At 64.6% G+C, this 45,299-nt stretch carries 40 protein-coding genes, 1 tRNA gene and 1 pseudogene; 34 read left to right on the forward strand and 8 right to left on the reverse strand.

Annotated features, from left to right (window positions below; all coding sequences use genetic code 11):
* Positions 1–163 precede the first annotated feature (163 nt).
* From ACTIIH_RS09125 to ACTIIH_RS09150, 6 genes are all read left to right on the forward strand, one after another.
* A complete protein-coding gene (locus tag ACTIIH_RS09125) occupies positions 164–589 on the forward strand; it encodes a hypothetical protein (RefSeq protein WP_441451510.1) in 426 nt (141 codons plus the stop codon).
* A 212-nt stretch (positions 590–801) separates the two neighbouring features.
* Positions 802–2,178 carry a trigger factor gene (gene tig / locus ACTIIH_RS09130; RefSeq protein WP_441451511.1) on the forward strand — a complete coding sequence of 459 codons (1,377 nt, stop codon included), beginning with the start codon at positions 802–804 and terminating at the stop codon, positions 2,176–2,178.
* Between the two features lie 204 nt (positions 2,179–2,382).
* Positions 2,383–2,979: an ATP-dependent Clp protease proteolytic subunit gene (locus tag ACTIIH_RS09135; protein ID WP_101545567.1), complete on the forward strand. Its 597-nt coding sequence runs from the start codon at positions 2,383–2,385 to the stop codon at positions 2,977–2,979.
* Between the two features lie 26 nt (positions 2,980–3,005).
* Entirely contained in the window at positions 3,006–3,650 is a 645-nt protein-coding gene (locus ACTIIH_RS09140; RefSeq protein WP_169252137.1) for an ATP-dependent Clp protease proteolytic subunit, read from the forward strand.
* 196 nt (positions 3,651–3,846) lie between these two features.
* Complete coding sequence (clpX, locus tag ACTIIH_RS09145; protein WP_441451512.1) at positions 3,847–5,130, forward strand: ATP-dependent Clp protease ATP-binding subunit ClpX; 1,284 nt, start codon at positions 3,847–3,849, stop codon at positions 5,128–5,130.
* A gap of 12 nt (positions 5,131–5,142) precedes the next feature.
* On the forward strand, positions 5,143–6,429 hold the full coding sequence (locus ACTIIH_RS09150; RefSeq protein ID WP_441451513.1) for an MFS transporter: 1,287 nt from the start codon (positions 5,143–5,145) through the stop codon (positions 6,427–6,429).
* A gap of 274 nt (positions 6,430–6,703) precedes the next feature.
* Here the strand turns inward: ACTIIH_RS09150 and ACTIIH_RS09155 are convergent, their stop codons facing one another.
* On the reverse strand, positions 6,704–7,396 hold the full coding sequence (locus tag ACTIIH_RS09155) for an AIM24 family protein (protein WP_441451514.1): 693 nt from the start codon (positions 7,394–7,396) through the stop codon (positions 6,704–6,706).
* Positions 7,397–7,624: 228 nt separating this feature from the next.
* Positions 7,625–10,270 (reverse strand): valine--tRNA ligase, encoded by a 2,646-nt coding sequence (gene valS, locus ACTIIH_RS09160; protein ID WP_441451515.1) that lies wholly within the window; start codon positions 10,268–10,270, stop codon positions 7,625–7,627.
* 186 nt (positions 10,271–10,456) lie between these two features.
* Here valS and ACTIIH_RS09165 point away from each other — a divergent pair, with 186 nt between their 5' ends.
* The 6 genes from ACTIIH_RS09165 to ndk all read left to right on the forward strand — a co-directional run bounded on the left by ACTIIH_RS09165 (position 10,457) and on the right by ndk (position 18,420).
* Positions 10,457–11,632 carry an acyltransferase gene (locus tag ACTIIH_RS09165; protein WP_441451516.1) on the forward strand — a complete coding sequence of 392 codons (1,176 nt, stop codon included), beginning with the start codon at positions 10,457–10,459 and terminating at the stop codon, positions 11,630–11,632.
* A gap of 93 nt (positions 11,633–11,725) precedes the next feature.
* Complete coding sequence (locus tag ACTIIH_RS09170; protein ID WP_441451517.1) at positions 11,726–12,481, forward strand: SDR family oxidoreductase; 756 nt, start codon at positions 11,726–11,728, stop codon at positions 12,479–12,481.
* 314 nt (positions 12,482–12,795) lie between these two features.
* Entirely contained in the window at positions 12,796–16,059 is a 3,264-nt protein-coding gene (gene ileS / locus ACTIIH_RS09175) for an isoleucine--tRNA ligase (protein ID WP_441451518.1), read from the forward strand.
* Complete coding sequence (locus tag ACTIIH_RS09180) at positions 16,056–17,555, forward strand: bifunctional folylpolyglutamate synthase/dihydrofolate synthase (protein WP_441451519.1); 1,500 nt, start codon at positions 16,056–16,058, stop codon at positions 17,553–17,555. The genes ileS and ACTIIH_RS09180 overlap by 4 nt, the downstream gene beginning before the upstream one ends.
* On the forward strand, positions 17,552–17,917 hold the full coding sequence (locus ACTIIH_RS09185; RefSeq protein ID WP_441451520.1) for a DUF4233 domain-containing protein: 366 nt from the start codon (positions 17,552–17,554) through the stop codon (positions 17,915–17,917). The genes ACTIIH_RS09180 and ACTIIH_RS09185 overlap by 4 nt, the downstream gene beginning before the upstream one ends.
* 83 nt (positions 17,918–18,000) lie before the next feature.
* Complete coding sequence (ndk, locus tag ACTIIH_RS09190) at positions 18,001–18,420, forward strand: nucleoside-diphosphate kinase (protein WP_441451521.1); 420 nt, start codon at positions 18,001–18,003, stop codon at positions 18,418–18,420.
* 153 nt (positions 18,421–18,573) lie between these two features.
* On the opposite strand, the gene ACTIIH_RS09195 is transcribed toward ndk, so the two are convergent.
* Entirely contained in the window at positions 18,574–19,221 is a 648-nt protein-coding gene (locus ACTIIH_RS09195; RefSeq protein WP_441451522.1) for a vitamin K epoxide reductase family protein, read from the reverse strand.
* A 301-nt stretch (positions 19,222–19,522) separates the two neighbouring features.
* Here ACTIIH_RS09195 and ACTIIH_RS09200 point away from each other — a divergent pair, with 301 nt between their 5' ends.
* Positions 19,523–22,510, forward strand: a complete 2,988-nt coding sequence (locus tag ACTIIH_RS09200; RefSeq protein WP_441451523.1) for an Rne/Rng family ribonuclease — start codon at positions 19,523–19,525, stop codon at positions 22,508–22,510.
* A gap of 89 nt (positions 22,511–22,599) precedes the next feature.
* Here ACTIIH_RS09200 and ACTIIH_RS09205 read toward each other — a convergent pair whose 3' ends face one another.
* Entirely contained in the window at positions 22,600–23,493 is an 894-nt protein-coding gene (locus ACTIIH_RS09205) for an SPFH domain-containing protein (RefSeq protein WP_231488339.1), read from the reverse strand.
* 643 nt (positions 23,494–24,136) lie between these two features.
* On the opposite strand from ACTIIH_RS09205, the gene ACTIIH_RS09210 reads away from it, so the two are divergent.
* The 12 genes from ACTIIH_RS09210 to ACTIIH_RS09265 all read left to right on the forward strand — a co-directional run bounded on the left by ACTIIH_RS09210 (position 24,137) and on the right by ACTIIH_RS09265 (position 34,518).
* Positions 24,137–25,666 carry an alanine/glycine:cation symporter family protein gene (locus ACTIIH_RS09210; RefSeq protein WP_101593620.1) on the forward strand — a complete coding sequence of 510 codons (1,530 nt, stop codon included), beginning with the start codon at positions 24,137–24,139 and terminating at the stop codon, positions 25,664–25,666.
* Between the two features lie 125 nt (positions 25,667–25,791).
* Positions 25,792–26,109 carry a chorismate mutase gene (locus ACTIIH_RS09215; protein ID WP_025776791.1) on the forward strand — a complete coding sequence of 106 codons (318 nt, stop codon included), beginning with the start codon at positions 25,792–25,794 and terminating at the stop codon, positions 26,107–26,109.
* 247 nt (positions 26,110–26,356) lie between these two features.
* Positions 26,357–26,665, forward strand: coding sequence for a 50S ribosomal protein L21 (gene rplU / locus ACTIIH_RS09220; protein WP_025776790.1), 309 nt, complete (start codon positions 26,357–26,359; stop codon positions 26,663–26,665).
* Positions 26,666–26,680: 15 nt separating this feature from the next.
* Positions 26,681–26,932: a 50S ribosomal protein L27 gene (gene rpmA / locus ACTIIH_RS09225; protein ID WP_025776788.1), complete on the forward strand. Its 252-nt coding sequence runs from the start codon at positions 26,681–26,683 to the stop codon at positions 26,930–26,932.
* 102 nt (positions 26,933–27,034) lie between these two features.
* The gene (obgE, locus tag ACTIIH_RS09230; protein WP_441451524.1) at positions 27,035–28,600 is read left to right on the forward strand and encodes a GTPase ObgE; all 1,566 of its coding nucleotides are present in this window, start codon (positions 27,035–27,037) and stop codon (positions 28,598–28,600) included.
* Positions 28,597–29,763 carry a glutamate 5-kinase gene (gene proB, locus ACTIIH_RS09235; RefSeq protein ID WP_441451525.1) on the forward strand — a complete coding sequence of 389 codons (1,167 nt, stop codon included), beginning with the start codon at positions 28,597–28,599 and terminating at the stop codon, positions 29,761–29,763. The genes obgE and proB overlap by 4 nt, the downstream gene beginning before the upstream one ends.
* Positions 29,764–29,766: 3 nt before the next feature.
* Positions 29,767–31,053 carry a glutamate-5-semialdehyde dehydrogenase gene (locus ACTIIH_RS09240; protein ID WP_441451526.1) on the forward strand — a complete coding sequence of 429 codons (1,287 nt, stop codon included), beginning with the start codon at positions 29,767–29,769 and terminating at the stop codon, positions 31,051–31,053.
* A 174-nt stretch (positions 31,054–31,227) separates the two neighbouring features.
* Positions 31,228–31,389, forward strand: coding sequence for a hypothetical protein (locus tag ACTIIH_RS09245; protein WP_155807341.1), 162 nt, complete (start codon positions 31,228–31,230; stop codon positions 31,387–31,389).
* 1 nt (position 31,390) lies between these two features.
* Entirely contained in the window at positions 31,391–31,996 is a 606-nt protein-coding gene (gene nadD / locus ACTIIH_RS09250; protein ID WP_441451527.1) for a nicotinate-nucleotide adenylyltransferase, read from the forward strand.
* On the forward strand, positions 31,989–33,494 hold the full coding sequence (locus ACTIIH_RS09255) for a hypothetical protein (RefSeq protein ID WP_441451528.1): 1,506 nt from the start codon (positions 31,989–31,991) through the stop codon (positions 33,492–33,494). The genes nadD and ACTIIH_RS09255 overlap by 8 nt, the downstream gene beginning before the upstream one ends.
* A gap of 53 nt (positions 33,495–33,547) precedes the next feature.
* Positions 33,548–33,925: a ribosome silencing factor gene (gene rsfS / locus ACTIIH_RS09260; protein ID WP_441451529.1), complete on the forward strand. Its 378-nt coding sequence runs from the start codon at positions 33,548–33,550 to the stop codon at positions 33,923–33,925.
* Positions 33,922–34,518, forward strand: coding sequence for a histidine phosphatase family protein (locus ACTIIH_RS09265; RefSeq protein ID WP_441451530.1), 597 nt, complete (start codon positions 33,922–33,924; stop codon positions 34,516–34,518). Before rsfS ends, ACTIIH_RS09265 begins: the two co-directional genes overlap by 4 nt.
* 29 nt (positions 34,519–34,547) lie before the next feature.
* Here ACTIIH_RS09265 and ACTIIH_RS09270 read toward each other — a convergent pair whose 3' ends face one another.
* Positions 34,548–35,687 (reverse strand): glycosyltransferase family 4 protein, encoded by a 1,140-nt coding sequence (locus tag ACTIIH_RS09270; protein ID WP_441451531.1) that lies wholly within the window; start codon positions 35,685–35,687, stop codon positions 34,548–34,550.
* A 122-nt stretch (positions 35,688–35,809) separates the two neighbouring features.
* Here ACTIIH_RS09270 and ACTIIH_RS09275 point away from each other — a divergent pair, with 122 nt between their 5' ends.
* From ACTIIH_RS09275 to ACTIIH_RS09300, 6 genes are read left to right on the forward strand one after another with little or no spacing between them, the layout of a single operon-like run.
* On the forward strand, positions 35,810–38,848 hold the full coding sequence (locus tag ACTIIH_RS09275; protein ID WP_441451532.1) for a DUF4040 family protein: 3,039 nt from the start codon (positions 35,810–35,812) through the stop codon (positions 38,846–38,848).
* On the forward strand, positions 38,845–39,177 hold the full coding sequence (locus ACTIIH_RS09280) for a sodium:proton antiporter (RefSeq protein WP_441451533.1): 333 nt from the start codon (positions 38,845–38,847) through the stop codon (positions 39,175–39,177). Before ACTIIH_RS09275 ends, ACTIIH_RS09280 begins: the two co-directional genes overlap by 4 nt.
* Positions 39,174–40,691, forward strand: coding sequence for a monovalent cation/H+ antiporter subunit D family protein (locus ACTIIH_RS09285; RefSeq protein WP_441451534.1), 1,518 nt, complete (start codon positions 39,174–39,176; stop codon positions 40,689–40,691). The genes ACTIIH_RS09280 and ACTIIH_RS09285 overlap by 4 nt, the downstream gene beginning before the upstream one ends.
* On the forward strand, positions 40,691–41,065 hold the full coding sequence (locus tag ACTIIH_RS09290; protein WP_441451535.1) for a Na+/H+ antiporter subunit E: 375 nt from the start codon (positions 40,691–40,693) through the stop codon (positions 41,063–41,065). Before ACTIIH_RS09285 ends, ACTIIH_RS09290 begins: the two co-directional genes overlap by 1 nt.
* The gene (locus tag ACTIIH_RS09295) at positions 41,062–41,322 is read left to right on the forward strand and encodes a monovalent cation/H+ antiporter complex subunit F (protein ID WP_025776775.1); all 261 of its coding nucleotides are present in this window, start codon (positions 41,062–41,064) and stop codon (positions 41,320–41,322) included. The genes ACTIIH_RS09290 and ACTIIH_RS09295 overlap by 4 nt, the downstream gene beginning before the upstream one ends.
* Positions 41,322–41,711, forward strand: coding sequence for a cation:proton antiporter (locus ACTIIH_RS09300; RefSeq protein WP_441090386.1), 390 nt, complete (start codon positions 41,322–41,324; stop codon positions 41,709–41,711). Before ACTIIH_RS09295 ends, ACTIIH_RS09300 begins: the two co-directional genes overlap by 1 nt.
* Positions 41,712–41,756: 45 nt before the next feature.
* Here the strand turns inward: ACTIIH_RS09300 and ACTIIH_RS09305 are convergent, their stop codons facing one another.
* Positions 41,757–42,479, reverse strand: a complete 723-nt coding sequence (locus ACTIIH_RS09305; protein WP_441451536.1) for an alpha-ketoglutarate-dependent dioxygenase AlkB family protein — start codon at positions 42,477–42,479, stop codon at positions 41,757–41,759.
* Between the two features lie 83 nt (positions 42,480–42,562).
* Positions 42,563–43,774, reverse strand: a complete 1,212-nt coding sequence (locus ACTIIH_RS09310) for an NAD(P)/FAD-dependent oxidoreductase (RefSeq protein WP_441451537.1) — start codon at positions 43,772–43,774, stop codon at positions 42,563–42,565.
* Positions 43,775–43,936: 162 nt separating this feature from the next.
* Between ACTIIH_RS09310 and ACTIIH_RS09315 the strand changes: the two genes are divergently transcribed.
* The 3 genes and pseudogenes from ACTIIH_RS09315 to ACTIIH_RS09325 all read left to right on the forward strand — a co-directional run.
* Positions 43,937–44,009 (forward strand) — tRNA-Ala (locus tag ACTIIH_RS09315).
* A 117-nt stretch (positions 44,010–44,126) separates the two neighbouring features.
* Positions 44,127–44,483, forward strand: coding sequence for a DoxX family protein (locus ACTIIH_RS09320; RefSeq protein WP_441451538.1), 357 nt, complete (start codon positions 44,127–44,129; stop codon positions 44,481–44,483).
* A 204-nt stretch (positions 44,484–44,687) separates the two neighbouring features.
* Positions 44,688–45,002, forward strand: a pseudogene (locus ACTIIH_RS09325) (family 1 glycosylhydrolase); the annotation flags it as partial.
* Between the two features lie 112 nt (positions 45,003–45,114).
* On the opposite strand, the gene ACTIIH_RS09330 reads toward ACTIIH_RS09325, so the two are convergent.
* A partial coding sequence (locus ACTIIH_RS09330; protein WP_441451539.1) for a YdeI/OmpD-associated family protein occupies positions 45,115–45,299 on the reverse strand: 185 nt, incomplete at its 5' end.

Below are 45,299 nucleotides of genomic sequence, written 5' to 3' on the forward strand. Positions count from 1 at the left end.
CGAGCTCAAATTCGAGTGAGCCCCCGGACATCAAGCAGATCGGTGGATCAAGGCTAAGGTTGATGGGGATCTGTGGAGCCGCCTCGGTGGGGGAGAGGACGATGTCCGGCGCGTTGTCGATGACTATCGAGCGACCTTCACCCGAACCTTCGGTGCCAATGGGATGCAGCGGTACCCCACCTCGGGCGGATCCGATTCGGCCATCGCCTACCTGCCCGCCGCCGGACTCGTGCCGAATGCGGCGGACGGGATCTACGCGCTCGAACCCGAGCTTCTCGCCGGAGCCTGGGACCGACTCGAACAGCCGGCCGGAGGGATCAAGCCCGGACACGGCTGGATCATCGACCGGTCCAGCTGGACGCCGTCGACGTCGCTCATGGGGCTCGGCTTCGCGCGCCTCGGGTTCAGCGAGCGAGCCGAATCGATTCTCGACTGGCTGGCAGAACACCGCACGAGCGCAGGGTCTCTGCCGGAGAAGATCAGCGGAGACGGCGATCCGGTCTCCGTGGCGCCGCTGTCGTGGACGGCGGCCAACGTCATCATCACCCTCGACGAACTCTACGGGCGCCGAGGTGGAACGAGCTCATGAAATCACCCCGGTTTCGCGTATCGGGTGGGGTTTCGCGTAACATAGGGGATTGCGTCTTGCGGACGTGCGCGAACTATTCGTGGACTTTCGCTCCCTCTAAGGTCACGAGATGACCGATCAGGCTGTGAGATGGCCGCCAGCGGTCACGAACCCGGATGATCAGGTCGGAGATGACCGAAAATGCATGACTGTCGAATTTGAAAGGTCACACTGTGAAGAGCTCCGTCGAGCAACTCGACCCCACCCGGGTCAAGATCAGCGTGGAAGTCCCATACGCCGAACTCAAACCGAGCGTCGACGAGGCATACAAGACCATCGGGGCCCAGGTCACCGTCCCCGGGTTCCGTAAGGGCAAGGTCCCCGCGCGCATCATCGATCAGCGCATCGGCCGTCCTGCTGTGATCCAGGAAGCCATCAACAACGGACTTGACGACTTCTACCGCAACGCGGTCGAAGAGCATGACCTCAAGCCGATGGGCCAGCCCGAGGTCGAGATCTCCGAGGTTCCCGGTCTCGACGGAACCGAAGACGGCGAACTGAGCTTCACCGTCGAGGTCGATGTGCGGCCCGAGGTCGAACTGCCTGCCTACGACACGATCAACATCGAAGTCGATCCCATCGAGGTCACCGACGCCGATGTGGACGAAGAGCTGGAGCAGCTGCGCACCCGCTTCGGAACCCTCGTCGCCGTGGACCGCCCCGCGGCCAAGGACGACTTCGTCACCCTCGACCTCGTCGCTACTGTCGGCGACGAAGAGATCGACACCGCCTCCGACATCTCCTACCAGGTCGGTGCCGGAACGATGCTCGAAGGCATGGACGAAGCGCTCGACGGCCTCTCCGCCGGAGAGACCACGACCTTCGAGACCACCTTCGCAGGCGGCGAGCACGCCGGCGAACAGGGCACTGTGAAGATCACCCTGGGCGCTGTGAAAGAACGTGAACTGCCCGAGGCCGACGACGACTTCGCTCAGCTGGCCAGCGAGTTCGACACGATCGACGAACTGCGGGAGGACCTGCGTGTCCAGGCCGGCAAAGCCAAGGAGACCGAGCAGGGCGTCCAGGCACGGGACAAGGTCCTCGAACATCTCATCGAGACCCTCGACGTCCCGGTCCCGGCCAAGATCGTCACCGACGAGGTCGAGCGTCACCTCGAGTCCGAGAACCGTTCGGACGACGATGAGCACCGCAAGGAGGTCACCGAGGAGACCGAGCGCAACCTGCGCACGCAGTTCATCCTCGATGCGGTCTCCGAAGCCGAGAACGTCGAGGTCAGCCAGCCAGAACTCATCGAGTACCTGATCTCCGCTTCGCAGCAGTACGGAATGAACCCCAACGAGTTCGCCCAGATGCTCGACAGCTCCGGCCAGGTCAATGCGCTGGTCGGCGAGGTCTCGCGCCGCAAGGCCCTGGCCGCCGTCCTCGCCGGTGCCACGGTCAAGGACACCGCCGGAAACGTCGTCGACATGGAGGCCTTCACCTCCGCCGGTGACGACGTCGAGGAAGCCGGCGCCGAGGATGCCGACTCGACCGCGCAGAGCGCGGAAGCTGACGCCGAAGCACCTGCAGAGGCCGCCGAAGAGAACTGAGGGTCAGCCGCCTCGGCGGTGGAATCCTGATGAGACGGTGGGTACGGATCGTGATCCGTATCCACCGTCTTCGCATCTGCGCAGGTCCCGATCACGCTGAGGGCGAACACAGGCCTCGCCGCGGACTAAAACCCGGGGGAGAGCGGTTAGAGTCCATAACAAGCCATCCACAGAACACAGGAGTGAAACGTGAGCGCATACGACATGACAGCTCCCGTCGGCCTCGACGCCGGTGGGGGAATGGGTCTGGACGACCACATCTTCAATCGTCTTCTCAAAGAGCGCATCATCTGGCTCGGTTCGGAAGTGCGTGACGACAACGCGAACGCCATCTGCGCGCAGATGATGCTGCTGGCTGCCGAAGATCCCGAAGCGGACATCTCGCTCTACATCAACTCGCCCGGCGGCTCCGTCACCGCCGGAATGGCCATCTACGACACGATGCAGTACATCAAGCCCGATGTCTCCACCGTGGCCATGGGAATGGCCGCCTCGATGGGACAGTTCCTGCTCTCCTCGGGCACCCCGGGCAAGCGCTACGCCACCCCGCACGCCCGCATCCTCATGCACCAGCCGCTGGGCGGCATCGGGGGAACCGCCACGGACATCAAGATCCAGGCCGAACTGATCCTGCACATGAAGAAGCAGATGGCCGAACTGACTGCTCAGCAGACCGGGAAGTCGCTCGAGCAGATCCTCCAGGACAACGACCGCGACCACTGGTTCACCGCCGAAGAGGCGCTCGAATACGGATTCATCGACAAGATGGTCACCCGCGCGTCCGACGTCGAGAACAACTGAGCAGGAGTGAGGGAAGAATGAATTCAATGAACTTTATGCCGGGTTCGACGGCGTCGAACATGCCGCAGTCGCGTTATGTCATGCCGCAGTTCGAAGAGCGCACACCCTATGGCTTCAAGCGCCAGGATCCCTACACGAAGCTCTTCGACGATCGTGTGGTGTTCCTGGGCGCCCAGGTCGATGACACGTCCGCCGACGATGTCATGGCCCAGCTGTTGGTGCTCGAATCGCAGGATCCGGACCGCGACATCACTCTCTACATCAACTCGCCCGGCGGTTCGTTCACCGCGATGACGGCCATCTACGACACGATGCAGTACGTCAAACCCGAGATCCAGACCGTCTGCCTCGGTCAGGCCGCGTCCGCAGCCGCCGTGCTGCTGGCCGCAGGTACTCCTGGTAAGCGACTCGCACTGCCGAATGCGCGTGTGCTCATCCACCAGCCCGCGATGCAGGGCCAGGGGCAGGGGCAGGCCTCCGACCTCGAGATCCAGGCCGCGGAGGTGCTGCGGATGCGCGAATGGCTGGAGGCAACTCTGGCCAAGCACTCGAACAAGGAGGCCACGCAGATCTCGAACGACATCGAACGCGACCTCTTCCTCACGGCCGCTCAGGCCAAGGACTACGGTCTCGTCGATCAGGTGCTCTCTTCGCGCAAGGACGCGAACTGATCACCGCTGTCAGCGCTGATCAGCGCTGAGAACGGGTCCGTGCGATTGCGATCGTGCGGACCCGTTCCCGGTTCTGCCCGCCGACACACCGAGACGTGGCTGGGGGCTCGTGTCCGCCACGTATGGGAAGCTATTGAGGTACAGGAAACACGAGCGGTAGAGTTGGGACCAAGCGTCCTGGCGAAAGGTTGTGACAGTGGCTCGCAGTGCGGACGGAGCAGACCTGCTCAAATGCAACTTCTGTGGGAAGTCTCAGAAGCAGGTTCGAAAACTCATCGCCGGACCTGGTGTTTACATCTGCGATGAATGCATCGGATTGTGCAATGAGATCATCGAAGAGGAACTCAGCGAATCCAGTCCGGAGCAGGCCGAGCTCGAACTGCCCAAACCCCGCGAGATCTTCGACTTCCTCCAGGAATACGTGGTCGGTCAGGAACCGGCGAAGAAGGCCTTGTCAGTAGCCGTCTACAACCACTACAAGCGCATCCGATCGCTGCAGTCGGGTGACGAGAAGACCCTCGGCTCCGGCGACTCCGAGGTTGAGATCGCGAAGTCGAACATTCTGCTCGTCGGACCCACCGGTTCGGGAAAGACCTACCTCGCGCAGTCGCTGGCCAAACGCCTCAACGTCCCCTTCGCGGTCGCCGACGCCACCGCGCTGACCGAGGCCGGCTACGTCGGCGAAGACGTTGAGAACATCCTGCTCAAGCTCATCCAGGCCGCGGACTTCGACATCCAGCGCGCCGAGCACGGCATCATCTACATCGACGAGATCGATAAGATCGCCCGCAAGTCGGAGAATCCGTCGATCACCCGTGATGTGTCCGGCGAGGGCGTGCAGCAGGCGCTGCTGAAGATCCTCGAAGGCACCCAGGCGTCGGTTCCGCCGCAGGGCGGACGCAAGCACCCGCATCAGGACTTCCTGCAGATCGACACCACCAACGTGCTCTTCATCGTCGCGGGCGCGTTCGCCGGAATGGAAGAGATCGTGGCCGGCCGCAAGGGCAAGCACGGGATCGGCTTCGGTGCCCTTCTGCAGTCGAAGAACGACGAAGAGGACCTCTACGCGGACATCCTCCCGGAGGATCTGCTCAAGTTCGGCCTCATCCCCGAATTCATCGGTCGCCTCCCGGTGCTGGCCACCGTGTCGAACCTCGACCGTGCCGCGCTGATGTCTATTCTCACTGAGCCGAAGAACGCGCTGGTCAAGCAGTATCAGCGGATGTTCGAGTTCGACAACGTGTCCCTGACCTTCGAGACCGAGGCGCTCGAGGCCATCGCCGACCTCGCTCTTCTGCGCGGTACCGGCGCGCGCGGACTGCGCTCCATCATGGAGGAGGTCCTGCAGCCGGTCATGTTCGATGTGCCCTCACGCGAGGACATCGCCGAGGTGGTCGTGACCAAGGACGTCGTCGAATCGAACGTCGCCCCGACCCTCGTGCCGAAGTCACGGAACAGGACGAATAAGAAGTCTGCCTGAGTCTCACAACGCATGAGACTCCTGGCTGACACGCGCCCGCTGCGGTACGCGTCCTTTCGACGGCTGTGGTCGGCCAATATCGTCACCGTCGTCGGTGCGCAGATGACGGTGGTGGCGATTCCCGCGCAGATCTTCCATATCACCGGATCGTCCGGCTACGTCGGGCTCGCCGGTGCGTTCGGTCTGGTGCCGCTCATCGTCTTCGGGCTATGGGGCGGGTCCCTGGCCGATGTCATCGACCGTCGCAGGCTGCTCGTCATCTCGACCGTCGGGCTGATCGTCACGAGCGCGATACTCGCACTCATCGCGGTGCTCAGCGTCGACAACGTCTGGCTGCTGCTGTCGGTGTTTTCCATGCAGCAGGCATTCTTCGCACTCAACCAGCCGGCGAGGGGTGCCCTGCTGCCCTCGATCATCCCGCTCGATCTGCTGCCGGCGGCGAATTCTCTGAATATGACCGTGATAACTGTGGGCGCCGTCGTCGGCCCTGTCGTCGGCGGAGCGCTGATTCCGCTGTTCGGGTACCAGCTGCTCTACGTCATCGATGCCGTGTTCCTCTTCGCCACGCTCTATGCGGTGGTCCGGCTGCCGTCGCTGCTGCCGCAGAAGCAGCCCGATACACGGTCGGGACTCAAAGGAATCGTCGATGGATTCCGGTACCTGCGGACGAACACCGTCGTCATGGTCTCTCTGCTGGTCGACATCATTGCGATGGTCTTCGGAATGCCGCGGGCACTGTTTCCGCAGATCGCGGCCGAGACCTTCGACGGCCCACCCGAAGGCGGCATCGTGTTCTCGCTGCTCTTCGCCGCTCTGGCCGGCGGCAGCGCCTTGGCCGGGATCTTCTCCGGATGGGTCTCACGCGTGCAGCGTCAGGGGCTCGCCGTCATCGTCGCCATCGTCGTCTGGGGCGCGGCCATGACGGTCTTCGGGATGTCGCTTGAGCTGGCGGCGGGGTTCTGGCTGACCGCGCTCGTCGTCGCATTGGCTGCGATGGCGGTCGGCGGAGGAGCCGATATCGTCTCCGGTGCTTTTCGGCAGACGATGCTCCAGGAGGCCGCCACCGATGCGATGCGCGGTCGGATGCAGGGAGTGTTCATCGTCGTCGTCGCCGGCGGACCTCGCATTGCTGACGTCCTCCACGGCTCCGTCGCGGCCGTCACCGACACCACGGTCGCCTCGGCGGGCGGCGGCATTGCCGTCATCGTCCTCGTGCTCGTCTGTGCGGTGGCCTTTCCGACATTCCGGGAATACCGGGTCGAACGCAGCGGCCGCGAACACACTGTCCCCACCGCCTGATCTTCTGTCGTGATGTCCAGGCGGGAGCACATCTGCCACAGCAACACCCATCGCTGCTCTCACGCCACACTGACAGCGGTAAAACCTCCCGATGCTGCCCTCACCCGTCCTGCCAAAACACCCTGTTGCTCCAGTGTGTTGAGTGACGACGGGTGAGGGGTGCCCGATGCGGCCACATGAGCAGCTGCCCGGGAGAGACGACGACACCCCCGACCCGCTGCCGAAGCAGCAGGTCGAGGATGCGTGGTCAGGCAGCGGGCGGCCGCCTGGCGTGTCAGCTGGTGGCAGCCGAGTAGACGGCGTTCTCCGCGGGCTGGACGACGACGAAGCCGGGACCGTGGAAGGCCAGCTGCACGGACTCACCGGAACCGCGACCGAAGAAGGTGCCGACGCTGACGTCGGTCTTGATCTGCGGGGCCAGTGCCGAGGACCAGCACACAGCGGCTTGCGGGTCGACGAAGGTCGGCTGCTGCGAGCAGTCGAGGACCATGGGCTCGCCCTTGCAGCAGATGGCGGCTGTACCCTGGCCTGCAAGTTCGAGGTTGAACAGACCGGACCCGCTGACCATGGCACCGACTCCGCCCTTGATGCGCTTGATCTCCCAACTGAGAGCGTCGTCGAAGGCGAGCAGATTAGCGGTGTTGACGGTCAGCGCGTCCTGTGGTCCTTCGAGCGCCATCATGAAGATGTTCGACGCCTCCCGGGCGAAGAACACTTCACCGTGTCCCTCGACGCGCATGACATTGCCGCCCTCCCCGGTGGCCGCCTTCTTCATGAACTGGCCGACCGAATTCGACCCCTGGTGGGTGAAGTGGACATCTCCCTGGTAGGCGACCATGGCGCCTTTGGTGGCGATCATCGGAGCGTTCGGCGTGACCACCGAACGCAGCATTTTGTTCGACTGGAGCGTCCACCGCTGCTGGTTCTGGATCTCGGCGTTGCGCTTGGAAAACAGTTCGCTTCTCACGGTTCTGGGAGCCTTTCGTTCAAGGAGGACTGCGGTGGTGCTTCGGTGGTCGAGAACCATATTACGGGCAGAGCCCGCTGGACTCCTTCCGTTCGTGTGCCCGTTCCGGAACATGCGACTAGCCCCACGGCTCCCGCGCCTCCGCAGAGGCGGAGCAGCGGGAGCCGTGGGGCTCTGAACGATGCGACCGGGACTCAGACCGGCTCGGAGCTCCGGTTCGTTCTCAGCTCAGTTCTGTTCGACGAAACTGATCGCGGCGATGGCGATCTCCTCGCCGGCTTCCTCAGTTGTCAGCGACTTGATGCGGCCCGCGGCCCTGAGGTCGCCTTCTGCCGACTTGATCGCGGAGACGACGGTGGCCGGTGCCTGGATGGTCACCGAGGCGACCTCGGTCTTCTGTGAGACCTTGGCCTCGGTCTTCGTGCGGCGGATCTCGGTCAGTGCCGCAGCCACCGCAGCCAGGAGCTCGGGCTCGACGGTCGAGCCGGGGTGGCTCAGAGCCTCATCGGCCGGCCACTGTGCACGGTGGACCGAACCGGTGCGCCACCAGGACCAGACCTCTTCGGTGACGAACGGTGTGAACGGTGCGAAGAGACGCAGCAGCACGTCCAGGGCCGTAGCCAGGGTGACATGGGCGGACATCTGATCGTCGGACCCGACAGAACCGTAGGAGCGATCCTTGACGAGTTCGACGTAGTCGTCGGTGAACTCCCAGAAGAAGCTCTCGGTCACACGCAGAGCGTGAGAGTAGTCGTAGGCAGCCATATGCGTTCCCGCCTGTGCGACGACGTCGGCCAGCTTCGCCAGCAGGGCCCGATCGAGGTCGTGGGTGACGGCCCCGAGCTGACCGATGAGACCGGCGTGCACGCCCTGAGCCAGAGCGAACTTCGACGCATTCAGCAGCTTCATGGCCAGTCGGCGTCCGATCTGCATCTGCGTGACGTCATAGGCGGTATCAGCGCCGAGCTTCGCACTGGCGGCCCAGTAGCGCACGGCGTCAGGACCGAAGCCGGGCTTCGCCTCGCCGAGGATGTCGGAGGGCACGACCACATTGCCCTTCGACTTCGACATCTTCTTCCGGTCCGGATCGAGGATCCAGCCCGAGAGACCGGCATGTCTCCACGGTGCCGCATCATTGAGCGAGTTCGCCCGGACGACGGTCGAGAACAGCCACGTGCGGATGATGTCGTGGCCCTGTGGGCGCAGGTCGAACGGGAAGACCTTGTCGAAGAATTCCTCGTCCCGCGACCAGCCGCCGAGCAGCTGCGGGGTCAGCGATGACGTCGCCCAGGTGTCGAGCACGTCCGGATCGGCGGTGAACCCGCCGGGCACATCGCGTTGGTCTTCCGTGAACCCGGCAGGAGCCTCGGCGATGGGGTCGCAGGGCAGCGATTCCGGAACGATCGGGTTCTCGTAGTCGGGCTGGCCGTCGGCATCGAGTCGGTACCACAGGGGGATCGGGACGCCGAAGAAGCGCTGCCGGGAGACCAGCCAATCGCCGTTGAGGTTCTCCACCCAGTTCTCGTAGCGGGAGCGCATATACGGCGGGTGCCATTCGATCTCGCGGCCGCGGGCGATGAGCGCATCCCGCAACTCGGCCGAACGGCCGCCGTTGCGGATGTACCACTGACGGCTGGTGACGACCTCGAGCGGCTTGTCGCCCTTCTCATAGAACGGGACCGGATGAGTGATCGGCTCGATCTCACCGATGAGATCACCGGCGTCGACGAGCATCTGCGCAATGTCCTTGCGCGCAGAGAACGTCGTCTTTCCTGCCAGTGCCTCATAGTTGGCCACAGCGTCGGGCTTCGGCGAGCTCGCAATCCATTCGGGCACCTCGAGGTTGAGGCGGCCGCCGCGGTTGATCACCGCGCAGGTCGGCAGATCGAGCTCTCGCCACCAGGTCACGTCGGTGAGGTCGCCGAAGGTGCAGACCATGGCGATGCCGGTGCCCTTATCGGACTTCGCGAGCTCATGGGCGCGGATCTCGACGCTGACGCCGAAGAGCGGTGAGACGACATTCGTGCCGAACAGCGAGGCATAGCGTTCGTCGTCGGGGTGGGCGACGAGCGCCACGACAGCGGGAATGAGCTCAGGGCGGGAAGTGAGGATGATGATCGGCTCCGCCGTGGTGTCGGCCAGGCCGTCGGCGCCTTCGGGGAAGAACTTCACCTTGTGATAAGCGCCCTCGCGTTCACGATCTTCGAGTTCGGCCTGTGCGACAGCGGTTCCGAAGGTCACGTCCCACATGGTCGGGGCGTCCTGCGAATAGGCATGGCCGTTCTGCAGGTCGGTGAGGAATGCCCGCTGGCTCACCGCACGAGAATCGTCATCGATAGTGCGGTACGTGTACTTCCAATCCACCGACAGTCCGGTGGAGCGGAAGAGGTCCTCGAACACCTTCTCATCCTCGGCCGAGAGCTTCTCGCACAGCTCGATGAAGTTCTGGCGAGAGACCTTGACGAAGTCGCGCGAATTCTTCGGTGCCTTCTCCGGCGGTTGGAAGTCCGGGTCGTAGTGCCGGCTGGGATCGCAGGTGACACCGTAGTAGTTCTGCACCCGTCGTTCGGTGGGCAGGCCGTTGTCATCCCATCCCAGCGGGTAGAACACGTTCTTGCCGGTCATCCGCTGATAGCGGGCGATGATGTCGGTCTGGGTGTAGGAGAACACGTGTCCCACATGCAGCGACCCCGAGGCGGTCGGCGGAGGAGTGTCGATCGAGTAGACCTGCTCGCGATCGGTGTCGACGTCGAAGGCGTAGACGTTCTGCTCGCTCCACGCGGCGTCCCATTTGTCCCGCAGGCCCTCGAGGGCCGGTTTGTCAGGCAGGTTCACTGACTCGTGCGTCGAGTCCGAAAAGGCAGGTGTGTTCATAGTTGCTGATTTTCTCACCCGGTCCGCGATCGGCCAAACCGGTTCGCGCCTCAGCCGGGCGAAGCCTCACCGGAGCACAAGCGCTGCACTCGCGGCTCAGCCGAGCCTCGGCCGGCGGCCTGGGAGAGCTCACACCCTGAAAGTGAAGTGAGTCGGCTGCGCTGCGGGCAATGACATGATGGACGCATGGCGCCCCTGGACCGAATTCCGACAGAGAATCCGCCGCCCACGTCGACCGCGTGGATGAATCCGGCACGTTCTATCGCGATCATCGCCGTCGTGGCCATCCATTCCCTGGGCACCGTCGTCGAAGAGAACTTCGCAGGAATGGGGCCCGACTGGTGGCTGGCCAACACCATCGACTCCGCCTGCCGGTGGTCGGTGCCGGTGTTCATCATGATCTCCGGCGCGCTGGCCCTCGATCCTGACCGGGGCGCCAAACCGCGGAAATTCCTGTCCAAACGGGTCCGGCGGATCGGCATCCCCCTCGTGTTCTGGACAGTCGTGTACGTTCTGTTCCGCCGCTACTACCTGCAGCCCGACGATGAAACGTGGAATCCGGGCATCGCGATCCTCACCGGTTCACCCTTCGTCCAGCTCTATTTCCTCTACGTCCTCGCCGGACTGACCCTGCTCACCCCGTTCTTCCGCCTCCTGAGCGTGCACGGCTCCCGCCGTCTGCAGTGGGGGACCGGGCTGATCTTCCTCGGCATCGGCATGACCGACCAGTGGGTGTCGATGATCTTCGACGTCGGCGAAGCCAATATCGCGACTCGGTTCCTGCCGATGGCCGGTTTCTACATCCTCGGGTGGGTGCTGCGCGATATCGTCCTCTCCGCCATGGGTGCCATCGTGGCCTGGGCGAGCTTCACCATCGCGGCCGCCGGAACCGCCGTCTGGGCCGGTCTGGGACCGGGGGAGAAGCCGTGGATGTTCCCCTACGAATATCTCGCCCCCGGAGTCGTCATCGCCTCCATCGCTGCGTATCTCCTTCTGCATTTCCATATGCGCACTGGATTCGGACCGCTGCACCGGTTCTACCCGTATTCCTTCGGAGTGTTCCTCCTCCATCCGCTCCTGCTCTACCCGGTGCGCAACGCCATGGGCCTGCCGGACACCGTGCCCGGCGTCGTCCTCCACGCCGTGATCATGCCGATCGCCTACGCGCTCGTCTGCGCCGCAATCACCTGGCTGGCCGTGAAGATCCCAGGTCTGCGCGCCGTCTTCGGCGAAGGCGGGCCGCGCAATCCGCACCCCCGACCGAGCACGCCGAAGACCCCAGTCTCACCCGACTCGCCCGATCCTGCCCGGAGACGACCTGCCGACAGCGATCTCGGCTCAGACGACACCGCTGCCGGCTGAGAGCCGACTCCGTAGACTGAGTTCCGGACAGGAGATCCCGCGACCGGAATCCCGACTCAAACCCGCCGACAGACCCGACAGAGGAGAACTCAGATGGAAACGCTCAGAGCAGTCGTCACAGGAGCCAGTTCCGGAATCGGTGCCGCCGCGGTCAGACAGCTGCGAGATCGGGGCTGGGAGGTCGTGGCGGTAGCCCGCCGTGAAGACAAGCTCAAGGCCCTCGCCGAGGAGACCGGAGCCGACTACATCGTCGCCGACCTCACCGATGACGCCGCCGTGGCGTCCATGGCCGAGCAGGTGCTCGCCGGGGGAGTCGTCCACTCCCTCGTGGCCAATGCCGGGGCCGCCTTCGGAACAGACACCGTCGCCGAGGCATCGGTCGACGGGTGGCGCGACATGTTCGATATCAACGTCCTCGGTGTGCTGCGCGTGGTCAAGGCCCTGCTTCCGGCTCTCATCGACTCCGGCCGCGGAGACATCGTGGTCATGTCCTCGACCGCGGGTCATCAGGCCTACGAAGGAGGCGCAGGCTATGTCGCTGCGAAGCACGGCACCCACTCCATTGCGGCGACCCTGCGACTCGAACTTGCCGGCGAACCCGTGCGCGTCATCGAGATCGCCCCCGGAATGGTCGCCACCGATGAGTTCACCTACAAACGCGTCGGCGGTGACGAAGCGAAGGCCGCGAAGGTCTACGAAGGAGTCGAGAATCCGCTGACCGCGGACGACGTCGCCGATGCCATCGTGTATACACTCACCCGGCCTCACCACTTCAACGTCGATCTCATGGTCATCAGGCCCATCGCCCAGGCCGCCCAGCACAAGGTCGCCCGCAATCGGGGACTGTGACCGCTCACGGCTTCTGCCCGCGGCCGCCTCGAGGATGAACTTCGGCAGTGGCCCGCCGGGTGGTCTCGGGCGGCGTCGACGGTATACGATTGTCTTGCGTCGATCCGGCCATCACCGGGGAGCATCCGGAAGAACGGAATCAGTGTCCTGATCGCTGCGTTCTCAGTAGACCCGGACGGGTGGACCCGTCATCGTCTTAGTCAATGAGCGATCCTCAGACTGACCTCAACGGCCAGACCTGCGGATAAGCGAGGTGGTACCGCGGCAGACTGTCGTCCTCGTGACAGTGACCGCAGTGACCCAGAAGGACGCTCATGACCCAGCCTCTCTATCCCAAGGTGTCGACCTCGACGTTCGGCCTCTCGTCGTCCCCGAACTTCCCCGCCATCGAAGACGCTGTGCTGCGCTATTGGCAGGAGGACGACACTTTCAAGGCGTCGATCGCCCAGCGCGACGCTGGTGTCAACGGCGAGAACGAATTCGTCTTCTACGACGGCCCGCCCTTCGCCAACGGCCTGCCGCACTACGGTCACCTGCTCACCGGCTACGTCAAAGACGTCGTCCCGCGCTTCCAGACGATGCGGGGCAAGAAGGTCGACCGCCGGTTCGGCTGGGACACCCACGGTCTGCCGGCCGAGCTCGAAGCCGAACGTCAGCTGGGCATCACCGACAAGTCCGAGATCGGCCGCATGGGTCTGGCCGCCTTCAACGACGCCTGCCGCTCCTCGGTGCTGCGCTACACCCAGGAATGGGAAGAGTACGTGACCCGTCAGGGTCGGTGGGTCGATTTCGACAACGACTACAAGACGCTCAACGTCGAATACATGGAAAGCGTCATCTGGGCGTTCAAACAGCTGTGGGACAAGGGCCTCGTCTACGAGGGCTATCGCGTGCTTCCCTACTGCTGGAAGGACGAGACGCCGCTGTCGAACCACGAGCTGCGCATGGACGACGACGTGTACAAGATGCGTCAGGATCCGGCCGTGACCATCGGATACAAGCTCAAGGACTCCGACGAATGGGTCCTCATCTGGACCACGACGCCATGGACCGTTCCGTCGAACCAGGCAGTGGCCGTCAATCCGGAGATCCCGCTCGTCGCGGTCGTGCCCGGAGAAGACGGAGCAGAAGACCTCCAGGGCAAGACGCTCATCCTCGCTGAGGCGCGCCTCGGCGCCTATGCCCGTGAGCTCGGTGCCGAACCCCAGGTTCTGCGCACCTTCCCCGGCAGCGAACTCGTCGGCGCCGCCTACGAACCTGCGTTCCCCTACTTCGAGGGTCGGCAGGACGAATTCGGCGAGAGGATGCATACGATCCTTGCTGCGGACTTCGTCACCGTCGACGACGGCACCGGAATCGTCCACCAGTCGCCGGCCTTCGGCGAAGAGGACAAGGAGCTCACCGACTCCTACGGAATCACCGCCGCCCGTCCGGTTGACGACGCCGGTCGCTTCGACACGACCGTCGCTGACTACGCCGGGCAGCAGGTCTTCGACGCGAACAAGGCGATCATCAAGGACCTGCGCAACCACACCGGTCCGATGGAATCGCGGAAGGCGCTGCTGGTCCGCCACGAGTCCTACGAACACTCCTACCCCCACTGCTGGCGCTGCCGGAACCCGCTGATCTACCGTGCCGTGTCGTCCTGGTTCGTCCGAGTCACCGAGTTCAAGGACCGCATGGTCGAACTCAACGAGCAGATCAACTGGGTGCCCGACAACGTCAAGCACGGACAGTTCGGCAAATGGCTCGAAAATGCTCGCGACTGGTCGATCTCGCGCAACCGTTTCTGGGGTTCGCCGATCCCCGTGTGGATCTCCTCCGACCCGACCTACCCGCGCACCGACGTGTATGGGTCCCTGGCCGAGATCGAAGCCGACTTCGGACGGCTGCCGCGCAATGACTCCGGCGAGGTCGACCTCCACCGCCCGTGGGTCGACGACCTCACCCGCCCAAACCCGGACGACCCCACGGGCAAGTCCGTGATGCAGCGCATCCCGGAGATCTTCGACGTCTGGTTCGACTCCGGATCGATGAGCTATGCCCAGGTGCACTACCCGTTCGAGAACTCCGAATGGTTCGACAACCATTTCCCGGCCGACTTCATCGTCGAATACGTGGGACAGACCCGCGGCTGGTTCTACCTTCTGCACGTGCTGGCCACAGCGATCTTCGACCGGCCCGCATTCACCAACTGCATCTCCCACGGCATCGTCTTGGGCTCCGACGGGCAGAAGATGTCGAAGTCTCTGCGCAACTACCCCGATGTCAACGAAGTCTTCAACCGCGACGGCTCGGATGCCATGCGCTGGTTCCTCATGGCTTCGTCCATCCTGCGCGGCGGCAACCTCGTCGTCACCGAACAGGGCATCCGCGACGGTGTCCGCCAGGTCGTGCTCCCGCTGTGGAACACATGGCAGTTCTTCGCCACCTACGCCAACGCGGCCGACGGTCCGGCGGGGGAGAAGACCGGCTACCAGGCACAGTCCCGCTACGACTCGTCTCAGGTCCTCGACCGGTACCTGCTGGCCAAGACGCACGACCTCATCAGCGAATTCGCCGGGGCGATGGACAACCTGGACATCTGGGCGGCATGCGAACTCGTCCGCAGCTACCTCGACATGCTCACGAACTGGTACGTGCGCCGTTCGCGCCGCCGGTTCTGGCACGGTGGTGCCGAGACGCACGAGTCCTTCGACGTGTTCTACACCTGCCTGGAGGCATTCTGCCGGGTCGCTGCACCCCTGCTGCCGTTCACGGTCGAAGAGATCTACCGCGGACTGACCGGTCAGCGGTCGGTGCACTTGGCCGACTATCCCGACGCAGATGTATTCCCCGCTGACGCCGACCTCGTCGCGGCCATGGATCTCACCCGCGATATCTGCTCAACGGCCTCCTCGGTGCGCAAGGCCAATCAGCTGCGCGTGCGTCTGCCGCTGTCGCAGCTGACCGTCGCCACCGACACGGACCTGAGCTCCGACTTCACCGAGATCATCGCCGATGAGCTCAATGTGCGAACCGTCGAGGTCCTCGACGTCGCCGAGGCGGAGGCCGCCGGATTCTCCCTGTCGCAGAATCTCGTCGTCAACGCCCGTGCCGCCGGACCCCGTCTGGGCAAGCAGGTCCAGCAGGTCATCAAAGCCTCGAAGACCGGAGACTGGTCCGTTGCCGACGGCACCGTCATCAGCGGCGGAATCGAGCTCGTCGACGGCGAGTACACCCTCGAATCGGTCGCCGAGTCCGCCACAGAAGGCATGGAGCTCGCAGCTCTCGACTCCGGCTTCCTCGCCCTCGATACGCGGGTCACCCCGGAACTCGAAGCCGAAGGCATGGCCCGAGATGCCGTGCGTGCCATCCAGGGCATCCGCAAGCAGCTCGACCTCGACATCTCCGACCGGATCGCCGTCACCGTCGAAGCCGGCCCCGAGGCGGTCGCCGCCCTCGAACCCCACGCCGACCTCATCGCCGGCGAGACACTGACGACGTCGCTGGCCTTCGGCCCGGCCGAGTCCGACGCCGAGGTATTCAGTCCCGAAGAGCTTCCCGGCGGCACCCGTCTGGCGGTGAAGCGCGCATGAGCGACGACGACACCTCAGCCGAGGATCCGCTGACTGCCGCCGAGGAGCTGCTGGCCGCTGTCGAAGGTCCGCAGTCCGGGGACGGAACGGATCCGGAACCCGTACCGGAGCCGGTCGTCGATGAGGCCACTCGCGCCGAACTCGCCCGCGTCTACGCTCTGCTGCTGGCCCGGGCGGGGGAGACCCAGGTCGAACTGCGCCTCGACGCGACCCGGCGGGCGTGTGAGATCCTCGGCGATGTCCACACCGCGGCCCCGACGATCACGATCACGGGAACCAACGGGAAGACCTCGACGGCGCGGATGATCGATTCGCTGGTCACCGCACATGAGCTCCGCGTCGGCCGGTTCACCAGCCCTCACCTGCATTCGGTGACGGAACGGATCTCCGTGGACGGTGCCCCCGTGTCCGTTCACACCTTCGTGCGCATCTATGACGAGATCGCCCCGTATCTCGAGATCGTCGATGCTCAGCTCGAGGCCGAAGGCCGTGCGACGCTGACCTACTTCGAAGCGCTGACCGTGCTGGCCTTCGCCGTCTTCGCCGATGCCCCCGTGGATGTCGTCGTCACCGAGGTCGGCATGGGCGGAGCCTGGGATTCGACGAACGTCGCCGATGCTCAGGTGTGCGTCTTCACGAAGATCGGACTCGATCATCAGGCGTTCCTCGGCGACACCATCGAGGAGATCGCCGCAACCAAAGCCGGCATCCTCGATCGCAGCGTCGCAGACAGCCCGGCCCCGGACCCCGTCGCCGTGTCTGCCGTCCAGGACGAAGCCGCCCAGGCCGTCCTCGATGAGGAAGCCGCTCGTCGCGGGGCTCCGTTGGCCACCGAGGACCGGGACTTCCGCCTCCTCGATCGGCAGCGAGCCGTCGACGGTCAGCTCATCACCGTGCAGGGCCGCAGGGACGTCTACTCCGATCTGTTCCTTCCTCTGCACGGCATCCACCAAGCTCACAATGCCGCGGTCGCGATCGTCGCGGCCGAAGCCTTCCTCGGCACCGAAGACAAGCCGCTCGACCAGGAGACCGTGGCCGAGGGGCTGGCCCGGGTGACCTCGCCGGGCCGTGCCGAGCTCGTGCGCGCCGGGCCCAGCGTCGTCGTCGACGGCGCCCACAACCCGGATGCCGCCCATGTACTCGCCGAGACCCTCACCGAGGCGTTCGACTTCGACTACGTCGTCATAGTGCTGGCGATGCTGGCCGACAAGGACAGCGACGGTGTCATCGAAGAGCTTCACCGCAGCGCCGATGTGTTCGTCGTCAGCGAGAATCTCAACTCCCGGTCGCTGCCGGCAGGCGAGCTCGCCGAGGCGGTCAGGGAATGGGTCGACGAGGATTCGGTCATCGTCGCCTCCGATCTCAATGCCGCCCTGATGAAGGCCATCGACTTGGCCAACAGCGTCGACGCGAAGAGCCCCGGGATCGTCGTCACAGGCTCCATCTATACAGTGGCCGAGGCCCGTCTGCTCCTCGGACGGGGGGAGGAGCAGTGAAATCGAAGTATCCCGTCCTGTGCGGATCGATCCTCATCTGCGAACTCGTCGTCGTCTACTTCGCCGTGCTCACGACATTCGGCCTGTCGGTCAAGTCTGCGCAGACCCTGACCCTGGCTCAGCTGCTCATCGGAGCCTCGGTCGTCGCTGTGCTGGCGATCATCGCCGTCATCCTGCTGCCGCGTCGGATCGGTGAGAGACGCCCCGGCGTGATCATCGGCTGGGTCGTCCAGGGACTGCTGCTGGCCTCCGGCTTCGTGCTCACCTCGATGTTCTTCGTCGCAGCTCTCTTCATCGCACTGTGGGCAGTGGCCGTCTACTGGTCGGCGCGCATCGATCGTGAGGTCGCAGCGCGGGGCTGACCTGTGAGGGCGCCGAGGCGAGCACCGCCTGGGGGCCCGGGTAGACTGTCCACCGACGTCCACACGCAATCGGAAGGACCGGAATGGAACGTACGCTCATCCTCATCAAACCCGATGGAGTCGCCCGCGGACTCGTCGGACAGATCGTGGCCCGCATCGAAGCCAAGGGCTATGCGATCGCCGCCTTGGATCTCCGTTCGGCCACCGCCGCCGAACTGGCAGCCCATTACGCCGAGCACGAAGGCAAGCCCTTCTATCAGCCGCTGATCGACTTCATGTCCGAGGGACCGATCGTCTCGATCATCGCCGCCGGACACGGTGTCATCCCCGGCTTCCGGTCGCTGGCAGGAGCCACCGACCCGACGGCTGCTGCTCCCGGCACGATCCGCGGCGACCTCGGCCGCGACTGGGGTGAGAACGTGCAGAAGAACCTCGTCCACGGTTCCGACTCGACCGAATCGGCCGAACGCGAGATCGGGATCTGGTACCCGGCCGAAGACTGACGGCCGGCGGAAGTTCGCGCACGGCCGAAATCCGAGCCGCGCCGGTCGGATGCAGTGAGGGCGCCCCACCACTCGGTAGGGCGCCCTCACTGATTTCACACATCGAGACCACGCTGGCATCTGCCGGCTCGGATCCCGATTGCGTGCGTCGGATCAGAGCAGATTGGAGAAGAACGCCCAGAACTGCACGACGATGCACGCGAAGATGATGAGCATCCACAGCACGGACAGGGCGATGTTCTCCTTGGCCAGGACCCTCAGCACCGCATTGTCGGCTGTCCGGCGGCCGAAGACTCCGGTGAGGAGATTGCGGGCAGTGACGGCCATGAACATCGGGATCGTCACGGTCCACACGATGATGCACCACGGGCAGCCGACTCCGATCTTGTAGATCGAGGCATAGAAGAGGAACATCACCAGCGCCACGCCGCAGCCCAGCCCGATGTTCAGCCCCATCATCACCCACCGGGGCAGGCGGGTCCCGGACAGGATGAGCACTCCGAGCAGCAGTGGGATGACGAATGCCGCGATGCCCATGAGCTGATTGGGAAAGCCCAGAAGCTCTGCTTCGGCATGTTCCATGACCGAACCGCACGAGAAGAATGGGTTGAGGTCGCAGGAGAGCACGACGTCGGGATTCGCGAGCTTGTCGTATTTCTCCGCCGACAGCGAGAACGAGGCGAGGAAGCCGATGACCGAGGCGATGATGAGGAAGATCCCGAACGGAGCGGATCTGACCACCCACGACGAGGTGGTGCCGGCGGCCTGAGGATCATCGGGAGGAGTCAATGTGGTGTTCACCCCTCAAGAATGCCTCGCCGTGTCCAGCGCAGCAAACCCCGTACCACGAGAAACCTCAGCGCAGAGGAACTTCTGTGACATAATGGTCTCACGGATACCTGTTCTCACACCGAACAGGAGAAGTGCCTCCACCGAGTCGAGGGTATGACCTCGCAGGTCGACAACAAGATGAGGCAGCACGGAGGGCCTACGCGCTGAGCGCGAGCCTCATGTGCCATCCACAGGTTTCGGTCCATCGCGGACCATGCAAGGATCCGAAGATCCGTACGGTGTGGACGGAGTCTTCGGACAGGGAGATACGATGAACGATACGTCGAACGACGGTACAGAGTCGACAGATCCGACCGAAGGCATTCTCGCGGACCTCGCGAATCTGCAGCAGACGGTCAGTGCCAAGAACGCCGAACACGATGATGTCGACGACACCGTGCGTTTACGTCTCGATGACATCGCCGAGGCAGCCGAATCGCTGCGCATCGGCGATGCCGATGACGACGGCGATGCGGACGAACCCGCCCCTTCCCGAGGCGGGCCGAAGTCAGCACGTGATGCCGTGGCCAATCGCGGGCTCGTCTTCGAGGAGTTCGTCCGAAGCGAGCCGTCTGACGACAGCGACGACGATCCCGATGGCAGCGGGGACTCTGACCATGGGGACCCTGACGATGGGGACTCCGGTCGCGCGCCGGAAACCGCTCAAGCTTCGCCGAGCTTCGACCCGCGCAATCCCTTCGCGGCACCTGCCCCGCCGGCGGCCGCCCCAGAACCCCGCACTACCCCTGCGGTGCCCTATGACGGCGGCCTGATCTTCCAGGTGCCGAAAGCCGAACATGCCGAGGTCGTCACGATCGAGGACGACTCCGACGCCGACTGGGACGATTCCCGCGACTCTGATGACGACTCCTCGTCCCCACAGGAGAATAGGCAGAACGACAACGATGAGGATGAGTCCGCAGGCGGTCCGCGCCGGCGCCGGGGCGGACGCGGGCGCCGTTCGCGCAATCGCGATGACTCACACGACGATTCCGCGGATTCCGCCGATGATTCGAAGGATTCCGAGGACGAGACCTCGGACGCCGCCGAAGGGCAGAGCTCGAAGTCGTCGAAGCGAGGATCACGGTCGAACAGACGCGGTTCGAAGCAGAGCTCCGATGCGGACGGCGATGACTCGCAGTCGAAGTCGGATCATAAGGACTCCGACCACAAGGACTCCGACGATTCCCATTCGGACGAAGACGACGATGACTCCGACTCCGGTTCGCGCCGGCGCCGCCGTCGTCGTTCCCGCACTCGCAGCACCGATCGCGACGAGGTCACCTCGCTCAAGGGATCGACCCGTCTCGAGGCCAAGCGCCAGCGGCGCAAGGAAGGACGCGAGGCCGGACGTCGTCGCCCCATCATCACCGAGGCCGAGTTCCTCGCCCGGCGTGAGTCCGTCGACCGCACCATGCTGGTGCGGGAGAGCGGCGACCAGACACAGCTCGTCGTCGTCGAGGACGGGATCGCAGTCGAGCACTACCTCAAGGAGAACCGTCAGCAGTCATCGCTGATCGGCAACGTCTACCTGGGCAAGGTCCAGAACGTGCTGCCGAGCATGGAAGCGGCGTTCATCGACATCGGCAAGGGCCGCAACGCCGTGCTCTATGCCGGTGAAGTCAACTGGGACGCACTCGGCATGGACGGCAAGGCGCGCCGCATCGAAACCGCGCTGAGTCCCGGTGATGCCGTGCTCGTGCAGGTGACGAAGGATCCGATCGGGCACAAGGGTGCCCGGCTGACCGGTCAGATCTCACTGCCCGGACGCTTCCTCGTCTACGTGCCCGGCAACTCGATGACCGGAATCTCACGGAAGCTACCCGACAATGAGCGGGCACGCCTGAAGAAGCTGCTCAAACAGCTCGTCGGCGATTCGAACGGCGTCATCGTGCGCACCGCCGCCGAGGGCGCCACCGACTCCGATCTCTCGCGTGACGTCGAACGTCTCGCCAAGCGGTGGGAGACGATCGAGAAGAAGTCGACGTCGACGAAGGTGCTGGCGCCGCAGCTGCTCTACAGTGAGCCCGACATGATCGTGCGCATCATCCGAGACGTCTTCAACGAGGACTTCAGTTCGCTCGTCATCGACGGAGACAGTGCATGGGACACGATCCACGAGTACGTCGAATCGGTGGCCCCGGACCTGCTCGAACGCGTCCACAGCTACAACGAGGACGAGGACATCTTCGACCACTACCGGATCGAAGAACAGATCCAGAAGGCGCTCCAGCGGACGGTGAGTCTGCCCTCGGGAGGGTCGCTCGTCATCGACCGCACAGAAGCGATGACGGTCGTCGACGTCAACACCGGCAAGTTCACCGGATCCGGAGGCAACCTCGAGGAGACGGTGACCCGCAACAACCTCGAAGCCGCCGAGGAGGTCATTCGACAGGTCCGTCTGCGTGACATCGGCGGCATCATCGTCGTCGACTTCATCGACATGGTGCTCGAATCCAACCGGGATCTCGTGGTCCGCCGGCTCGTCGAGTGTCTCGGTCGCGACCGGACGAAGCATCAGGTCGCCGAAGTGACGTCGCTGGGTCTCGTGCAGATGACGCGCAAGCGCATCGGAACCGGACTTGCCGAATCCCTGGTCAGCGCCGGTGAGGACCTCACCGGTCGGGGACTGCTGCTGCCCGGATCGGAAGAAGACGGTTCGAAGGCTCATCGCGGCAACCGGTCCAACCACGACAACCGTCGTGATCGGAAGCGTCGGAGCGACTCGGGTTCGAAGACCAAACACGGCGAGTCCGAGTCGACCGAGGAGACCGTGTCATCGGATGCGTCCCGGTCGGCCGTCGCCGCGATCGCGAAGGCCACCCTGAAGAAGGACGACACCGAAGCGACCGAGTCGACGTCGAACGCTCAGACTGCTGACTCGACGAACGGCGACGAGACCGGCAAGTCCCGCTCGCGTTCACGCAGCGGTCGCCGCCGTTCCCGCTCGAACCGCAGCGACGAAGCACAGGAGACGGCGACCGACGAGAAGTCGAGCGCAGAGAAGTCGAGCAGCGGGGAACAGAGCACCGGCGAACCGACGCCGGCTGCCGAACGGAAGCCTGCAGCCGAATCCGAACCGGCCTCCGAAGAGCCGAAGGACCTGCCGTTTATGATCGGCGCGGACAGCGAGACGAAGGTCGCTGCCGCCGCACCGGTCAAGAGCGCTCCGGCGAAGAAGAGCGAACCGGTGAAGAAGTCTCCTGCCCCCAAGCAGGAACAGCTGCCGAGTTCGTTCGTCATCATCGGTCAGGACTGACACCACTGCGTCGTTGAGACAGCAGACGCCCCGTCGACGTCATCCGTCGACGGGGCGCTGTCGTGTTCGGCAGGCGCGGCTCGGGCCGGTCAGTCTGCCGACTGCTGATTGCGGGTGGTGCTGATCGTCGGCTGCGCCGCCTGATCACCGCAGAGAACAATCATCAGGTTCGACACGAGATCGCTGCGTTCGGACTGCCCGAGTCTGACGATCTGACGTCCTTCGATCTCTTCGATCGCCGTCTCCACCATGCCGACGGCGCCTTCGACGATGAGCTGACGAGCCGCAACGACGGCTGTGGCCTGTTGGCGCTGGAGCATGGCACGGGCGATCTCCGGAGCATAGGCCAATTGGGTGATGCGCGATTCGATGACGGTCACGCCCGCGGCCATCACTCTGGCGGCGACCTCATCGGAGAGTCGCGAGGTGATCTCGTCGGCGTTGTCGCGCAGAGACATACGGCGAGGATCCGAGGAATCGTAGGCATAGGAGTTTGCGATGTGCCGAACGGCGGTCTCCGCCTGGATGGCGACGAACTCCTCGAAGTCATCGACCTCGAACATCGCCTGCGCGGTGTCCCTGACCTGCCAGACGACGACGGCGCCGATCTCGATGGGATTGCCGTCGAGATCGTTGACTTTCAGGGTCGAGGTCTCATGATTGCGGATGCGCGTCGAGATCTGGTCCTTCGTGTAGAAGGGATTGACGAATCGCAGTCCCGATCGTCTGACCGTGCCGACGTACTTGCCGTAGAGCTGGAGGACGACGGCATGTCCGGGCGCGACCGAGGTGCATCCCCTGAACAGGAACATCGAGGCGATGAAGCACAGCACGGCGATGACGAAGAGGACGACGCCGACGGCGACCTGGGCGAAGCTCATGACGAAGCCGATGATGCCCATGAGCACAGCGGCGAGGAGCAGGGCGATGGCACCGACGATAGCGAAATAGCCCGAGACCCCGCCGGCCGGCTTCTCGCGCACGCGTTCACCGTCGGGGGAGACGATGCGCGTGGGGGCCGAGTCGGGCTGCCCCGGCCCCGCGGGAGGCCGGCCGGCGTTCGGCGCCTGCACAGATGAGCGTCGGGGTCCGCGGTCCGGTGTCTGCGGTGCGGTGGGTCCAGCGCCGGAACCGGACCCCGGGCCTGAACCGGGACCCTGTTCGAGGTGACGACGACTCCGCCGTGTCGGCGGCAGGGGTGAGCCTTCACCGTGGTGCGGCGGGGCACCGGTGTTCGCCTGAGCTCCGGCGGGCGGACCATACTGTGCCGTCGCCTCCGAACCACCGATCGACGCGGATTGTGCTCCCTGGGATCCATAGTGCCCGTTGGGATTCGTCACTGCCTCCGCACCGGGGTATGCCGCAGGCTGACTGTGCCCGGCTTGGATGTGCGTGCTCGGATCTCCGCTGGGAATCGGCCCGCGATCGGCGGATGAGTTGGGAGACCGCGGCGGCCGCTGGCCTGGTTGCTGAGGGTTCTGAGTCATGGTCCCAGTCTAGCCAGCTGATGAGACACGAATCTCAAATGGCCGCAGAGCCGCCTGTTTCGTAACAGTTCGATAACTGAACGCGTCCCATTAGGTGGAACGCTTGAATGTGACGCAGGTCTCAGTAGATTGTCACACTATGAACAATTTCTTCATTTCAGCAGCGCCGGCCTCTCCGGTCGACGATGCCATCAACTCATGGTTCGATCCGATCGCGACGTGGTTCGGCAGCGTCATCTTCTTTCCGATCACCATCGGATCGATCTCGTTTCCCTTCGTCGTCCTGTGGCTGATCTTCGCGGCCGGGGTCTTCACCGTCTACTTCGGCTTCATCCAAGCTCGAGGGGCGAAACTGTCGCTCGAGATCATCCGTGGCAAATACTCGTCGAAGTCCGACCCCGGTGAGGTCACTCACTTCCAGGCTCTCGCCTCCGCGCTGTCGGGTACCGTCGGTCTCGGCAATATCGCCGGTGTCGGTGTGGCTATCGCCCTCGGCGGTCCAGGTGCGACCTTCTGGATGATCATCGCCGGTCTCTTGGGCATGTGCACGAAGTTCGTCGAATGCACCCTCGGAGTGAAATACCGTGAGATCGACGAGAACGGGGTGGTCCACGGCGGACCATTCAAGTATCTCCCTGTGGCCTTCCGCCGCTTCTCCAAGCCGGTGGCCACGGTGCTCACCGGACTGTTCGCCATCGCCATCCTCATCTTCGGCATCGTCGGCGGCGGCATGTTCCAGGCCAATCAGACCTTTGCCCAGGTCCGCACGGCCACGGGCGGCGACGACGGGATCCTCGCCGGGCCCTTCGCCTCGCTCATCTTCGGAATCATCTTCGCAGCGCTCGTCGCCCTGGTCATCCTCGGCGGGATCCGTTCGATCGCGAAGGTCACCGACAAGCTCGTTCCCGGTATGGCCATCTTCTACGTCATCTCATGTCTCCTCGTGCTCGGGCTCAACTTCTCGAACATCCCGGCCGCTATCGGTGAGATCTTCGCCGGGGCGTTCAACCCGCAGGGTGTGGCCGGCGGCATTGTCGGAGTCATGATCATCGGCTTCCAGCGTTCGGCGTTCTCCAACGAGGCCGGCATCGGATCGGCACCGATCGCCCACTCGGCGGTCAGGACCCGCCGTCCGATCTCCGAGGGATTCGTAGCACTCCTCGAGCCCTTCATCGATACGGTCGTAGTCTGCACCATGACGGCGCTGACGATCATCGTCGCCAATCAGGCCTCCTACCGAGAGGACCTCGGCGCCGGTGAGATCGGGGGCGTGGCCCTGACTTCGGACGCCTTCTCGACCGTCGCCTCGTGGTACCCGGTCCTGCTGGCCATCGCTGTCGCGCTGTTCGCCTTCTCGACCCTCGTCACCTGGGCGTACTACGGAGAGCAGGCATGGAGCTACCTGTTCGGCAATGCGAAGGCCAGCGTCACCGTCTTCCGCACACTGGTCTGCCTCTTCGTCGTCGTCGGCTGTGTGGCGACCTTCTCGAAGGTCGTCGAGTTCGCGGACGCCGCACTCTTCATGTGTGCCTTCATCAACATCCTCGGCCTCTACATGCTCATGCCGGTGGTCAAGAAGGAGATGAAGAAGTACCTCGCCGACCGCAAGGCCGGAACATTGAACGACCCGGACACGACCGACGCGGTCCCGGTCGACCAGCCCGCCTGAATCCGAGCCTCCTCGACCGGAGAGGCAACTCAACCGGAGGGGACCTCCTCGATCAAGGATGCCTGTGCGCCGCGCCCATTCGGACGCGGCGCACAGGCATGTCCGGCCATCGATAGACTGGGCGCGTGGATGAGAACAGAGACGACAGAACACGCGCGGTCGAACGGCTGCAGGAGCTGCGGGGCAGCATCGACAATATCGATGCCTCCCTCGTTCATCTCCTCGCCGAGCGCTTCAAACTCACAGAGCGCGTCGGCGAACTCAAGGCCGACCACGGTCTGCCTCCGGCCGACGAGTCCCGGGAGGCCAGGCAGGTCGCCCGGCTGCGGGAGCTCGCCGAGGAGTCCCACCTGGATCCAGAGTTCGCGGAGAAGTTCCTGGCGTTCATCGTCGCCGAGGTCATCCGCCGGCACGAACGCATCGCAGAGGCACGCGAGAGCTGAGTCGCAGAAGCGAGGATCGCGCCCTTTCTGCGGACGAACGAGAGATGGCTCACAATACGCAGATCGTCCGCATGCCGATGGGGCGTGGGTTTGCCGATGCTGTGTGCTCTCGATTAGACTTGACCGTCGGTGCGCGTGACGCGCCACGGCTGGTGATTCCTCTCAATGGGATGTCTGCGGGTTCGTCCCGCGGCAGCCAAGGGACAACCGCCGTTCGTTTGTGTTTTAGCAGAAAGAGGGTTCGAGCATGGTCTATGCCATCGTCCGTGCCGGGGGCCACCAGGAAAAGGTGAGCGTCGGCGATATCATCACAGTCAACCGCATGAAGGCGAAGGCTGGAGACAGCGTCGAACTCGATGCCGTACTTCTTGTCGACGGTGAGACGGTCACGACCGATCCCGACGCTCTGGCGAAGGTCTCGGTCAGCGCTGAGGTCGCCGGTGAACTCCGCGGTCCCAAGATTGTGATCCAGAAGTACAAGAACAAGACCGGGTACAAGAAGCGTCAGGGCCACCGCCAGGACCTCACCCGTCTGAAGATCACGAACATCAAGTAAGAGGAGACTTCTCACATGGCAAGCAAAAAGGGAGTCAGCTCGACCCGCAACGGTCGCGACTCGAACCCACAGTACCTCGGCGTGAAGCGCTTCGGCGGCCAGGCCGTCAAGGCCGGCGAGATCATTGTCCGCCAGCGCGGAACCAAGTTCCATCCCGGAGCCAATGTCGGCCGTGGAGGAGACGATACCCTCTTCGCTCTGACTGCCGGAGCCGTGGAATTCGGCACCCGCAACGGTCGCAAGATCGTCAACATCGTCGGAGCCTGATCCTCCCCGGATCCGTTCCGTCGTCAATATGATCTCTCCCTGAGTCAAGGGAGCATGAAGGGTGAGTCGAACGACTCACCCTTCATCTGATATAAGGACATTATGGCCACCGAGTTCGTAGACCGTGTCACCGTTCATCTCGCCGCAGGCGCAGGTGGGAACGGGTGTGCCTCGATCAGGCGTGAGAAGTTCAAACCGCTCGGCGGACCCGACGGCGCCGACGGCGGCAACGGCGGGAACATCATCTTCCGTGTCGACCGCCAGACCACGACCCTGCTTCCCCTGCACCACCGTCCGCACGTGCGTGCCGATGACGGCGGGATCGGCAAGGGCGACCTGAGACACGGCGCCGACGGAAGAGACCTCATCGTCGACGTTCCCGAAGGCACGGTCGTGAAGAACACCAACGGCGATGTCATCGCCGACCTCGTCGATGACGGAACCGAGTTCACCGCTGCCGCCGGAGGCCGCGGCGGTCTGGGCAATGCGGCACTGGCATCGACGAAGCGCAAGGCGCCCGGCTTCGCGCTCCTCGGCGAGCCCGGACAGACGCTGAGCCTGGTGCTCGAACTCAAGACGATCGCCGATATCGCCCTTGTGGGCTACCCATCGGCGGGCAAGTCGAGCCTCATCGCCGCTCTCTCGGCCGCGAAGCCGAAGATCGCCGACTACCCGTTCACCACGCTCGTGCCCAACCTCGGGGTCGTTGAGGCCGGCGAGACGCGTTACACGGTCGCCGATGTTCCGGGGCTCATCCCCGGAGCATCGGAGGGCAAGGGACTCGGTCTCGAGTTCCTCCGCCACGTCGAACGCTGCGCAGGACTCGTCCATGTCATCGACATGGCCACGTGGGAGCCCGGACGCGATCCCGTCTCCGACCTCACGATCATCGAATCCGAACTCGCCGCCTATGCCGTCGACCTCGACGACGGCAGCGGACTCCTCCCGCTGTCCGAGCGACCGAAGCTCGTGGCACTGAACAAGGTCGACATCCCCGACGGACGTGACCTCGCCGATATCGTCCGCCCCGACCTCGAGGCTGCCGGCTACCGGGTCTTCGAGATCTCCGCTGTCAGCCATGCCGGCCTGCGGGAACTCTCGTTCGCGATGGCCGAACTCGTGCTCGCCGAGCGGGAGCGTCGCGCCGAGCTGGAAGCGACACCGCAGCGCGTCGTCATCCGTCCGAAAGCCGTCGACGATCGCGGATTCGAAGTCCGTTCCGAACGCAGCGCCGAGGGTCCGCTGTTCCGTGTCCTCGGCGACAAGCCTCGGCGATGGGTGCAGCAGACGGACTTCGGCAACGACGAGGCCGTCGGCTACCTCGCCGACCGACTCGAGCACCTCGGTGTCGAAGAGGCCCTGTTCAAAGCAGGTGCCAAACCCGGTGACACGATCGTCGTCGGCGGAGACGATGGAGTCGTCTTCGACTGGGATCCCACGACCGTCGGCGGTGCCGAGCTGCTGGGCTCGCGTGGATCGGACGCTCGACTCGACGAGGAATCGCGAGCCACTCGTAAGGAGCGGAAAGCCGCCTATCACGAGAAGATGGATGCGAAGGCCGCGACTCGGGCGGAGTTCGAACAGCAGCGCCTGGCCGAACGTGCACACCGTGAGGACGCTGACGGTGCACCTGCGACTGAGTCTGCCGAGGGAGCCGGCGAAGAGTGAACGCCGCAGTTCAGACGGACTCCTCCGCGGCGTCCGTCCGTGAAGACATCGCGCGTGCCCGTCGTGTCGTCGTCAAGGTCGGCTCCTCCTCGCTGACGACCATCGACGGCGGACTCGACGAAGCCAAACTCATCGCCCTGACAGATGTGATCGGTGCCCACCGGTCGGCCGGTCACGAAGTCATCCTCGTCTCCTCCGGTGCGATCGCTGCGGGGCTGGAACCCATGGGACTGAGGAAGCGCCCGAGGGATCTGGCCAGCCAGCAGGCGGCCGCCGGGGTCGGCCAGGGACTGCTGATGGCCGCCTATACGCGGGCTCTGGGGCGCTACGACCTCGTTCCCGGTCAGGTGCTGCTGAGCGCCGATGACCTCATCCGCCGCACCCAGTACAAGAACGCCCAGCGTGCGATCGACAAACTCCTGGCCCTGGGTACGCTGCCCATCGTCAATGAGAACGACGCTGTGGCGACCGAAGAGATCCGCTTCGGCGACAACGACCGCCTGGCCGCGCTGGTCGCCCACCTCGCCCACGCCGATGCGCTGGTGCTGCTGTCGGATGTCGACGCGCTCTACTCTGGTCCTCCGGATCAGCCCGGCTCTCGGCTGATCGACCGCGTCCAGGGTCCACGTGACCTCGACGAACTCGCCATCGGCGGCGTCGGGACCGCCGGCACGGGCACCGGAGGAATGGCCACGAAGGTCGAGGCCGCCATCATGGTCGCCGATTCCGGTATTCCGGCCGTGCTGACCTCGGCACCGCAGGCCGCCTCGGCGCTGGCCGGCGAGAATGTCGGCACGTATTTCGCGGTCACACACAAACGGCGGGGCACCCGTCTTCTGTGGCTGCGCCATCTCGCTCGCACCTTCGGCTCGATCACGATCGACCACGGAGCCGAGGCCGCTGTGCTCTCCCGTGGAACCTCCCTGCTCGCGGCCGGTGTCACCGCGTGCAGCGGAGAGTTCGAGGCCGGTGATCCGGTCGAGATCCGCAACCCTGCCGGTGACGTCGTCGCTCGCGGTATGTCGAACTTCTCCTCGGCGGAGCTGCCGCTGATGTTCGGGTCCACGACCGAGGAACTTGGCACCCGTCTGGGAAATGACTACCGTAAAGAGGTCATCCATCGAAACGATCTCGTTCTCACACACGTGAGCGGGGGGAGATAGCCCATGGCAGCAGCCGAGATCCACCCGAAGACCGTGCGCGGGGTCACCCGCATCGTCCGCAATGCCAAGGCCGCGTCGAGTCTGTTGGCGACGACCTCGACCGCGGAGAGGAATGCAGCGCTCGGCGCCATCGCCGACGCTCTGCGCAGCAGCACCGACCGCATCGTCAAAGCCAACGATGCCGATATCGCAGCCGGCGCCGAGAACGGGATGAGCGACGCTCTGCTCGATCGTCTGCGCCTCGACGCCGATCGCATCGCCGCGATCGCCGATTCCGTCGAGGACGTCATCGGCCTGGCTGACTCCGTCGGCGATGTCGTCGTCGGTCGGACTCTGCCCAACGGCATCCGGCTCACCCAGAATCGCGTGCCCCTGGGTGTCATCGGCGCGATCTACGAAGCCCGTCCGAACGTCACCGTCGACATCGCCGTCCTCGCCCTCAAGTCCGGCAATGCCTCGGTCCTGCGCGGCGGGGCGGCGGCCCAGAACTCGAACACGGAGATCGTCTCCATCCTCCGTCGCGCAGTCGAGTCGGCGGGACTGCCGGCCGACTCGATCAGCGGCATCGACCAGTACGGACGCGAGGGTGCGCACGTGCTCATGAACGCCCGCGACTACGTCGATCTGCTCATTCCCCGAGGCGGCGCCGATCTGATCAACATGGTCGTACAGGAATCGATCGTGCCCGTCATCGAAACCGGTGTGGGCAATGTGCACATGTTCATCGACTCCACGGCCACCGTGAAGACCTCCGTCGACCTCGTCCTCAATTCGAAGACGCAGCGTCCCAGCGTGTGCAACTCGCTTGAGACCCTCCTCGTCCATGAGAAAGCCGCGAAGCGTGTGCTGCCGAAGATCCTCGAGCGGCTCGACGGCGCCGGCGTCATCGTTCACGCCGACTCGGACGTCTCAGCAATGGCCCCCGCAGGGATGAAGGTTCGCCGGGTGTCGCGACGCGACTGGGCCAAGGAGTACCTGGGACTGGAGATCGCGATCAAACTCGTCTCCGGGATCGAAGAGGCCATCGACCACATCCGCGCCTACAGCTCCGGCCACACCGAAGTGATCGTGACGAAGGATCTCGACAACGCGGACACCTTCGTCGCCGCCATCGATGCCGCAGCGGTCGGGGTCAACGTCTCCACCCGTTTCACCGACGGGGGAGAACTGGGCTTCGGCGCAGAGGTGGGGATCTCCACCCAGAAGCTGCATGCGCGCGGTCCCATGGGACTCGAACAGCTGACGACGACGAAGTGGGTGATGATGGGCAACGGCCAGGTCCGTTCCTGAATCTCCAGCGATTCCGACACCCGACCAAGCGGTTGGTGACCTCCCGATCAGGGAAGCCGTCGGAAGAGGAAGATGTCATGTCGATGCCGGATTCCTGGGTCGTTCATGAGAAACTGAGAAGGTAATGACGCCGATGCGCTTGTGCGCGTCGGACACTGAGTAAGGAGAATAGACGTGAACGCAGCCATTATGGCCGCCGCAGCCGAGGGCGGGGAACACGCCGCCCACGTCGAGCTGCCGATGGATCCGATCTGGTACGGACTCATCACCCTGGCGATCTTCATCACGATGGGCCTTGTGTCTCGGTCGTGGAAGGGCATCTCGCACCGCCACTGATATGGCAGAGCACAGACGCAGAGTCGGTGTCATGGGCGGCACCTTCGACCCCGTCCACAACGGCCACCTTGTTGCGGCCAGTGAGGTTCAGGCAACCTTCGACCTCGACGAGGTGGTTTTCGTCCCCACGGGACGGCCGTATCAGAAGGACGTCGAAGAGGTCAGCAGCGCCGAGCACCGGTACCTGATGACAGTGATCGCGACGGCATCGAATCCCCGGTTCACCGTCTCTCGAGCCGATGTCGACCGACCGGGCCCGACGTACACGATCGATACGCTGCGGGACCTCGCTCGCAGCTATGGTGCCGATACCGAGTTGTTCTTCATCACCGGCGCGGACGCTTTGGCCCAGATTCTGACGTGGAAGAATGTGGATGAGCTGTTTTCCCTGGCCCACTTCGTCGGGGTCAGTCGGCCCGGGCACGAACTCCATGGTGAAGGACTGCCGGTCGATCGGCTGAGTCTCGTGCAGATCCCTGCACTGGCGATATCGTCCACGGATTGCAGACAACGGGTGATGGAAGGTGCACCCGTCTGGTACCTCGTGCCGGACGGTGTAGTGCAGTACATCGCGAAATACAAGTTGTACAGGAGTGAGAATGGCTGAGGAGCAGTTCACGTCACGTCGAGCACGGCGAGAAGCCGAGCGGCTGGCGGCGGAACAGGCGTTCGAAGCACGAGAGGTTCCTGAGCCGCCGAAGGAGGCTCCGAACTCTCGCGCGGGTCTCCTCAGTCCGCTGCCCCCGAAGAAGCCCGATGCGAAACCCGCTGCCGAGACCAGCGATGAGACCGCCTCGCGTATCGACCCCGATCCTTTGCCGCGGACCAGCCACGAACGCGGTGCCCTGGCATCTGACCACCCGCAGGAGTCGCGGCCCCCGGTCAATGCCGAGGACCGTCTCGACCCGACTCGGACTCCGCTGCCGCACTTCCAGACCCGAGCCGAGAAGAAGCGGTACCTGCGCGAGCACGGACTGTCGCTGAACGGCGATCTGTCCACCGGCGCCATGCCGGTTGTGGCCGACGAGCAGGAACTGGCCGAACGCCAGGCCGCTGCCGAGGGCCGCTTGATCGGTCCGATCCCGGAGGTCCCGGGACCGGAGGCCACACAGTCGGAAGCCACCGGCTCGGACGCCGTCGAGTCAGACGCAGCCGACACGGACGTCGCCGCGGACCCCGCAGATGCCTCGGCAGCGTCGAGCACGGATGCGAATGCCTCGAGCACCGAGCACGAGTCCTATGACACTGCCGGTTTCGGGGGAGACACCGAAGAGGTCGCCGCCCGTGATTTCGAGGCCCCTGTCACTGCTGACTCGGCACCGCGCCCGACGACCGTGGACAGCGAGCCCTACGACGCGCTGTCGATGCCGTACTCGGTCCTCGACGCAGATGCTCCGTCGCTCGGAGACGAGTCCGAGAATGAGAAGCCGGCTGATGCCGCGGACCAGACCGATTCGGCGGATCAGAACGGTTCGGCCGACAAGGCAGACTCGGATGCTGTCGCTGGTGCCGTTCCCGCAGACGAACCTGTTCCCGCAGACGAACCCGTTCCCGCGGACGGGGCGGCTCCCGCGGGAGGGCCGGCTGCGACGCCCGAGGAAGATGTCGCAAGCGAGCCCGAGCCCGCCTCCCGTTCGCGACGGATGCCGATCGTGCAGCCTCCCTCGACGTCCGGAGTGCGCGTCGTCACCGCCGCGTCGGCTCAGGTCCCCGAAGTCGATGATGCGCGCGGGAGCGAAACTCAGCGACAGCAGACCCCGGACTCTGTCCGCAGCGAAGAGTCGCAGACCGGCACGGCGTCCGACGGCGCAGATCAGTCGCCGGGTGACGCAGGCTCCGAGGACGCGGCACGCGCCTTGGCCGCCAACCCGGAGACCCGCCCGATGGACGCAGTGCCCGAAGCCTGGTCGCTGCCGAATGCCGACTACGAAGACGAAGAGACCGAGAATCCTCCCGGCTCACGCATCCGTGCCAGCTCGGTCACCGGTCAGGACGGACAGATCCTCATGGGCGAAGAGCCCTCGAAGATGCCCTATATCGTCCTCGGCGTCGCCGCGTTCTTCGCCTTGGCCCTCATCGTCATCGCCCTCGTCATGTTCCTCTGAGCAGCACACGGGGACACACCACCTGAACAACCGCATCCATGCGAAAGGATCTTGTGAGCGAGATCGCCGAATCCACCCAGTTGCTTCGAACCGCCGCCAAAGCCGCGGACGAGAAGCTCGGAACCGACATCATCGGCCTCGATGTGAGCTCCACGCTCTACATCACCGACGCATTCCTCATCGTCTCGGCCGACAACGAACGCCAGATCGGTGCGATCATCGACGCGGTCGAACAAGAGCTGCAGCTCGTCCACGACCGCACCCCGCTGCGCCGCGAAGGTCGGGGAGGGGACTGGGTGCTGCTCGACTTCGGAGAGATCGTCGTCCATGTCTTCTCCGCCGAACAGCGCGAATACTATGCGCTCGAGCGGCTGTGGAAAGACGTTCCGGTCATCGACCTGCAGCTGCCCGAACCCGGCTCGCGCGAATGACGAAGACGGTTCTGTTCTGGCGTCACGGACAGACAGACTTCAACGTCGCCGGTCGCTTCCAGGGACAGTCCGACGTCCCCCTCAACGACACGGGCCGAGCTCAAGCCGAACAGACCGCCCGGCGCCTCGCCGAACTCGATCCGGAACTCATCGTCTCCTCCGACCTCTCCCGTGCAGCGGTGACCTCCGACAGCCTGGCGAGGCTCGTCAGTCGCGAACCCCTGCGCGACGATCGCCTGCGCGAGACCGCTTTCGGTGAGTGGGAAGGTCGTACCCGCGCCGAGGTGGCCGAAACCTGGCCGGACGAACTCGCCGAATGGGCCTCCGGCGCCGATGTCAGTCCGCCCGGCGGAGAGTCCCGTTCCCAGTCCGGCCGCCGCGTCGCAGATGCCATCTCCGAGATCGTGGGGTCGACCGACGCCGAGACGATCGCCATCGTCGCCCACGGTGCTGTCCTGCGGGCAGCCGCCGAAATCCTGCTGGAGATGAACGGGACCGGCCGGCTCGGCGTCCTCGGCAACTGCGGTCACGGAGAATTCGGATTCGCCGGCGAGAACTGGGTGCTGCGCAGCTGGGGCGCGGCCTCCCGCTGAGACGGCGGGCGGCCCGCGACCCTGCTGACTCAGTTCTCCGTCGTCCGGGTCGCTGCGACGTCCCTGATGAGCCCGACCAGCGAGTCCGCCGATCTCGCCCAATCGAAGGTCTGTGACTGCACCTGTCCGGCCGCGGACTTCCCCGCCCATCCTTCGGCGTGAGTGAGCCGGGTGATCGCCTCGGCGATCGACTGCGGGTCCTCGGGGTCGAAGTATTCGGCCGCCTCGGCGGCGATCTCCCGAAAGATCGGGATGTCCGAGACGGCCACGGGCACGCCTTGAGCCATCGCCTCGATCACGGGCAGCCCGAATCCCTCTTCGCGCGAGGCCGTGACCAGAGCCGTCGATTCGTCGAGCAGGCGCGCATACTCCTCTTCGCTGACTCCTCGGTGGAAGACGACTTTCGCTCGGTCGGGGATGAGGGCCCGCAGCTGAGCTTCCCGACGTCCATCGATGCGGCTGGCGATGTGCAGAGTCCACCCCGGCAGGTGCTCGAGGGCGCGGATGAGGGTCTCAACGTTCTTGTACGGCAGGAATGCGCCCATGTACAGGAGTGTTTTCGCATCGTGCCGGTTCACGGTCCGCGCGGCGGTGGCGGCCACCTCGGCGGCATTGGATACCACCTGCACCGGCCTGCGCGTCAGGTGATGAGCGGCGATGAGGTCCTTCGTCGTCTCGGACACCGCCGCCACGGCGTCGGCTCGGTTGAGCAGCAGCCGCTGCGGGAAGAAACTCAGATGGTACGCCCGCCACAGCAGCCGCACCGGCAAGGGCAGATCGCCGGGCGGCTTGGGGTGGGAGTAGTAGATGAGGTCGTGGATGGTGAGAATGAGCCCGTACCGGCGACCGAAGGAGCCCATCGTCTGCATCGTGGAGAACACGACATCGGCTCCCAGGGCATTGAGCTTTCCGGCGATGGCCACCTCGGCGGGGGAGGCGGGGTCTGACAGCTCGACCCATGCGCAATCGGGCAGCAGCGCCAGCTGGGACCGGTCGCTGATGATGACGGTGACGTCGATCTCCGTGCCTCCGACGGCTTCGAGCAGGGCCGAGAGCAGACACGAACCGTACCGGGAGATCCCGTCGTGGTGATCGGTGCGGGTGAAGCGCGCGTCGAAGAAGACCGACAGCCTCGGGGAGAGGTGACGGCTCTGTGTGCTTTTGCTCATGGAACTCCGAGTCGATAGTCTGATTATTCGAAAGTCTGTGTCTGTCCGAATGCGTATTCTGCGACGAAGGATCAGTGAGTGAAGGAATCATCACCTGTGCCCGCGGCCGTTGAGGCCCGTTCATGATCCTAACGCTGATCGCTCTGGCGGGACTGGTCGTGCTCACCCCGGTCCTCACTCGTTTCGCCGGCCGGGAGAGCGGCTGGCCGCTCGCCACCGCCTATGTGGGCGTGGCAGCTCTGTTCACCCCCACCGCCGCCGAGGTGATGGCCGGGAACAATCCCGAGACGGCCTACCCGTGGATTCCCAGTCTCGGCGTCGACCTGGCTCTGCGAGCCGACGGCATCGGTGTCGTGTTCACCTACATCGCCCTGATCATCGGGGCAGTCGTGTTCATCTATTCGACCCGCTACCTCAGCCCGGGACGGAACACGAGCTTCTACTGGCTGATGGTGATCTTCACGTTCTCCATGGTCGCGCTCGTGCTCACCAACGATGTGCTCGTGCTGTTCGTGTGCTGGGAGCTGACGTCCCTGGCGTCCTTCTTCCTCATCGCCAGGTCCGGATCTCCCGGACAGGCACCGGCCCTGCGGACGATGTTGTTCACCTTCATCGGAGGCCTCAGCCTGCTGGTGGCCACCGGTGTGATCATCGCGGTGACCGGGACGACGAATCTCGCCGAGGCGATCAGCTCCCCGGTGTGGGCCGGCCAGCCCGAGGTCACGACGCTTGTGGCTCTGCTCGTCGGCGTCGCGGCCATGACGAAGTCCGCGCAGTTCCCCTTCCACCCGTGGCTGCCCGATGCGATGGCAGCCGCCACCCCGGTCTCGGCCTATCTGCATGCCGCAGCCGTCGTCAAAGCCGGCATCTTTCTCATGCTGCGGTTCTCACCGACCTTCCACGCCACGCCGGCGTGGAACGTTCTGCTCGTGACGGCGGGACTTCTCACTGCATGTCTTGGCGGCTGGTTCGCACTCAACCAACATGACGTGAAGAAGCTCATGGCCTATTCGACGGTGTCGCAGCTGGGTCTCATCACTGCCGTCATCGGTGTCGGCACCGAGGCCGCCATCGCTGCCGCCACCCTCCACGTCATCGCTCACGCACTGTTCAAGTCCGGTCTGTTCATGATGGTCGGAGTCGTCGACCACCTCGCCGGCACCCGCGACCTCGCGCGGATCCCGAAACTCATGCGGTCCGCTCCGGCGGCGTTCACGGTGATGATCATCGGCTGTGCGTCCATGGCCGGGATTCCGCCGCTGTTGGGATTCGTGTCGAAGGAAGCCATGTTCACGGCGCTCGGAGAGACTCCGGGCGGTCCCTGGGCCGGGTGGGTGGCTCTGCTCGTCGCGGTCGGAGCCTCCGTGCTCACCTTCGCCTACTGTGCGAAGACCGTCTGGGGCAGCTTCATCGACGGGCGCGAACCCGAGTCGGGTGACATCCACCGTGGTTCTCCCGTCATGCTCATCGCGGCGGCGCTGCCGATCCTGGCCTCGATTCCGCTGAGCTTCGTCCTCTTCCTCCTCGACACTCCGCTCGACCATGTGGTGCGGGCGGCAGTGCCGAAGGCCACCGAACACGTACATCTGGCGCTGTGGCACGGAGTCAACATCGAACTGCTCGCCTCGGGACTCATCATCGCCATCGGGGTGGTCCTCATTCTCCGTCGGTCACGCGTCTTCGTCTTCTTCCACAAGGCCACGCTGCCGTTCGACGGGGCCGATGTCATCGACTCGCTGACGGCGGGCCTCGAACGTCTGGGACACGGACTTGCCGCCTTCGTCCGCCCGATGAACTCCGGACCCTATCTGGCGATGTCGTTGGGCGGTCTGAGCGTGCTCGCCTTCGGCTCGATTCCCGTCGTCTTCGCCGACTTGCCGCCGCTGCAGCAGAATCTCAGCCGTCCGGTGGACGTCATCCTGCTCGTCCTCATCACCGTGGCAGTCCTCGTCCTGTGCACCTCGCATTCGCGTCTGACGACCGTTGTGGCGCTGTCTGCCATCGGCATCCTCGCCACCGTGCAGATCCTGGCTCTCGGCGCCCCCGACGTCACCCTGACCCAGCTGCTCGTCGAAGCGATGACGATCATCGTCATCATGCTCGTGCTCCAGAAACTTCCCCGTTCGTTCTGGAAGTACCCGAAGCGCAAACAGACTCCGCGCCTTGTCTTTGCGGTCATCGTCGGTGCCAGCGCGGCCGGACTCACCCTGGTGCTCAACGGCCGGCGGGAACGTTCCGACCTCGGTCTGTACTATCTCGACAAGGCTCCGGAGATCAGCGGCGGAAACAACATCGTCAACACGATCCTCGTCGAATTCCGTGCCCTCGATACCCTTGGTGAGCTGACCGTCCTCGGCATGGCCGGAATCGCGATCGTCGCTGTGATGTCGACGGTCAAAGACAAGTTCATCGACCCGCCGGCCGAGAACATCCCGGAACCGCCGCGGCCTCCGTGGGTGTCCATCCGCCCCAAGGGCACCACTGCGTACCGCGGCGTCCACGAGGCGTGGCCGAACGTCATCCCGCTGCAGCTGACGCTGAAGGTCCTCGGTCCGCTGCTGGCGGTGACCTCACTGCTGATCTTCTGGCGTGGTCACAATTCCCCGGGCGGCGGATTCATCGCCGCGCTCGTCGGTTCAGCCGTCATCGGCTTGGCCTACCTGTCGACGCCGAAGGATCGTGCGATCGGTCCGCCGCGGGCACCCCTGTACCTCATCGGCTCCGGCGTCGCCACGGCAGTGGTCACCGGCATCATCGGTCTCCTGTTCGCCGGTTCGTTCCTCCACCCGATGCACGCCGAGTTCGCCGGTCAGCATTGGACGACGTCGATGCTCTTCGATGTCGGCGTCTACCTGGCGGTGCTCGGACTCATGCTGCTCTCGTTCAACCTCCTCGGCGTCTCGGACTCCGCGGCGACTCCGGCCGGTGACGACGTGCTCACCAACGGCATCATCCGACGCGACGTCGAACGCACCCGCGAACGTGCCGATGAGCTGCTCTACGGTGAGCTGAGCGGTCCGATGGAGGCAATCCGCGGGGAACGCCCCGAACGCAGCCGCCGTCGCGGCGCTGAGGATTCCGAGGAAGCGAAGGTGCGGGCGAACTCGACGCATATCCTCCGCGGGGACTCACCGGCCGGCGGAGATGGGGAGGAAGCATGATCCTGGCACTGACGATCGGCGTCCTCACTGCCGGAGGCGTCTACCTCATGATGCAGCGCTCCATGGTGCGGGGAGTCTTCGGACTCACCCTCATCTCCCACGCAGCGAACTTCATCCTGCTCTCGGCCGGTGTCGGCGCCTGGAGAGGCGAACCTCTGGCCGGGCGCGGTTCCCTTGCCGAAGCGGCCGACCCGCTGCCTCAGGCATTCGTCCTCACCGCCATCGTCATCACTTTGGCGGTGACGATCTTCATGCTCGCTCTGGCCGTGCTCGGCCATGACGACGACCAGAAACGCAGCCCCGAGACGGGGGAGGAGCGCGACTCATGAATTCAGCCCTGCTCCTCCTGCTCATCGGCCTCCCGCTCCTGGCCTCCGCGTTGAGTGTGCTCATCACCTCACGCACCTTCGACCGACTGCTCCTGCTCGCTGTTCCCGTGTTCGTCGGCGGCAGCGGGATCGGGCTCCTCGGCCTGCACGGCTCGACCCCGGTGATCGCCCATTCCGTCGGCGACTATGTGCCCGGTCTGGCGATCGTGTTCGTCTCGGACACGTTCACTGCGCTCATGCTCGTGCTCACCTCACTCGTCGCGTTCGTTAGCAGCCTGTTCCTCATCTCCACCGGAGAGGATCAGTACCGGTTCGTTCCGGCGCTCATCATGATGATGCTCACCGGAGTCTATGGTGCGCTGCTGACCGGTGATCTGTTCAACCTCTTCGTCTTCGTCGAAGTGATGATGCTGCCCGCCTACGCCCTCATCGCCGTCACCGGCACCTGGCGCAGGCTCGGGATCGGACGACTCTATGTGATGGTCAACCTGCTGACCTCGACGATGCTGCTCATCGGCGTCGGATTCGTCTATGGTGCCACCGGCACGGTCAACCTCGCGGTTCTGGCAGGTCAGGGGCATCCGACCGGCCAGGCAGGGATCGCGCTGGGCGTGGTGCTGCTGTCGCTGTTCATCAAGGCCGGCGGCGCGCCCTTCCACGGCTGGCTCGTCCGCAGCTATCCGAACACCTCGGCGGGCATGATGTCGCTGTTCTCCGGGCTGCATTCGAAGGTCGGGCTCTACGCGATCTACCGCATCTACACCACTGTCTACGGTGAACCCGCCCCGTGGGCGACGGTCCTGCTCATCGTCGCGGTGGCGAGCATCCTCATCGGTGCGGTCTCCGGCTTCGGACAGGTGCGGGTGCGCAATGTGCTCGGATTCGAGATGACTGCCGGCGTCGGCCACATCCTCGTCGGCGTCACCCTGCTGACCTCGGCGGCCCTCGGCGCCGGTGCCTTCTACATGATGCACCACATGATCACGATGGCCGGCCTGCTGCTCATCATGGGCGCGGTCGAACAGACCTACGGCACCGGATCCTTCCGCAAGCTGTCCGGGCTCGCCTCCCGCGAGCGATGGGCGACCATCCTCATGATCCTCGGGGTCTTCTCCTTGGTCGGTCTTCCGCCGACCTCGGGCCTGTGGGGCAAGGTCGGACTCATCCGGGCCTCCACGGACACCGGCGGCGGCTTCGGATGGGTCCTTGTCTCAGCCATCGTCGCGGGCGCAGTGATCAGCCTGTTGGCGCTTCAGCGCACCTGGCGCAACACCTTCTGGGGACCGCCGATGCAGACGTACCGTCCGGACTCGGCGGAGACCGGGCGTGCCCCGGCCGAACCGATCATGCGCAGCGTGCGCATCCCCGCCCGTCTGCTGGTGCCGGCGACGATCATGATCGGACTCTCCGTTGCGCTCTTCTGCTTCCCGGAGCCTCTGCTCGACCTCACACTCCGGGGAGCCGAGGGTCTGCTCGATCACAGTGACTATATTGAGGCGGTGATGGCACCGTGATGCGTCTTATCCACGGCATCTTCTACGTCGGCTTCATCGTCCGGGCGATCATCACGGGGTCGGCGACCGTCGTCGCCCGACTCTTCCGCAGCGACTATGCCCAGCCGATGATCGTCGAGCTGCCGATGCGCTGCGCCACCGACCTCGAAGTCACCCTGTTCGCGTCGTCGATCACCATCACGCCCGGCACGCTGGTCACAGCGATCGCGGCCGGCACGTCGACGACCCCGCCGGTGATCTTCGTCCACGCCCTGTTCGAGGAGTCGGAGGAATCCGCTCTCGACGGGCTCATCGACATGGAGTCGCGGCTGCTGTCCATGACCCGTGGACGTGCGCCGGGTCCACACACCGATCTGCAGGGAGGGCATCCATGATCGTCATCGCCGGCATCTGCTCGGTCATCCTCGCCGTCGCTATCATCATCGGCCTCATCCGCGTGCTCACGGCCCGCGATCAGGGTTCACGTGCAGTGGTTTCGGACCTCATCTACTTCTCGGCCATCGCGATCGTCACGATGCTCGGCATCATGGTGGCCTCGTCGATCGTCCTCGACGTGGTCTTCCTGTCCTCCATGGTGGGGATCCTCGCCACGATCGCTCTGTCGCGCATCCTCACGAGGGGGCACCGCTGATGAATGAAGCACTGGCCACGACCCTCGTCGGGATCTTCGGCATCACCGGATCCCTGCTGCTGCTCAGCTCCGCGCTGGCGATGTTCCGTGTTCGCGACGCCCTGTCGCGGATCAACGTGTTCTCGCCGGCTACGGGCCTGGGCATGCCCTTCATCGTCATTGCGGCCTTCATCTTCGACCTCTATTCGTCCGGGTTCTCCTGGTTCTCGCTGATCATGGCCGTCATCGCAGTGTTGTGCCTGATCATCGTGTCCTCGGTCGCGAGCAATACCCTGGCCAGGTCGACGGTGCTGTCAGGACAGCCGGTGTTCCGGAAGACGTCACCCAATCGGCTGGCAACGCCGCCAGAAGGGGTTGTCGACATCGACCCCGAGGCGAAGGACTCCTGATCCGACTCAATCAGTCGGGTCTGCCGGGCGACCGAACGCGTGGGCTCAGTCCCGTCCGGTCGTGCGCATCGTGATGTTGATCCTGCCCCCGCCGAGGTGGTCCAGCCGTCCCGCGGCCGGTGCGGTTCCCGGCTGGATCGACCTGACCCCGTGGTAGGCGAAGCGGGCAGGGCCGCCGAAGACGAAGGCGTCACCCGAGGCCAAGCGCAGATCCTCGAAGGGACGATTGCGGGTCTCCGTGTTCCCGAACCGGAAGAGGCATGTATCGCCCAATGACAGGGAGACGACCGGCGCAGGGTCGAATTCGTCCTTGTCCTGATGCATGCCCATCTTCGCGTGCTCGTCGTAGTAGTTCACGAGAGCTACATCCGGGTGGTAGTCGGCAGGGTCGAAGCCCCACGCGGCGGCGGTACCCGGGGCGAGATCCGGTGCGGCCTCGACGACCGCTGCTGTGGACTGCAGAACCTGGCGGCCCAGACGGGTCATCCAATCGGGGAAGGGCAGCACCACCTTGTCGTTGACGTCGACGGCGCGGCGGTCGTAGCGCCCGGGCTGCCAATGCCAGCCCAGCCCGATCGTCGTGACACTCATCGGATGCCCTGCGATCGTCGTCGCATGGGGAGGAACCGGACCGGACTGCCATTCGGCGTAGCGGGCGATGATCCACTGCTGTGCCTCGGCGGTGAGGAAGCCCGGCACCCAGACCGCGCCGGGGGCGACGATTCTCGGGCGGCGGTCGAAAGCCTCATCGGCGAAGAGCGAATCCATGTCTACCAGGATGCCAGAGCCGAATCGAGAATGATCGCGAGACCCGAGGAGACACGATCGGCGAGTCCCCGAGCCCTTCGGACTCAGAGTTCGCCGACCGGCACCTGTTCGTCGGCCAGCCGATCGGCGCTGACTTCCTTGCCGATGAGGGCGCGGAGCTCGTCGCCGTAGTCCCAGACATTGACGTTCATGGCCGCAGTGACCGTGCCGTCGCGATGCCAGAACACGATGAATTCGCCGCTGGACTTGTCGCCGCGGATGACGACGTCGTCCGCGGGGTCTCCGCGTCCGACGTATTCCATTCCGAGGTCGAACTGGTCGGTGTAGAAGTACGGCTGCCAATCGTAGGCCTTGGTCCCGCCGCTGATCGTCGAGGCCGCTACCTCGGCCTGGCGAACGGCATTGTCCCAGTGCTCGACGCGCAGACGTTCACCGCGCAGAACGTTCTTCGCGTTCGCGATATCGCCGATGGCGAGGATACTGCCGTCGGAGGTGCGCATCTGTTCGTCGACGATCACGCCGTTGTCGGTGGCCAATCCCGCCGAGGAGGCGAGATCGATGGCAGGATCGGCGCCGATTCCGATGACGACGAGATCGGCGGGAACACTTCCGGCGGTCGTCTCGACGCCCTCGACCGCGGAGTCACCGGTGAAAGCTGTCGTGTCCGCGTTCTTGAGGAAGTTCACTCCGTTCTTTCGGTGCAGGTCTTCGAAGTACTCTCCGAGTTCCTGGCCGAGCGTACCGGAGAGCGGGGGAGCATCGGTGTGGAGGATGACCGTGACATCGCAGCCGTGGGACTTCGCTGCGGCCGCAACTTCGAGGCCGATCCAGCCGCCGCCGATGATCGCGACTTCCTTGCCCTCACCGAACTGGGACCGGATGGCCACGGCATCCCCTGCGTCGCGGAGAGTGTGGATATTGCCCAGTTGAGCGCCGGGGACATCGAGAGTTCGGGGCACCGATCCGGTCGCGAGGATCACCTGACCATAGGACAGGTCACCGCCGTCGTCGAGTGTGAGGGTCTGAGCATCTGTGTCGACCGCGGTCACCGAGGTCCCGAAGAACGTCTCGACTTCGTGGGCCGAGTACCAGTCTTCTCCTCGGAGGGCCGAGTCGGCGGGATCCGAACCCTCGATCATCACCTTCTTCGACAGGTCCGGGCGGTAGTACGGAGCCGCGGGATCGCTGCCGACGAGCGCGATCCGAGCGGTGTAACCGGCATCCCGCAGCGATTCGACCACGGTGCCTCCTGCCAGGCCTGCGCCGATGACGACTGTTCCGAATTCTTCTGCCATTGTCGGTCCTTTCGCAGAGGGGACTCTCTGTCGACTGTACTCGCCGACTTCAAGTGGCTCCACCGGGCCCGCCCCAGCTGACACACTGTGCCTCACGAGGTCCCATACCGCTCGTGCGATTTTGATCAAGGGCCGGGGGCAGGCGTAAGCTGAAGCCGAGAAGGGGCTATAGCTCAGTTGGTAGAGCGTCTCGTTCGCAATGAGAAGGTCAGGGGTTCGATTCCCCTTAGCTCCACGCATCTCTCCGTCGACTCGTTCGACGCCGAATATTGCGTTGTGGACCTCATGCAATCGAAGCCGGACGCCGGGTCAGGCGGCGCGTCGAAGCGAGCCGAGTCAGGACGGACGTGGAATGAACACGAAGACGGCGATCATGACCGGCGTCCTGGGCCTTGCCGGGGTTGCCCATTTCGCCCGACCCAGGCTCTTTGACTCCATCGTCCCGCCTCGGTTGGGCAATCCACGTTTCTGGACCTTAGCCAGCGGCGTCGCCGAACTCGGTTGTGCAGGGCTGTTGGCCAACCCGGCCACCCGGAGTCTCGGCGGTGTCGCTTCTGCCGCACTCATGATCGGCGTCTTCCCGGCCAACATCTACACAGTGGTCAAGCAGTGGGACAATCCGAAGGGCCGAGCCATCGCCTGTGCGAGACTGCCATTGCAGATCCCGCTCGTGTGGGCATCGGCGGCGATTGCCGCTGAAGCCGACTGATTCTCCTTCTGGCACACCCGATCCTCCCGGCGCGATCAGACCTGAGCTGACCGTTCGCGACGCCCCCTACGCGCCGCCCGGCGTCCTCGCAGAGCGAAGACCTGGGTGCAAGGTTTCGGAACATCTGTTGCAGGGCCTCACCAACCGTGACATATTCGACTCATGGTGGGGAATCTTCCAGGCAATGTCGAGACTTTGGCCGGAATGCACTTCTCTGCGGCCACAGCTGCCTTCCAGATCGAAGGGGCGCGCAGCGCAGATGGTCGCGGTCGCAGCATGTGGGATGACTTTGTAGACACTCCCGGCAACATCATCGACGGCAGCACGGCCGAACCCGGTCGCGACAGCTGCCACCGCCTCGATGACGACGTTGCGATGCTTGCCGACCTCGGTGTCGACCGGTACCGGTTCTCAATCTCCTGGGCCCGCGTCATTCCCAATGCCGGGACGGACGCCTCGGTGAATTCGGCGGGGCTCGACTACGACGACCGCCTTGTCGACGGACTGCTCGCAGCCGGGATCACACCCGAACCGACTGACGCTGACTGTGCACCCGTCACGTGCCGTGCTGCGGGCTCCGCCGCCGGAGTGACGGGCGCCGGGCGGGTGAGTCGGTCGGACGGTTCCTGGCTCAGGCCCGCCCGAGGAGCTTTCCGCTCTTCGACAGTTCCGGGTCCGTACATGAGGACAGATCGAAGCAGCAGGGACGACGTTTGCCGGACTCGAGCTTCGAGATTGCGACGTCGACACGGCGCGCGCGAGTATCGGCGTTCTTCGTCGCCTTGATCCACCGCACCCATTCCCACCGGGCCATCG

This window comes from Brevibacterium sp., assembly GCF_052105255.1.
Classification (GTDB): domain Bacteria; phylum Actinomycetota; class Actinomycetes; order Actinomycetales; family Brevibacteriaceae; genus Brevibacterium; species Brevibacterium linens_B.

Excerpts from the sequence above, each read along its gene's own strand:
- ACTIIH_RS09125 (WP_441451510.1), top strand. The coding sequence starts at position 164 with ATGCAGCGGTACCCCACCTCGGGCGGATCCGATTCGGCCATCGCCTAC.
- ACTIIH_RS09135 (WP_101545567.1), top strand. The coding sequence starts at position 2,383 with ATGACAGCTCCCGTCGGCCTCGACGCCGGTGGGGGAATGGGTCTGGAC.
- ACTIIH_RS09140 (WP_169252137.1), top strand. The coding sequence starts at position 3,006 with ATGAACTTTATGCCGGGTTCGACGGCGTCGAACATGCCGCAGTCGCGT.
- ACTIIH_RS09150 (WP_441451513.1), top strand. The coding sequence starts at position 5,143 with ATGAGACTCCTGGCTGACACGCGCCCGCTGCGGTACGCGTCCTTTCGA.
- valS (WP_441451515.1), bottom strand. The coding sequence starts at position 10,270 with ATGAACACACCTGCCTTTTCGGACTCGACGCACGAGTCAGTGAACCTG.
- ACTIIH_RS09165 (WP_441451516.1), top strand. The coding sequence starts at position 10,457 with ATGGCGCCCCTGGACCGAATTCCGACAGAGAATCCGCCGCCCACGTCG.
- ACTIIH_RS09170 (WP_441451517.1), top strand. The coding sequence starts at position 11,726 with ATGGAAACGCTCAGAGCAGTCGTCACAGGAGCCAGTTCCGGAATCGGT.
- ileS (WP_441451518.1), top strand. The coding sequence starts at position 12,796 with ATGACCCAGCCTCTCTATCCCAAGGTGTCGACCTCGACGTTCGGCCTC.
- ACTIIH_RS09180 (WP_441451519.1), top strand. The coding sequence starts at position 16,056 with ATGAGCGACGACGACACCTCAGCCGAGGATCCGCTGACTGCCGCCGAG.
- ndk (WP_441451521.1), top strand. The coding sequence starts at position 18,001 with ATGGAACGTACGCTCATCCTCATCAAACCCGATGGAGTCGCCCGCGGA.
- ACTIIH_RS09200 (WP_441451523.1), top strand. The coding sequence starts at position 19,523 with ATGAACGATACGTCGAACGACGGTACAGAGTCGACAGATCCGACCGAA.
- ACTIIH_RS09210 (WP_101593620.1), top strand. The coding sequence starts at position 24,137 with ATGAACAATTTCTTCATTTCAGCAGCGCCGGCCTCTCCGGTCGACGAT.
- rplU (WP_025776790.1), top strand. The coding sequence starts at position 26,357 with ATGGTCTATGCCATCGTCCGTGCCGGGGGCCACCAGGAAAAGGTGAGC.
- rpmA (WP_025776788.1), top strand. The coding sequence starts at position 26,681 with ATGGCAAGCAAAAAGGGAGTCAGCTCGACCCGCAACGGTCGCGACTCG.
- obgE (WP_441451524.1), top strand. The coding sequence starts at position 27,035 with ATGGCCACCGAGTTCGTAGACCGTGTCACCGTTCATCTCGCCGCAGGC.
- ACTIIH_RS09240 (WP_441451526.1), top strand. The coding sequence starts at position 29,767 with ATGGCAGCAGCCGAGATCCACCCGAAGACCGTGCGCGGGGTCACCCGC.
- nadD (WP_441451527.1), top strand. The coding sequence starts at position 31,391 with ATGGCAGAGCACAGACGCAGAGTCGGTGTCATGGGCGGCACCTTCGAC.
- ACTIIH_RS09255 (WP_441451528.1), top strand. The coding sequence starts at position 31,989 with ATGGCTGAGGAGCAGTTCACGTCACGTCGAGCACGGCGAGAAGCCGAG.
- ACTIIH_RS09265 (WP_441451530.1), top strand. The coding sequence starts at position 33,922 with ATGACGAAGACGGTTCTGTTCTGGCGTCACGGACAGACAGACTTCAAC.
- ACTIIH_RS09270 (WP_441451531.1), bottom strand. The coding sequence starts at position 35,687 with ATGAGCAAAAGCACACAGAGCCGTCACCTCTCCCCGAGGCTGTCGGTC.
- ACTIIH_RS09275 (WP_441451532.1), top strand. The coding sequence starts at position 35,810 with ATGATCCTAACGCTGATCGCTCTGGCGGGACTGGTCGTGCTCACCCCG.
- ACTIIH_RS09280 (WP_441451533.1), top strand. The coding sequence starts at position 38,845 with ATGATCCTGGCACTGACGATCGGCGTCCTCACTGCCGGAGGCGTCTAC.
- ACTIIH_RS09285 (WP_441451534.1), top strand. The coding sequence starts at position 39,174 with ATGAATTCAGCCCTGCTCCTCCTGCTCATCGGCCTCCCGCTCCTGGCC.
- ACTIIH_RS09290 (WP_441451535.1), top strand. The coding sequence starts at position 40,691 with ATGCGTCTTATCCACGGCATCTTCTACGTCGGCTTCATCGTCCGGGCG.
- ACTIIH_RS09295 (WP_025776775.1), top strand. The coding sequence starts at position 41,062 with ATGATCGTCATCGCCGGCATCTGCTCGGTCATCCTCGCCGTCGCTATC.
- ACTIIH_RS09300 (WP_441090386.1), top strand. The coding sequence starts at position 41,322 with ATGAATGAAGCACTGGCCACGACCCTCGTCGGGATCTTCGGCATCACC.
- ACTIIH_RS09305 (WP_441451536.1), bottom strand. The coding sequence starts at position 42,479 with ATGGATTCGCTCTTCGCCGATGAGGCTTTCGACCGCCGCCCGAGAATC.
- ACTIIH_RS09310 (WP_441451537.1), bottom strand. The coding sequence starts at position 43,774 with ATGGCAGAAGAATTCGGAACAGTCGTCATCGGCGCAGGCCTGGCAGGA.
- ACTIIH_RS09320 (WP_441451538.1), top strand. The coding sequence starts at position 44,127 with ATGAACACGAAGACGGCGATCATGACCGGCGTCCTGGGCCTTGCCGGG.